Annotated in this window: 54 protein-coding genes (2 of these 54 cut by a window edge); 33 read left to right on the top strand and 21 right to left on the bottom strand. The window is 58.1% G+C overall.

What is annotated here, in order from left to right; all coding sequences use genetic code 11:
• From ACR0BI_RS07675 to ACR0BI_RS07645, 7 genes are all read right to left on the bottom strand, one after another.
• Window positions 1-71 carry the beginning of a DUF2237 family protein gene (locus ACR0BI_RS07675; protein ID WP_170397502.1) on the bottom strand. The gene continues 310 nt to the left of window position 1, outside the view, so the window shows 71 of its 381 coding nt (coding positions 1-71); it begins with the start codon at window positions 69-71; its stop codon lies off the left edge, out of view.
• Window positions 72-80: 9 nt separating this feature from the next.
• On the bottom strand, window positions 81-1,244 hold the full coding sequence (locus ACR0BI_RS07670; RefSeq protein WP_170564595.1) for a serine hydrolase domain-containing protein: 1,164 nt from the start codon (window positions 1,242-1,244) through the stop codon (window positions 81-83).
• A gap of 72 nt (window positions 1,245-1,316) precedes the next feature.
• Complete coding sequence (gene pth, locus ACR0BI_RS07665; RefSeq protein WP_170397497.1) at window positions 1,317-2,000, bottom strand: aminoacyl-tRNA hydrolase; 684 nt, start codon at window positions 1,998-2,000, stop codon at window positions 1,317-1,319.
• 130 nt (window positions 2,001-2,130) lie between these two features.
• Window positions 2,131-2,784: a 50S ribosomal protein L25/general stress protein Ctc gene (locus ACR0BI_RS07660; RefSeq protein ID WP_170397494.1), complete on the bottom strand. Its 654-nt coding sequence runs from the start codon at window positions 2,782-2,784 to the stop codon at window positions 2,131-2,133.
• Between the two features lie 254 nt (window positions 2,785-3,038).
• Complete coding sequence (locus ACR0BI_RS07655; RefSeq protein ID WP_170397492.1) at window positions 3,039-4,205, bottom strand: alpha-hydroxy acid oxidase; 1,167 nt, start codon at window positions 4,203-4,205, stop codon at window positions 3,039-3,041.
• A gap of 164 nt (window positions 4,206-4,369) precedes the next feature.
• Complete coding sequence (trpA, locus tag ACR0BI_RS07650; protein ID WP_170404505.1) at window positions 4,370-5,161, bottom strand: tryptophan synthase subunit alpha; 792 nt, start codon at window positions 5,159-5,161, stop codon at window positions 4,370-4,372.
• A gap of 79 nt (window positions 5,162-5,240) precedes the next feature.
• Window positions 5,241-5,726 carry an acyloxyacyl hydrolase gene (locus tag ACR0BI_RS07645; RefSeq protein WP_480561133.1) on the bottom strand — a complete coding sequence of 162 codons (486 nt, stop codon included), beginning with the start codon at window positions 5,724-5,726 and terminating at the stop codon, window positions 5,241-5,243.
• Window positions 5,727-5,928: 202 nt separating this feature from the next.
• Between ACR0BI_RS07645 and ychF the strand changes: the two genes are divergently transcribed.
• Window positions 5,929-7,026: a redox-regulated ATPase YchF gene (gene ychF / locus ACR0BI_RS07640; RefSeq protein WP_480561134.1), complete on the top strand. Its 1,098-nt coding sequence runs from the start codon at window positions 5,929-5,931 to the stop codon at window positions 7,024-7,026.
• A gap of 28 nt (window positions 7,027-7,054) precedes the next feature.
• Here ychF and ACR0BI_RS07635 read toward each other — a convergent pair whose 3' ends face one another.
• Window positions 7,055-7,483 carry a DUF4275 family protein gene (locus tag ACR0BI_RS07635; RefSeq protein ID WP_480561135.1) on the bottom strand — a complete coding sequence of 143 codons (429 nt, stop codon included), beginning with the start codon at window positions 7,481-7,483 and terminating at the stop codon, window positions 7,055-7,057.
• A gap of 269 nt (window positions 7,484-7,752) precedes the next feature.
• Between ACR0BI_RS07635 and ACR0BI_RS07630 the strand changes: the two genes are divergently transcribed.
• From ACR0BI_RS07630 to fdhF, 3 genes are all read left to right on the top strand, one after another.
• Complete coding sequence (locus ACR0BI_RS07630; RefSeq protein WP_480561136.1) at window positions 7,753-8,634, top strand: LysR family transcriptional regulator; 882 nt, start codon at window positions 7,753-7,755, stop codon at window positions 8,632-8,634.
• Window positions 8,635-8,719: 85 nt separating this feature from the next.
• On the top strand, window positions 8,720-10,423 hold the full coding sequence (locus ACR0BI_RS07625; protein WP_480561137.1) for an NAD(P)H-dependent oxidoreductase subunit E: 1,704 nt from the start codon (window positions 8,720-8,722) through the stop codon (window positions 10,421-10,423).
• Between the two features lie 13 nt (window positions 10,424-10,436).
• Window positions 10,437-13,220 carry a formate dehydrogenase subunit alpha gene (gene fdhF / locus ACR0BI_RS07620; RefSeq protein WP_480561138.1) on the top strand — a complete coding sequence of 928 codons (2,784 nt, stop codon included), beginning with the start codon at window positions 10,437-10,439 and terminating at the stop codon, window positions 13,218-13,220.
• A 48-nt stretch (window positions 13,221-13,268) separates the two neighbouring features.
• On the opposite strand, the gene ACR0BI_RS07615 is transcribed toward fdhF, so the two are convergent.
• The 3 genes from ACR0BI_RS07615 to ACR0BI_RS07605 all read right to left on the bottom strand — a co-directional run bounded on the left by ACR0BI_RS07615 (window position 13,269) and on the right by ACR0BI_RS07605 (window position 20,533).
• Entirely contained in the window at window positions 13,269-17,351 is a 4,083-nt protein-coding gene (locus ACR0BI_RS07615) for a translocation/assembly module TamB domain-containing protein (protein ID WP_170424367.1), read from the bottom strand.
• A complete protein-coding gene (locus tag ACR0BI_RS07610) occupies window positions 17,351-19,156 on the bottom strand; it encodes a BamA/TamA family outer membrane protein (RefSeq protein ID WP_170663894.1) in 1,806 nt (601 codons plus the stop codon). Before ACR0BI_RS07610 ends, ACR0BI_RS07615 begins: the two co-directional genes overlap by 1 nt.
• 153 nt (window positions 19,157-19,309) lie before the next feature.
• On the bottom strand, window positions 19,310-20,533 hold the full coding sequence (locus tag ACR0BI_RS07605) for a urate hydroxylase PuuD (protein ID WP_170397471.1): 1,224 nt from the start codon (window positions 20,531-20,533) through the stop codon (window positions 19,310-19,312).
• A 95-nt stretch (window positions 20,534-20,628) separates the two neighbouring features.
• Between ACR0BI_RS07605 and ACR0BI_RS07600 the strand changes: the two genes are divergently transcribed.
• Window positions 20,629-21,543: a LysR family transcriptional regulator gene (locus ACR0BI_RS07600; protein ID WP_170511345.1), complete on the top strand. Its 915-nt coding sequence runs from the start codon at window positions 20,629-20,631 to the stop codon at window positions 21,541-21,543.
• A gap of 2 nt (window positions 21,544-21,545) precedes the next feature.
• Here the strand turns inward: ACR0BI_RS07600 and uraH are convergent, their stop codons facing one another.
• On the bottom strand, window positions 21,546-21,902 hold the full coding sequence (gene uraH, locus ACR0BI_RS07595) for a hydroxyisourate hydrolase (RefSeq protein ID WP_170397467.1): 357 nt from the start codon (window positions 21,900-21,902) through the stop codon (window positions 21,546-21,548).
• A 163-nt stretch (window positions 21,903-22,065) separates the two neighbouring features.
• Between uraH and puuE the strand changes: the two genes are divergently transcribed.
• From puuE to ACR0BI_RS07580, 3 genes are all read left to right on the top strand, one after another.
• Window positions 22,066-23,484, top strand: a complete 1,419-nt coding sequence (puuE, locus tag ACR0BI_RS07590) for an allantoinase PuuE (protein ID WP_480561139.1) — start codon at window positions 22,066-22,068, stop codon at window positions 23,482-23,484.
• Window positions 23,481-23,966 (top strand): ureidoglycolate lyase, encoded by a 486-nt coding sequence (locus ACR0BI_RS07585; protein ID WP_170564627.1) that lies wholly within the window; start codon window positions 23,481-23,483, stop codon window positions 23,964-23,966. Before puuE ends, ACR0BI_RS07585 begins: the two co-directional genes overlap by 4 nt.
• Window positions 23,967-24,033: 67 nt before the next feature.
• A complete protein-coding gene (locus ACR0BI_RS07580; protein WP_170397461.1) occupies window positions 24,034-25,461 on the top strand; it encodes a nucleobase:cation symporter-2 family protein in 1,428 nt (475 codons plus the stop codon).
• A 39-nt stretch (window positions 25,462-25,500) separates the two neighbouring features.
• Here ACR0BI_RS07580 and ACR0BI_RS07575 read toward each other — a convergent pair whose 3' ends face one another.
• The 3 genes from ACR0BI_RS07575 to ACR0BI_RS07565 form a co-directional block, all read right to left on the bottom strand.
• Window positions 25,501-26,490, bottom strand: coding sequence for a glyceraldehyde 3-phosphate dehydrogenase NAD-binding domain-containing protein (locus tag ACR0BI_RS07575; protein ID WP_170397459.1), 990 nt, complete (start codon window positions 26,488-26,490; stop codon window positions 25,501-25,503).
• 54 nt (window positions 26,491-26,544) lie between these two features.
• Entirely contained in the window at window positions 26,545-26,868 is a 324-nt protein-coding gene (locus tag ACR0BI_RS07570; protein ID WP_170397457.1) for a hypothetical protein, read from the bottom strand.
• A 102-nt stretch (window positions 26,869-26,970) separates the two neighbouring features.
• The gene (locus ACR0BI_RS07565) at window positions 26,971-27,804 is read right to left on the bottom strand and encodes a bifunctional allantoicase/(S)-ureidoglycine aminohydrolase (RefSeq protein ID WP_170647477.1); all 834 of its coding nucleotides are present in this window, start codon (window positions 27,802-27,804) and stop codon (window positions 26,971-26,973) included.
• Between the two features lie 176 nt (window positions 27,805-27,980).
• Between ACR0BI_RS07565 and ACR0BI_RS07560 the strand changes: the two genes are divergently transcribed.
• From ACR0BI_RS07560 to ACR0BI_RS07540, 5 genes are all read left to right on the top strand, one after another.
• Entirely contained in the window at window positions 27,981-28,337 is a 357-nt protein-coding gene (locus ACR0BI_RS07560) for a hypothetical protein (protein WP_170404458.1), read from the top strand.
• A 222-nt stretch (window positions 28,338-28,559) separates the two neighbouring features.
• Window positions 28,560-29,795 (top strand): acyl-CoA dehydrogenase family protein, encoded by a 1,236-nt coding sequence (locus tag ACR0BI_RS07555; protein ID WP_170626491.1) that lies wholly within the window; start codon window positions 28,560-28,562, stop codon window positions 29,793-29,795.
• Window positions 29,796-29,810: 15 nt separating this feature from the next.
• Window positions 29,811-30,611 (top strand): thioesterase family protein, encoded by an 801-nt coding sequence (locus tag ACR0BI_RS07550; RefSeq protein WP_170626490.1) that lies wholly within the window; start codon window positions 29,811-29,813, stop codon window positions 30,609-30,611.
• 69 nt (window positions 30,612-30,680) lie between these two features.
• Entirely contained in the window at window positions 30,681-31,328 is a 648-nt protein-coding gene (locus tag ACR0BI_RS07545) for a DUF1007 family protein (protein WP_480561140.1), read from the top strand.
• Window positions 31,313-32,251, top strand: coding sequence for a nickel/cobalt transporter (locus ACR0BI_RS07540; protein WP_480561141.1), 939 nt, complete (start codon window positions 31,313-31,315; stop codon window positions 32,249-32,251). The genes ACR0BI_RS07545 and ACR0BI_RS07540 overlap by 16 nt, the downstream gene beginning before the upstream one ends.
• Before the next feature lie 2 nt (window positions 32,252-32,253).
• Here ACR0BI_RS07540 and truA read toward each other — a convergent pair whose 3' ends face one another.
• Window positions 32,254-33,021 (bottom strand): tRNA pseudouridine(38-40) synthase TruA, encoded by a 768-nt coding sequence (truA, locus tag ACR0BI_RS07535; RefSeq protein WP_170511437.1) that lies wholly within the window; start codon window positions 33,019-33,021, stop codon window positions 32,254-32,256.
• Between the two features lie 107 nt (window positions 33,022-33,128).
• Here truA and ACR0BI_RS07530 point away from each other — a divergent pair, with 107 nt between their 5' ends.
• The 11 genes from ACR0BI_RS07530 (at window position 33,129) to ACR0BI_RS07480 (ending at window position 44,826) form a co-directional block, all read left to right on the top strand.
• Window positions 33,129-34,544, top strand: a complete 1,416-nt coding sequence (locus ACR0BI_RS07530) for a YcjX family GTP-binding protein (RefSeq protein WP_480561142.1) — start codon at window positions 33,129-33,131, stop codon at window positions 34,542-34,544.
• Window positions 34,541-34,996: a GNAT family N-acetyltransferase gene (locus tag ACR0BI_RS07525; RefSeq protein ID WP_170404436.1), complete on the top strand. Its 456-nt coding sequence runs from the start codon at window positions 34,541-34,543 to the stop codon at window positions 34,994-34,996. Before ACR0BI_RS07530 ends, ACR0BI_RS07525 begins: the two co-directional genes overlap by 4 nt.
• Window positions 34,989-35,978 (top strand): YcjF family protein, encoded by a 990-nt coding sequence (locus ACR0BI_RS07520; protein WP_480561143.1) that lies wholly within the window; start codon window positions 34,989-34,991, stop codon window positions 35,976-35,978. Before ACR0BI_RS07525 ends, ACR0BI_RS07520 begins: the two co-directional genes overlap by 8 nt.
• Window positions 35,979-36,032: 54 nt before the next feature.
• A complete protein-coding gene (locus tag ACR0BI_RS07515) occupies window positions 36,033-36,743 on the top strand; it encodes a VIT1/CCC1 transporter family protein (RefSeq protein ID WP_170404431.1) in 711 nt (236 codons plus the stop codon).
• A gap of 119 nt (window positions 36,744-36,862) precedes the next feature.
• Entirely contained in the window at window positions 36,863-37,030 is a 168-nt protein-coding gene (locus ACR0BI_RS07510; RefSeq protein WP_170626484.1) for an NAD-dependent epimerase/dehydratase family protein, read from the top strand.
• Window positions 37,027-37,323 (top strand): DoxX-like family protein, encoded by a 297-nt coding sequence (locus ACR0BI_RS07505; RefSeq protein WP_480561144.1) that lies wholly within the window; start codon window positions 37,027-37,029, stop codon window positions 37,321-37,323. Before ACR0BI_RS07510 ends, ACR0BI_RS07505 begins: the two co-directional genes overlap by 4 nt.
• Entirely contained in the window at window positions 37,323-37,802 is a 480-nt protein-coding gene (locus ACR0BI_RS07500) for a DUF2269 family protein (protein WP_480561145.1), read from the top strand. Before ACR0BI_RS07505 ends, ACR0BI_RS07500 begins: the two co-directional genes overlap by 1 nt.
• A gap of 101 nt (window positions 37,803-37,903) precedes the next feature.
• Complete coding sequence (locus ACR0BI_RS07495; protein ID WP_480561146.1) at window positions 37,904-40,612, top strand: DUF2339 domain-containing protein; 2,709 nt, start codon at window positions 37,904-37,906, stop codon at window positions 40,610-40,612.
• A gap of 164 nt (window positions 40,613-40,776) precedes the next feature.
• Complete coding sequence (gene ileS / locus ACR0BI_RS07490) at window positions 40,777-43,686, top strand: isoleucine--tRNA ligase (protein ID WP_170733274.1); 2,910 nt, start codon at window positions 40,777-40,779, stop codon at window positions 43,684-43,686.
• A 137-nt stretch (window positions 43,687-43,823) separates the two neighbouring features.
• Complete coding sequence (locus ACR0BI_RS07485; RefSeq protein ID WP_170397424.1) at window positions 43,824-44,282, top strand: methylated-DNA--[protein]-cysteine S-methyltransferase; 459 nt, start codon at window positions 43,824-43,826, stop codon at window positions 44,280-44,282.
• A gap of 76 nt (window positions 44,283-44,358) precedes the next feature.
• Complete coding sequence (locus ACR0BI_RS07480) at window positions 44,359-44,826, top strand: hypothetical protein (RefSeq protein ID WP_170397423.1); 468 nt, start codon at window positions 44,359-44,361, stop codon at window positions 44,824-44,826.
• Here the strand turns inward: ACR0BI_RS07480 and ACR0BI_RS07475 are convergent.
• The 4 genes from ACR0BI_RS07475 to fsa form a co-directional block, all read right to left on the bottom strand.
• Window positions 44,811-45,524: a CDP-alcohol phosphatidyltransferase family protein gene (locus ACR0BI_RS07475; protein ID WP_170397421.1), complete on the bottom strand. Its 714-nt coding sequence runs from the start codon at window positions 45,522-45,524 to the stop codon at window positions 44,811-44,813. The genes ACR0BI_RS07480 and ACR0BI_RS07475 overlap by 16 nt on opposite strands.
• A gap of 54 nt (window positions 45,525-45,578) precedes the next feature.
• Complete coding sequence (locus ACR0BI_RS07470; protein WP_480561147.1) at window positions 45,579-46,499, bottom strand: tyrosine recombinase XerC; 921 nt, start codon at window positions 46,497-46,499, stop codon at window positions 45,579-45,581.
• Window positions 46,496-47,203: a DUF484 family protein gene (locus ACR0BI_RS07465; protein ID WP_480561148.1), complete on the bottom strand. Its 708-nt coding sequence runs from the start codon at window positions 47,201-47,203 to the stop codon at window positions 46,496-46,498. The genes ACR0BI_RS07470 and ACR0BI_RS07465 overlap by 4 nt, the downstream gene beginning before the upstream one ends.
• A 196-nt stretch (window positions 47,204-47,399) precedes the next feature.
• On the bottom strand, window positions 47,400-48,053 hold the full coding sequence (fsa, locus tag ACR0BI_RS07460) for a fructose-6-phosphate aldolase (protein WP_480561149.1): 654 nt from the start codon (window positions 48,051-48,053) through the stop codon (window positions 47,400-47,402).
• 88 nt (window positions 48,054-48,141) lie between these two features.
• Between fsa and ACR0BI_RS07455 the strand changes: the two genes are divergently transcribed.
• From ACR0BI_RS07455 to ACR0BI_RS07440, 4 genes are all read left to right on the top strand, one after another.
• Entirely contained in the window at window positions 48,142-50,337 is a 2,196-nt protein-coding gene (locus tag ACR0BI_RS07455) for a primosomal protein N' (RefSeq protein ID WP_170511421.1), read from the top strand.
• Window positions 50,338-50,416: 79 nt separating this feature from the next.
• Window positions 50,417-51,649: an MFS transporter gene (locus ACR0BI_RS07450; RefSeq protein ID WP_170511419.1), complete on the top strand. Its 1,233-nt coding sequence runs from the start codon at window positions 50,417-50,419 to the stop codon at window positions 51,647-51,649.
• A gap of 66 nt (window positions 51,650-51,715) precedes the next feature.
• A complete protein-coding gene (locus ACR0BI_RS07445) occupies window positions 51,716-52,588 on the top strand; it encodes a 50S ribosomal protein L11 methyltransferase (protein ID WP_170397408.1) in 873 nt (290 codons plus the stop codon).
• A 104-nt stretch (window positions 52,589-52,692) separates the two neighbouring features.
• Window positions 52,693-53,037 (top strand): hypothetical protein, encoded by a 345-nt coding sequence (locus tag ACR0BI_RS07440; RefSeq protein WP_480561150.1) that lies wholly within the window; start codon window positions 52,693-52,695, stop codon window positions 53,035-53,037.
• Window positions 53,038-53,145: 108 nt separating this feature from the next.
• Here ACR0BI_RS07440 and ACR0BI_RS07435 read toward each other — a convergent pair whose 3' ends face one another.
• The gene (locus tag ACR0BI_RS07435; protein WP_480561151.1) at window positions 53,146-53,361 is read right to left on the bottom strand and encodes a DUF1127 domain-containing protein; all 216 of its coding nucleotides are present in this window, start codon (window positions 53,359-53,361) and stop codon (window positions 53,146-53,148) included.
• A 333-nt stretch (window positions 53,362-53,694) separates the two neighbouring features.
• Between ACR0BI_RS07435 and ruvC the strand changes: the two genes are divergently transcribed.
• From ruvC to ybgC, 5 genes are all read left to right on the top strand, one after another.
• Window positions 53,695-54,192: a crossover junction endodeoxyribonuclease RuvC gene (gene ruvC / locus ACR0BI_RS07430; protein ID WP_170404395.1), complete on the top strand. Its 498-nt coding sequence runs from the start codon at window positions 53,695-53,697 to the stop codon at window positions 54,190-54,192.
• Entirely contained in the window at window positions 54,189-54,866 is a 678-nt protein-coding gene (gene ruvA / locus ACR0BI_RS07425) for a Holliday junction branch migration protein RuvA (protein WP_170424326.1), read from the top strand. The genes ruvC and ruvA overlap by 4 nt, the downstream gene beginning before the upstream one ends.
• A gap of 16 nt (window positions 54,867-54,882) precedes the next feature.
• Window positions 54,883-55,902, top strand: a complete 1,020-nt coding sequence (ruvB, locus tag ACR0BI_RS07420; protein WP_170397397.1) for a Holliday junction branch migration DNA helicase RuvB — start codon at window positions 54,883-54,885, stop codon at window positions 55,900-55,902.
• A 63-nt stretch (window positions 55,903-55,965) separates the two neighbouring features.
• A complete protein-coding gene (locus ACR0BI_RS07415; protein ID WP_170636437.1) occupies window positions 55,966-56,589 on the top strand; it encodes a hypothetical protein in 624 nt (207 codons plus the stop codon).
• On the top strand, window positions 56,586-56,744 hold the 5' end (the start) of the coding sequence (gene ybgC, locus ACR0BI_RS07410) for a tol-pal system-associated acyl-CoA thioesterase (RefSeq protein ID WP_170636436.1). 225 nt of this gene lie beyond the right edge of the window; only the first 159 of its 384 coding nucleotides appear in the window; it begins with the start codon at window positions 56,586-56,588; the stop codon falls past the right edge of the window. The genes ACR0BI_RS07415 and ybgC overlap by 4 nt, the downstream gene beginning before the upstream one ends.

The raw sequence follows: 56,744 nt of genomic DNA, 5'->3' as shown, positions 1-56,744 counted from the left end.
CCGGTTAATGGTTTGCGCGAACAGGGCGCGAGCACGCCGCCCAGAACATTGATGCTGTCTTGCTTCTGCATGATGGTATCTTACAGGCTTCGCGCAATTTTGCGGAACATTTCTATGTTCTGCTCACCGACACCTGGATCGCGGAACTTTCGGTCTGCGCCCGTCGTGACAATCAGAACACCACGTGGCTGGTCGAAGTAAATGTACTGCCCATACACGCCCCGCGCCATGAATTCACCTTCATGGGCACCGATCGGAATCCACCATTGATAGCCATACCCTATCTTGCCCGGTTCGGTCGGTGCGCTTGGCCAAGTAGCGGCGTCGATCCAATCCGCGGGTACAATCTGCCGTCCATCGCGTTCGCCATCCTGCAAAATCAACTGCCCGAACCGGGCAAAATCGCGCGTTGTGAAGTTGAGACCACCCAGAACAAATGCAACGCCTGCTCCATCGGTGATATAGTAACCTTCTCGCTCCAATCCCAGCGGTGCGATCACCTTCTCGGTCAGTAACTCTGCAACGCTGCGTCCTGTTGCCCCCCGTATGACCATTCCGATCACATGAGTATCGATCGACACATATTGCCATGTTTCACCCGGCGCGACGAAACTGTCCTTCAACGAAGCCGCGAAGTCGTCCAGTTCACCTCCCAGCGCCACGACGCGGCCCATGCGATTGATGTCGGAATTATAGTCCAGATAATCCTCGTCAAAGGTCACGCCGCTGGCCATGTTCAACACGTTGCGGATCGTGGCGGTCTCATAGGCGCTGCCCTTGAGGTCAGGTGCGTATTGCACAACCGGATCGTCGAGCGAGTTGATCGCGCCTTCATCCAGCAAAATACCGAACAAGGCAGACAGGTAGCTTTTAGCAATTGACCAGGAGATCCTGCGATCATCCGGCCCGGTGTCCAGATAGTATTCTTCGAAGCGAATTTCTCCGTCCTGCATCACCAACAGGGATGTTACCGAGCGATCTTCTATCCACTGGTCTGTTCCAACGGGAAGATCGAAGCCAGGCCCATACGGCAGCTCCCAGGTCGGGCCATTGCCACGCGGCAGAGTGACCGTCAGAAAGGCTTCGTCCATATGCGAAAAGTTGTGGACGATCTTTTCTTCTGAAAACAGCGAATTCACCGCCATCAGGCGCTGGATTTCCTCGCGTTTCCAAAATCCGACAACCGCCGCTGCCAATGCTAAGGTCAACAGGATACGCAGCAGCCATCTGAGCGCTGTTTTCATTCGACAACTCCCTTTTCCTCTGACATTGGACTTTGGCCTGAGGCTTTGCGCAAGCGCAACGTTGCGGAATGATTATCTGAATTTATCCAGCAGCTTTTGCATGGCCGAACGCTCATCGGGCGCTGAAACGGCTTCGGCGGCAGCTTTGGGGGGCGTATCAGGTTTAGTGGGCTGCTTCGATGATCTAGGCGGAGCAGTGCGCAGGGCAACGGCATTCATGAATTTCCCGCTTTCGTCATCGGCAAGATAGGTGGCACCGTCCGAGACGCCGCGCAGCACGTCATCCAGCCAGTCCGCATCCGCCTTTGCAAAGTCGCTTAGAACATAAGGCGAGACCATTTCTTTGCGGCCCGGATGACCGATACCCAGCCGCACGCGATCATAGGCCGGGCTGATATGGTCGTGGATCGACCGCAACCCGTTATGGCCTGCGTGGCCACCGCCTGCCTTAACGCGCACTTTACCGGGTGCCAAGTCCAGCTCATCATGAAAGACGGTCACGTCCGTCGAGTCGAGCTTGTAGAAGCGCATTGCCTCTCCTACTGACTGGCCAGAGCGGTTCATGAAGGTTTGCGGCTTAACCAACAGCACTTTTTGGCCGCCTAGACGTCCTTCGGCAATTTCAGCCTGGAACTTGGACTTCCACGGACCAAAGTTGTGATCTTCGGCAATTCGCTCCAACGCCATGAAGCCGATATTGTGCCGGTTGCGAGCGTATTTTGATCCCGGATTTCCCAAACCGACAAACAGTTTCATCGCTTTGTCCCTTACAGTCTCGCGTCGTTATCTCATTGCATGGATCAGGGGATGTTTTCCAGCCCCGTACACGCAAAAGAAAACGGGGCCCCAGATGGCGCCCCGTTTCAAATCTGGATTTGATCCGGATTTATTCTTCTTCCTGGCCGATGACTTCAACTTCATCTGCAGCCACTTCTTCCTCATCACCCTCTTCGTCGTCGCTGGTCGACAGACCGGTGGGTGCCGAGACGTTGGCGATCACGAAGTCACGATCGATGGTGGGCTTGGTGCCTTCAGGCAGCACAACCGAAGAGATGGTGACAACGTCGTTGATTTCCATGCCAGTAAGATCAACGGTGATCTTCTCAGGAATGTCACCGGCTGTGCAGAGCAGTTCAACCTCGGGGCGGACAACGGTCAGAACGCCACCTTTTTTGATACCGGGGGCTTCTTCTTCGTTGATGAATTCAACGGGGATGAACAGCGCGATCTTGGTGGTCCGACGCAGGCGCATCAGGTCCAGGTGGGTCGGCAGGTCTTTGACAACGTCACGCTGGACATCGCGGCAGATGACGCGCACGTCTTCGTGACCTTCGACTTTCAGGTTCCACAGGGTCGACTTGAACCGGCCTGCTTTCAGGCGCTTGAACAGTACGTTGAACGGGATCTGGATCGGCAGCGGCTCTTTATCGCCTCCAAAAACAATGCCCGGAACCATGCCATCGCGGCGTGCTTGACGAGCGGCGCCCTTGCCTGTCCCCGTCCGTTCCAGAGCTACGAGATCAGGAATCTCTCCAGCCATGATAATTCTCCAATGTTAGGGCGGGCATCCTCCAAGGCTGTATGCCCGCGTGAAGCCGCGTCCTTAGCTTGATTCAGTTGGTTTGGAAAGGGCTTTTTGTAGCCCGAGGATTTTTGCGTGGCTCTGCCTCGCGCTCCGAGGTATTTACGGCCAGATGAAGGACGGATCCTCTGCTTCATCTGGCTGCAAGTACCTTGAACGAGACGCTCAATGGGCGGCCATGCGGCGTCTCCATCTACGTGGGGGGCGTAGGATCAAGCCTGCCAGCGACCGCCAAAGTCTTCGGGGACTAGAAGATTGTGGCGCCCAAGATCGGCTACGTTACGTTCACCGCAAAGTGCCATCGTTGTATCGAGCTCTTTCTGGATCACTTCCAATGCCGTTGTCACGCCTTTCTGACCCATTGCACCCAGCCCATAGACAAAGGCGCGACCAATAAAGGTGCCCTTGGCCCCAAGCGCCAGAGCTTTCAGCACGTCTTGCCCTGAACGGATGCCGCTATCCAGATGCACTTCGACATCACTGCCGACGGCATCCATGATCTCGGGCAGAACCCGGATCGAACTGAGCGCGCCATCCAGCTGCCGTCCACCATGGTTTGAGACAACAATTGCATCTGCGCCCAGCTTGGCAGCCATTTTGGCATCCTCGGCATCGAGTATGCCCTTAAGGATCACCTTGCCGCCCCATTGTTCCATCAGCTTCTCGACTTTGCCCCAGTCGAGGCTGGGATCGAATTGCTCGGCGGTCCATGTGCCGAGCGAGCGTGTATCTGTGATGCTATCGACATGACCGACGATATTCCCGAATTCTCGGCGCTTGGCACCTAGCATCTCGATGCCCCAGGCCCATTTCGTCATCAGGTTGGCGATGGTTTTGGGGGTCAGCTTTGGCGGCGCAGATAGGCCATTTTTCAGGTCCTTGTGTCGTTGGCCAAGGATTTGCAGATCAAGCGTAATGACAAGGGCCGAGCATTTCGCATCCTTCGCGCGCTGGATAAGTCGCCCGACATAGTCCTGATCTTTCATGGTGTAGAGCTGAAACCAGAAAGGGGCCGAAGTGTTTTCAGCGACATCTTCGATCGAATTGATCGACATGGTCGACAGTGTGAAGGGTACACCAAAGGCTTCGGCGGCTTTGGCCGCTTTGATCTCGCCATCCGCGTGTTGCATTCCTGTCAGACCTACCGGAGCCAATGCAACGGGCATGGATACATCCTGCCCGATCATCTGCGATGCGGTCGAGCGCCCTGTCATGTCTACGGCGACCCGTTGGCGCAGGCGGATATCTTCGAAATCCGACGTGTTCTCGCGGAAGGTTTGTTCGGTCCAGCTGCCGCTTTCTGCATAGTCAAAAAACATGCGCGGAACGCGACGCTCATAGATCCGTTTGAGGTCTTCGATATTGGTAATGACTGGCATTGATCAGGTTCTCGCAGGATTGGTTAAGTTTCTTTACCAATTATTTTGAAACACTGCAATGCCCGCTTGCTGCGGTTGGTTGCCGCGTGGTCAAAACAAAAAAACACCGCAGTAGGCGGCGCGCTTGCTGCGGTGAAGAACCATCTGAAAATGGAAAGAAATTGTTAGGCGGAGTGCGCGCCATCTGACAGTGTTTTGACAAAATCCAGAACCTCGGTCACCGGTTTTCCGGAACCGATCTGGCTGACAATGGCAGATCCAACTACCGCGCCATCGGATACACTCGCGATGTTGCGAGACTTTTCTGGCGTATTGATGCCGAAACCGACGATCACGGGCAAATCAGTTGCAGCTTTGATCCGAGCGACCTCGGGCCCAACATCGGTTGCCTGCGCTTCGGCAGCACCGGTTATGCCGGTAATCGATACATAATACACAAATCCGGATGTGTTTTGCAGTACGCGAGGCAAGCGTTGGTCATCGGTCGTCGGCGTCGCCAAGCGGATGAAGTTCAGCCCTGCAGCTTGCGCGGGCAGACAAAGCTCTTCGTCCTCTTCGGGGGGCAGGTCGACGACGATCAGCCCGTCGATCCCCGCTGATTTTGCATCTGCCAGAAATTTCTCGACACCTCGGCTGTAGATCGGATTGTAATATCCCATCAGCACGATCGGTGTGGTGTCATCGGATTCACGAAAGGCGCGGGCCAAATCCAGAGTGCGTTGCAATGTCATTCCACCATCCAACGCCCGTTGGCCAGCAGCCTGAATGGTCGGGCCATCGGCCATGGGATCGGTAAAGGGCAGGCCCAACTCGATAACGTCGACACCTGCGCCGGGCAAACCCTTCACGACCTCCAGCGAAGTGTCATAGTCGGGATCTCCGGCCATGACATAAGCTACAAATGCCTTTTTGCCTTGCTTTTGCAGGGCGTCGAATTTGGCGTCAATACGGGTCATCGGAAATCCTTGCACTCGGGTTTGGACCTGATGTGCAGAAACTTTCGCTGAAAATCAATCCCGCTTGGTGGGCTTCCGATCAGAAGGCGTAATGGTATCTCAGCAAAAGTGCGTTTACACCTGGGTTGTCTTCCTGCGTGCTGGCGTTGGATATATGAGTGATAGCGGCAGACAGTTTGTTGCCGCTTTCCAGCGTATAGCCAAGGCCCAGTAAGCTGCGTATCTGAAAACTGCCGCCCAGATCATTCAGTTCGTTGGATTCACTATAGTATCCCGGCATGACACTGCCCTCGATGAACCAACGGTCCGCAAAAGTGTAAAGCCCGATCAGGCCCGCGCCAACATGCGTGTCACCGTCGGTATCAACAGACAGGGACGCACCCCAGGTGGCGCTGAAACGGGTCGCTTCGTAGAAATAGCGATGCTGGTATTCCAGCGAAACAATCGCCTGATCTTCGCTCTGAGCGCTGGAATAATCTGCGTAGCCTGCTCCGAAAATGATGGATTGGGCTTGTGCTGCAGTAGCGGCTGTCAGCGCAAAAGCCAGAATAACAAGGGATTTCATTTTTACCTACTATGTCCGTCGTTCGTTGGTATTGGTTTTATTGAGGAATGTAGGTGCATGTTTTCAATGGACGCAAGAACACAAAGCGATGTCGATTTTGTGATGTGGCAGAATAGACTCGCGGCTGTGTTCAGGCACTTTGCCTTGCGCATTGCACCGGACCTGCCTAGAAGCGGCGCTCGAATGGTATCAGGAGGCCGTCATGGGCTTTAAAATGGGAATCGTGGGTTTGCCGAATGTTGGCAAGTCGACTCTCTTCAACGCACTGACCAAAACTGCGGCAGCTCAGGCGGCGAATTTCCCGTTCTGCACCATCGAACCCAATGTGGGGGATGTCGCCGTTCCTGATGACCGGCTGGATAAACTGGCGGCGATTGCGTCCTCGAAACAGATCATCCCGACGCGCATGACCTTTGTGGATATCGCTGGTTTGGTGAAGGGCGCTTCGAAAGGTGAGGGGCTGGGCAACCAGTTTCTGGCAAACATTCGCGAGACCGACGCAATCGCCCATGTGCTGCGTTGTTTCGAAGATGGTGACGTGACCCATGTGGATGGCCGCGTTGATCCGGTGGCCGATGCCGACACGATCGAAACCGAGCTGATGCTGGCCGATCTGGAAAGCATCGAAAAGCGTCGCGCCAATCTGGTGCGCAAGCTGAAGGGCAATGACAAAGAGGCACAGCAGCAGGACCGCCTGCTCGCCGAGGCGCAGGAGATGTTGGAAAACGGCAAGCCAGCGCGTCTGGTTGAAGTGTCTGATGAAGACGCCAAGGCATGGAAAATGCTGCAACTTCTGACCACCAAGCCGGTGCTTTATGTCTGCAACGTGTCCGAAGAAGAGGCCGCCGAAGGCAACGAGTACTCTGCCAAAGTCGCTGAGATGGCTGCCGCGCAAGGTAATGCTCATGTCATTATCAGTGCCAAGATCGAGGAAGAGATCAGCCTTCTGGAAGACGAGGAGGCACAGATGTTCTTAGAGGAAATGGGTCTGGAAGAGCCCGGCCTCGACCGTCTGATCCGTGCCGGTTACGACCTGCTCAAGCTGGAAACCTATTTCACCGTCGGCCCGAAAGAGGCCCGGGCCTGGACCATCCGCACCGGCACCGCCGCACCACAGGCCGCAGGTGTCATCCACGGAGACTTTGAGAAGGGTTTCATCCGTGCCGAGACTATCGCCTATGACGACTACATCGCTGCCAATGGCGAACAAGGTGCCAAAGAGGCGGGTAAGATGCGGGCCGAAGGGAAAGGCTACATCGTCAAGGATGGCGATGTGATGCACTTTTTGTTCAACACCTGAGAAGCCACCAAAGCAGTCACTGCTCAGCTTATAACCTCGGGTTTTCTGCGAAGAACGGGCCGATATCGGGTTGCTCGTGTGTGAATGCCATTGTCCACTTCATGTTGTGGTGGGCTACGTAGATATCCGCGCCAAAAGATGTGAAATCTGGATATGTTTCTGAGACGCAGCGATACGACCATTTGATATCTTCATCAAAGATAACATACGCGGCAGGCCACTGGTTCTCATAGGCATTTAAAGCGTCATCGCCCGCCCGCGCGATTTGAAACCCGTAACTGAAACCATGCCAGCGAAAGCGATTGTGAATCCAGGAACCGGTTGATTTCTTTACGTTCCCGGCGAATGTCTGATGCCAGCATTGAACAACCTCACCACCTTCTTTGGAATTGAGAGGATCAAAATCGACGCATTCACGCACCAAGAAGTCCTCAATTTGGTTTCTCGTAAGGTTCATGGAATAATTCGGTTCTATGTTGTTGTTAAACCGGCATATCGCGCGTTATGGCGAAGTGTCAAAACCGCTCAGGTGGCAAGATGCGATCCTGTTAGTTTCATTTGGGCTGGAACAGCAGTTCGGCAGGCTCAACCACCCGAGTATTGCATGTATCTGAAGCGCCGATCCTGTGGCAGCCAACAAATTGACGATGCTCGCATCTCGCACATTTCTCTTGTGCAGAAATGTGGTTAGTTTGGATTTTGACCTGATACCTGAGACAGCTCTAGATGATCGAAATCCGCGACCTGCAATTGCTCAGCGCATTGGCGCGGCATCGTCATTTCGCCAAGGCAGCTGAGGAATGCGGGATTTCACAGCCTGCGTTCTCGATGCGAATCCGAAACCTGGAGGATCGGCTGGGTGTCTCCATCGTTCGCCGCGCAAACCGATTTCAGGGGCTGACCGAAGAGGGCGAGATGATTGTCCAGCGCGCGCGGCGCATTCTCGACGACACCAAGGCTTTGGAACAACAGGTGCTCGCTGCAAAGGGTGAGATCACCGGCACGCTTATTTTGGGTGTGATCCCTACAGCGATTGCCTTCACCGGGCGTCTGACGAAGCGGTTGCGCGATGCGCATCCACGTATCGTGACCCGGATTGAAACAATGTCTGCAACGGCCATTCAGCACCGGTTGGACGAAGGAAGTTTGGATGCTGGCATCACTTATGGCGACAGTATCGGTACCGATCTACGGCAAGTGCAGCGCTTGTACGAAGAAACCTATGTCCTATTGGTCCCCTCGCATATGACCGATGAGACAGGCCCGATCCCATGGGCCCGCGTGGCCGAGTTTCCCCTGAGCCTGCTGGAACCTCAGATGCAGAACCGGCGGATTCTGGATCGGATATTCGCCGAACAGGGCTTGCACCCGGATATTGTGGCCGAGACCAGCGGATTCACAGCCTCGATGGTCATGGCACGCGAGGGGCTAGCGGCCACCGTGATTCCACACGTGCTGGTGCGGGCGCTGGGCGACCTGAAGGACACAAGGGTGCTGTCCCTGATCGAACCCGTGGTGAGCAAGCCGATTTGTCTGGCCACGCTCACTCGTGACCCGGAATTGCCCACGGTCGCGGCCTTACGCACAGTGATGGCGTCTTTGCGGTGATAAACTGTCGTTATCGTGCGATTGAAATATGCGATTTGACGATATGCTAGTCTGATGAGACACGGGGCCTCAATCGGAGGGCATCATGGCACCATTAGACACCAAGCCATCAGGCGCGCCAAAGGGCGTCTGGAAGTCAGGTAAAGGCAAGGGGCGGCACACACCCAAAGGCCGTCAATTCTCGGACGAGGCACAAGCGGAAATTGCACGACTGTTGGGTGACCGCCCGCGACGTCGCGACCTGCTGATTGAATTTCTGCATTTGATTCAGGACGCACACGGCCATATCAGCGCCGACCACATCGCCGCTCTGGCGGTTGAGATGCGGATCGGGCAGGCTGAGATTTACGAAACCGCAACCTTCTATGCCCATTTCGATGTAGTGAAAGAGGGTGAAACGCCTCCTCCGGCGTTGACGATCCGTGTGTGCGATTCGCTGTCCTGCGAAATGGCAGGTGCCCAGCAGCTGCAAAAAGCGCTGGAAGACGGTTTGGATGCCTCGCAGGTCCGCGTTGTCCGTGCGCCCTGCATGGGACGCTGCGACACCGCTCCAGTGCTGGAGATCGGTCACAACCACATCGACCACGCGACCCCCGAAAAAGTGCGGGCCGCTATTGTTGCCGATGACACCCATGCGCACCTGCCCGACTACGAAACCTTCGCGGCCTATGAGGCCGAAGGTGGCTACGCCAAACTGAAAGAGCTGCGCGAGGGCGGCGATTGGGAGAAGGTGCAGGAAGACGTACTGTCCTCGGGCCTGCGTGGTCTGGGCGGCGCTGGCTTCCCGTCGGGCAAGAAATGGGGCTTTGTTCGCATGAATGAAGGCCCGCGTTATCTAGCTGTCAACGGCGATGAGGGCGAGCCCGGGACATTCAAGGACCGCTACTATCTTGAGCGCACGCCGCATGTCTTCCTCGAAGGGATGCTGATCGCCGCTTGGGCCGTCGAGGCAGAGACCTGCTTTATCTATATGCGCGACGAATACCCGGCAGTTCTGGAAATCCTGCGTCGTGAGATTACCGCGCTCGAACAAGCCGGGATCGTCGAAGAAGGCTATATCGACCTGCGCCGTGGTGCTGGCGCTTACATCTGCGGTGAAGAATCCGCGATGATCGAGTCGATCGAAGGCAAAAAAGGACTGCCGCGTCATCGTCCTCCGTTCGTGGCGCAGGTTGGGGTCTTTAACCGTCCGACCTTGGTGCACAATGTCGAGACGCTCTATTGGGTGACCAAAGTTTGCCGTGAAGGGCCTGAATGCCTTAACAGCACCGAAAAGAACGGTCGCAAGGGTTTGCGTAGCTATTCGGTCTCGGGTCGTGTCGCAAAGCCGGGCGTTTACCTTCTGCCCGCTGGCTCGACCATTCTGGACGTGATCGAGGCAGCCGGAGGCATGGCCGGGGGCCAGACCTTCAAGGCTTATCAGCCGGGTGGTCCATCCTCGGGTCTGTTGCCTGCATCGATGGATGACATCCCGCTGGATTTCGACACGTTGCAACCGCATGGCACCTTCATCGGGTCCGCTGCGGTTGTGGTTCTGTCCGATCAGGACACTGCCCGCGATGCGGCACTGAACATGCTGCGCTTCTTCGAAGACGAAAGCTGCGGCCAGTGTACGCCCTGCCGGGCGGGTTGCGAAAAGGCGGTCAAGCTGATGCAAGCCGGCAAATGGGATCAGGACCTGCTGGAAGACCTGTGTCAGGTCATGGGCGATGCCTCGATCTGCGGTCTGGGGCAGGCGGCCCCGAACCCGATCCGTCTGGTCATGAAACATTTCGCTGACGAAATCTGAAGGAGACAGAGCCATGCTTGATGCAAGCCCAAACAAGACCGTCACCTTCAACCTGAACGGCGAAGATGTCACCGTGCCCGAGGGCTGGACCATCTGGGAAGCCGCAAAGGGGCAGGGGTTCACCATTCCGCACCTGTGCCACAAGCCGCAACCGGGCTATCGCCCGGACGGCAACTGCCGCGCCTGTATGGTCGAGGTGGAAGGTGAACGCACGCTGGTCGCCTCGTGCATCCGTCCTGCCGCGGACGGAATGGTTGTGAAGACCGACAGCGACCGCGCCGAGAAATCGCGTGCCATGGTCATGGAACTGCTGGTCGCCGACCAGCCCGAAGAGGCGCACGACACGTCGAGCCACTTCTGGGATATGGCCAAGCTGAACGATGTTAGCGACAGCCGTTTCCCAGCGAAAGAGGCCGAGAAAATCCCGCTGTTGGATGACAGCCACGTTGCGATGCGCGTCAATCTGGACGCTTGCATCAACTGCAACCTTTGCGTTCGCGCCTGCCGTGAAGTGCAGGTCAACGACGTGATCGGCATGGCCGGTCGCGGACACACCGCTCAGGTGGTGTTCGACCAGAACGACCCGATGGGCGATTCAACCTGTGTCGCCTGTGGTGAATGCGTTCAGGCCTGCCCGACCGGTGCCCTGATGCCCGCCACAGTGTTGGACGACCAGCAGAAGGGCGACAGCAAGGACTATGATTCCGAGACCGAAAGCGTCTGCCCGTTCTGCGGTGTGGGCTGCAAAGTCTCGCTGAAGGTCAAGGACGGCAAGGTCAAGTATGTCGAGGGCATCAACGGCCCGGCAAACGAAGGCCGACTGTGTGTCAAAGGTCGCTTTGGCTTTGACTATATCCACCACCCGCACCGCCTGACCAAGCCGCTGATCCGTCGTGAGGATGCGCCAGCGAAGGGTCTGAACGTCGACCCAGGCAATCTGGACACCCATTTCCGCGAGGCGACTTGGGAAGAGGCGATGGATCTGGCCGCCACCAAGCTGAAAGCTCTGCGCGCGGAAGACCCGCGCAGCGTTGCAGGCTTTGGCTCGGCCAAATGCACCAACGAAGAAGCCTATCTGTTCCAAAAATTCATCCGTCAGGGTTTCAAGCACAACAATGTCGACCATTGCACCCGTCTGTGCCACGCGTCGTCCGTTGCTGCGCTGATCGAGAACGTCGGTTCCGGTGCTGTGACCGCAACCTTTAACGAGATCGAAAACGCGGATGTGGCGATCATCATCGGTTCGAACCCGATCGAAAACCACCCGGTTGCGGCAACCTACTTCAAGCAGTTCGCCAAACGCGGCGGCAAGCTGATCGTGATGGACCCGCGCGGCGTTGGGATGCGCAAGTTTGCGGATGAAATGCTGCAGTTCCGTCCGGGGGCAGATGTCTCGATGCTGAACGCGATCATGAACGTGATCGTCGAAGAGGAGCTCTACGACAGCCAGTACATCCACCGCTGGACCGAGAACTGGGAGGCCGAGAAGGAGCATCTGCGCCAGTTCACGCCCGAAGCAATGTCGCCGATCTGTGGCATTGAACCGGATCAGCTGCGACGTGTCGCGCGCATCTTTGCGCAGGCCAAGGCCGGTCTGATCTTCTGGGGCATGGGCGTCAGCCAGCACATCCACGGCACCGATAACTCGCGGTGTCTGATCAGTCTTGCGCTGATGACCGGCAATGTCGGTAAACCCGGCGCGGGTCTGCACCCGCTGCGTGGTCAGAACAACGTGCAGGGCGCCTCGGACGCGGGTCTGATCCCGATGTTCCTGCCGGATTACCAGACCGTGACGGATGACGGCATTCGCGCCAAGTTCAACAATGTCTGGAACTCGGACGACTTCTCGAACGAGAAGGGGCTGACCGTCACCGAGATTATCGATCAGGCTTATGCGGGCAACATCAAGGGTATGTACATCCAGGGGGAAAACCCCGCCATGTCCGACCCCGATGTGAATCACGCGCGCGACGCACTGGCCAAGCTGGAACTGATGATCGTGCAGGATATCTTCCTGACCGAAACGGCGAACTATGCCGACATCATTCTGCCCGCCTCAGCGCTCTATGAGAAGAACGGCAGCGTGTCGAACACCAACCGTCAGGTACAGCGTGTGCGGCCCGCCGTGACCCCTCCGGGTGAGGCGCGCGAGGATTGGAAGATCACCGTTGAGCTGGCGCAGCGGATCGGTTTGAACTGGGATTATTCCGATGTTTCTCAGGTCTTTGCTGAGATGAAGCTGACGATGAATTCGCTCGACAACATCACGTGGGAACGGCTTGAGACGGAGACGATCACTTACCCGTCACTGTCCGAGACAGACCCAGGTCAGGCGATTGTGTTCGGCGATGGTTTCCCACGTGCGGATGGTCGCGCCCGGTTCACGCCAGCCAGTGTCATCCCACCGGATGAGGCCCCGGATGATGAATACCCGATGATCGCCACCACTGGGCGCCAGCTGGAGCATTGGCATACCGGGTCGATGACGCGCCGGTCCAACGTTCTGGATGCCGTGGAACCTGAAGCGAACTGCTCGATGAACCCGCGTACATTGAAACTGATGGGGATTGAGCCGGGCGATATGATTCGTCTGACTACTCGCCGCGGTTCGATTGAAATCATGGTGCGGGCCGACCGGGCGATTGCCGAAGATATGGTGTTCATCCCGTTCGCCTATGTCGAGGCGGCGGCGAATATCCTGACCAACTCGGCCATCGATCCTTATGGCAAGATCCCCGAGTTCAAGTTCTCGGCAATTCGCGTCGAAAAGATCGCAGACGCCGTCGCGGCGGAATAGTCTTCAATCAACTGAAAAAAAGGCGGCCCTTTGGGGTCGCCTGTTTTTTCAGTAGTCGCGTTCGAAAAAGATACCCAAGCCCGTCTCACCCCGGCCATCCACCGTGCCGCGAACCGTGAAGCTGTCGGTGACGTCGAGGTTCAAATTCACCTCGGTGTCACCTTCGGTATTGACGGTGAAATCGGTGTAGAGATTGTCGCTTAGATATGCGCCCGCACCAAGGCTGCCCCCACCGCCCTCAGTCGCGCCAAGGTCGATAGTGTCCAGGCCCGTGGCCTCGCGCACCCCTTTGGTAGTATCCCCGCCGGCGCCGCTGAGTTGGGCCAATGAGGCCGCCATCTGCGCAATGACAAACGGTGACAGTTCTGAGAACCGGTTGCCGAACAAGAGCATTGCTAGCGCTTCCTCGGTCGGGCGTTCAGGATCTGAGAATACGTCGACCTCGGGTGAGTCCAGCGGCCCGGCGATCTCGATCGTTGCGGTGCCGTCCGAGGTGCTGGAGGACGATTCAAACTCGATATATGGCGTCAGGTCACCCTGCAGGGTGACCACACCCTTAGTCAGCGCAAGGCGGCGACCAAGGATATCGATATTACCGCGGATAAGCTCAATCTGGCCTGACGGCACAACAGAAGTTGTAGTTCCACCAATCTGTATGCGACCGCCCAGTTCCGCGTTCACGCCGCGTCCTCGGACAAAGACTGCCTTGGGTGCAAGCAATCCGATGTCGAGCGACATGCGCGAGTTGCTTTTAGTCTCATCCTCGGTTTCCACCAGATTGGCGCGTTCCCGCGTTACGAAACCGGCACGGCTTTCGTTCAGGTGTTGGATCGTCGGAATTGGTGCTGCGCCGACTGCTCCTGCGGCGGCTGCAAGATTGATGTTGGTTTCGCCAAAGTTGATCTGCCCGGCCAGCGAACTGTTCCCGGCCAATGCCCCGGTCAGGGCGATCTGACCGTTCAATGTGGTTTCATAGAGCAGCTTGTCTGTCAGCACGAGATTGTTGAGCGCTGTGGTTATCTGGGCGTTGAAGGGTGGCGTCAGATCAATCGGGCCGTTGACGGTAAACCCTCCGCCCGCTCGTAACCCACCCTGCAGTGCAATCGTGGCGCGGCTTTGCGCGATGTTTACGGAACCCCCGATGCCAGTGATTGTCTGTCCCACATCGGGCAAGGCCATCGACGCGCCGGATGTTGAAATCGTTCCGCTAAGCGCATCCAGCGCAGGTGCCCCTTTCAGGGCCAGATCGAACCGGGCAGTACCGGCCAGATTGTTGGGAGAGATAAATGCATTGGCGATACCGATGTTGACACCGCCCTGCATCTTCAGGTCCGCTTCGCCGCTGGTTTCGTTAAAGGTCCCGGCAACAGTTGTACTGATATCGGCGGGGCCATTAGCCTTTGCGTCGATGGTCCACATCCCGGCGTCGCGGCGGGCGGTACCACTGGCGGCGACGGTTCCGGGGAAATCGGGCACAAAACGTTCGACCCGATTCAGGCGGGCGTCAAAATTTAGATCCGCGGTGCCACCGGTTTCTACGGTTCCGGTTAAATTGGCGTACGAGCTATCAGGTCCCTGCAGGCGCGCATTGCCTTCCAAACCGGACCCTGTAGGGGCGACGTTGCCATCCAGCGTGAGCGGCCCGGACAATGTCGAAGATAGACGGCCGATGTCGTCCAGCATGGCCGAGAAATCGAGGCCACCGGCCTCCCGATCCAATCGGCCCGATGCATCTGCGGTCAGCGCGGTTCCGTTCAGACTGAAAGTGCGGATGTTCAGCCCCTGATCATCGTTGGCGGCATCCACGTTCAGCGTGGTTCGTCCCTGTACCAACGCATCTACGGCTTGGATACCCGTGGCAAGGTCGTCTGCTCTCAGGTTGCCTTTGATATCAAAGGCCTTGCTGCTTTGCGCGGCCCGACCGGTGACGTCGGCATCAATCGACCCGGCCAGATCAAGCCCGGCGAGGCCGGAGAACAAAGACAGGTCGGGGGCGTTCAGCTTGGCGCTTCCATCCACCGTGATGTTTCCGGTGGGGTCATCGATGGTTGCGCCCACCTCGGCAGTAAGAGCAGCACTTTTGACCGTGGCGTTTCGAATAACGATTTGGTTGCCCGAATGCGCACCGTCCAGATTGATTGATGTCCGGCCTTTCAACAGCGGGTCGAACTCGCTCATCCCGGTTTCGATATTTGTTCCGATCACGCTGGCTTGGCCGTCGAATTCCAACGTCTGTACGGTGCCTTTGCCATCCAGCCGGGCCTGTAATGCGCCCGCCAGATCACGCTGTGCGATGCCTGAGAACACCGCCAGATTTGGGGCGTTCACGCTGGCCTGACCGTCAATCGTCAGATTGCCATTTGGCGTCGTGACCGTGCCGCTGGCCTGCGCTGTCAGAGCGTCGCCATTCACGGTGAAATCGCGAATTGTTACCCCATCGGTGTCGCGTTTGGCATCCAGAACGATTTCGGTTTCACCCGTGATCATTGGATCAATATCGTCACGCCCGGTCACCAGATCACGCCCATTCACCGTGACCTTGCCGTCAAAGCTGCGTTCCAGTGGCGAGCCCTTTCCAGCCACCTGGACCGAAGCCTCGCCACCAAGCTGAAGCTGTGCCAGGTCCGAGAACCGCGACAGGTCGGTCGCCTGCAGCAGTGCCGTGCCATCAACCTGCAACCCGGTCGCAAGCCCGCTGATCAACGCATCAGCGTCTAGAGTATAGTCGCTGCCGACCAGTTCGACCCCGGACAATTGCAATGTCTGGTCGCTGCCGTACTCGAACTGCCCATCCAGTGTGATCTGATTTCCGACGGCGGCATTCAGTGCGGCATCTGTCAGATCAATGCCAGCCAGCACAGCCTGCAGATCGCCATCGACCGACAGCCCGCTGGATTGATCTAGCGTGCCTTGCCCGCTGATCCGTGCATGATCGAGGTTCAGGTTGGGGGTTTCAATCTTGTTGGTCGTCAGGCTCAGGTCCCAGAGATTGCCATTCTCGGTATTGTACAAGGCCGAAATCTGAGCCGCGCCGATTGACGTATCGCCGCCGCTGACGGGCAGAACGACCTTGTCACCTTCCGGCGGCGTGATACGACCTTGCAGGGCGACCAGTTTCAGAACACCACCCGAAGCAAGGCTGAGTTCGCTTTTGAGGTCCAGCGCTTCCGAGGTAATCTCGATATCCGATATATCCAGCGCCCCGTCAGAATGGGTGCGCCCATCTACAAACAGCCGTGTGTCGGTACCGAAGAACGTGTCCATCTCTTCGGCCAGAAACGGCGTCAGGTCGCCTCCGACATCGGCAGTAAACGCGATTCCATCAGAGGCGTTGCCACTCTCTTCGGCGGTGCGCAGTCGTACCTGACCGGACACGCGAAGCTGCTGATCGCTGCTTAGACCGATATCAGCATTAAAATCCGTTATCGGCCCCGAGCCTTTTGCAGTCAGCTCAAGCGGCGGGGCATCGGGGATGGACAGGGCCGTTGCGATCAGACCGCCTGATGCTTCGGCTACGGTCAAGTCCAGATCGATCTGGCGGCTGTCGTTCTGAAAGCCTGCTTTCAGATCAATCGTGTCCCCGGCGCGGTCCAGTCGGTCGATATCCAGCGTAGTATCCAGTGTTCCATCAGCCAGCGATAGGTTGCCGTTCACGGCGAGCTCGGCAGCGACGCCGATCAGCGGCTCACCTAAAGAAAGGTCATCGACACGCAGCTCTCCGATTTCGATCGAAACCGGAAGCTCAGGTAGTTGGAAGGGTTGGGTTTCGGCTGAAGGGGGCGGTGCGTCCTTTGTTGTTGTACCGGGTGCGCGGGCGATATCGATTTCCTGCGCCGATAGTGTGTTGACCGAGAACCGACCGCGCAGCAGTGCCAATCGGTTCCAGTCCAATTCAGCGTTTTTAATGGTGAGCCAGACGCCGTCGTCATCGGCGACCGTGATTTCCTGAATCGTCGCACGCGAACTTAAGGCACCTTCAAGGCCGACCACCCGCACATTCTGATCATCACCGGACAGGGTATCTTGCAGAAACTGCTCGATCATGCTGCCGCCCTCGTCCTGAGCGGTCGCCGCGATGGGAACGGTGATCGCTGCTGAACTTAGCAACAGGGGATATACAACGCGACGCATCAAAAGGCCTGCCCGATCCCGAGGTAGAATTGCAGCCCGTCACCCGTATCGCCCTGAACCGGCACCGCAAGGTCAAAGCGCAAGGGCCCGAAGCCGCCCAGATCATAACGGATTCCAAGGCCCGCGCCAGAATGCTCTTCCGCGCCGCTGCCGATGAATGAGGACGTGTCGACCACGCCGTAGTCATAAAACCCAACCAACGAGATTGCGTCAGTGACTTTGCCTCGGACCTCGGCTGAGAGCCCCAGAAAGGATTTGCCACCGGCGACACCATCCCCGACGGGGATACCTAGGCTTTCAAATGGCTGACCCCGTACTGTACCGGCACCACCCGAGAAGAACAGGAAATCTGGAGTCACACCATCTGCCGGAGGTCCGAGGACCGATCCCAACTGCACCCGGCCTGCCAACACCAGCCGACCGGCGGTGCCCAGATCGTTATAGGCGCGACCGTCAAAGAACATTCTCAGGCCGGTATCCGACCCGGAGAACCCGACAAAGGGCATGACTTGCGAGTCTAGATAATAACCGCGCGTCGCGCTGACCTTGCTGTCGCGTTCATCCCATTCTGACCGGAACGGAAGAATGAAGTATCGAAACTTGCGCCCATCGCCATAGGCGTCATCTGCGTCCGACCATTGGAAACCTGCCGAGGCTTCGGCGTAGAGGCGGTCAGAGAATGTGCGGCGTGCACCATAGGCAAGCGAGGCGACGGTGACGTTGTAGTTTTCGGTATTGCGCCGCTCCAACAGCGCGCTCCAGAATGTATTGTCGTCAGGGCCCAGACGATCAGGTTGATCCAGCCGCAGACCAATACGTCCATCGATATCCTCGGCACCGCCGATATTGCGGATTGCCGCCTCGAACCGCAGCCTTTCGGCTCGCCGGAAGACGTTTCGATGGGTCCACGTAGCGGTAAGATCAACCCCGTCGCGCGAAGCAATCTCGGCCCCGAAGGTTAGGCGGCGCGGTGGCAGGTCTTCGAAAGTTGCGTCGAAATCCAGCGTGCCATCCGGGTTCGGCTCATCTTTTTCCTTGAGCGACACCGTAGCGAATGTGCCAGTGCGCCGCAGGCGGGTGCCAACCTTTTGGACCTGTTCAGGCGAATAAACCTCACCCGAGGGGAAGCCCGCGATTTTCTCGATCGATCGATGGCGGACATTTGTATCGCCCTGAATGATCATTTTACCGAACCGCAGCCTTGGCCCCGGAGCCAGATCAATTGTCGCGTCCAGCCGTGCCTGCGCATGGCGCGCTATCACTTTCTGATCTTCCACTTCCGCCTTGGCATGGCCTGTATCGCGCCAGCCCTGCACCCCGGCCGAAGCCGCCTGTTGGATCGCTCCGGTGGTCGCGGTCTTACCCGTGGCGAACTCTTCGGGCAGTTCCGTGCCCGGTGCCAGCGGTTGCACGACAGCCGTTCCGAACTTGAACTTCCGTCCCGGTGTGACAAGGATAGTCGCCCGTTTGAATTGGGCTGGAACGTTCAGCGAATTGATTTTGGCGGCTTCCTGCCCGTCAAGCTTGATGCTGACGACGGGGCTGAAATAGCCTTCGTCGTACATGATCTGAACGATGGTGCGGTAATCGGACAAAGCTGCCGACAGTATTTCCAGTGACGTATCAAGACCACGCGATTCCGAGGTGAAGATGGATGAAGTCTCTTCCAAGCGGTCGACCAGATCTTCAGATGCACCAGGGGCGGATAGGGTCGTTTCTAGCGCGGTAGCAAGATTGGGGGACAAGGCCACAAACGCACCAAAAAGCCAGCCTCTCAGATCGCTGCGCGGTCTGCTCCCTGTCATTGTCTGGCTCCAACTGCCCCAAGTCGAAATCGCTATGGCCGCGAAACAAAACGAATGCGGCGTGTTGAATTCATTTAGAGCATCTGACGGCGCTTAGGGGAAGAACTAAACAAAGTTCAGGTGTTTTTATTGGCAAACTCGTGTGCCAATCCGCTACAGACCGGCATTTCGGAACCAGCGAACAATCGCATCCCGGTCTTCAGGTTCCATATAGGTCACGTTCGCAGGAGGCATGGCATGTGTGACGCCGGATTGCAGATAAATCTGTTGCGCGTTCTGAGCAATGTCAGCTTTTGTTTCCAGCAGGACACCTTTGGGTGCCCACAGGATGCCTTCCCAGACAGGCTCGCGCGCGTGGCACATAGAACAGCGACCCAGAACTATGTCCTGTGCTTCTTCAAAGCCATCCGCTGATGCGAATTTCTGTTCGTAGGGCGTTAGTTGCCGTGCTTCGGCCTCTTCCAACGGGTCGTTCATCGAAGCGGTCGACAACCACATGATTGTCATGAACAGCAAAGCCGTTACCAGCCAAGTCCAGGTTGGGTTTCCAGCGCGCGCGTGGCGGGTGTTGAAATAGTGCCGGATTGTGACACCCATCAGGAAGACCAGCGCGGCGATGATCCAATTGTACTCGGTCGCAAAAGCCAGCGGATAGTGGTTCGACAACATCAGAAACACGACCGGCAATGTCAGATAGTTGTTGTGGGTCGAACGCAGCTTGGCGATCTTGCCGTATTTCGGATCAGGTGTGCGCCCGTTCTTTAGATCGTCCACCACAATGCGCTGGTTTGGCATGATGATGAAAAACACATTTGCGGTCATGATTGTGGCCGTGAAGGCCCCCAGATGCAGCATCATCGCGCGACCGGTGAATATCTGGTTATAACCCCAGCCCATAATCACCAGCAGCACGAACAGAAGAACCATCAGCAATGTCGGACGCTCGCCCAATCCCGACTTGCAAAGAAAATCGTAGACCAGCCAACCGACAGTCAGCGAGGCAGCCGAGATCAATATGCCTTGCCATAGCGCCAGATCCGCCTTTTGGGCATCGATCAGATAGAGCTCTCCGCCTACCCAGTAGACGATCATCAGTAGCGCGGCACCGCTGAGCCATGTGGCGTAGCTTTCCCATTTAAACCAGGTCAGGTGGTCGGGCATACGCTCCGGAGCGACGAGATATTTCTGGATGTGATAGAATCCTCCGCCATGGACTTGCCATTCCTCGCCGTCCGCCGGTCCGGGGATATCGCGGTTCAAACCAAGATCCAGCGCGATGAAGTAGAAGGATGATCCGATCCAGGCAATCGCGGTGATAACGTGCAACCAGCGCACGCCAAAACCAATCCAATCCCAGAACACGGCGAAGTCGTACATGCTTATGTCTCCGATTGCGTTGCGCCACACTAGGCAAACGGGCTTTTCTTCGGTATTCCCGTATATTGTCAAACTGTATCAAAAAAAACGATAAGATGTCCTATCTCGACAACATTCGAACCTTTGTCCGGGTCTATGACTTGGGCAGCATGTCAGCCGCCGGGCGGGATATGAGAATTTCACCTGCGGTGACGTCGGCGCGAATTTCGCAGTTGGAGGATCATCTGGGAGTACGCCTGTTTCAGCGCACAACTCGGAACCTGACACCAACGGAGCAGGGGCGGGCGTTCTACCCCGGCGCGGTTGCGGTTCTGGATGCAGTTGATGAGGCAGAGGCCCAGGTCACGCATCTGACCGAAGCCCCCCGCGGGTCTCTGTTTGTTGCCGCGCCTTTAGGTGTCGGGCGCCGGTTATTGGCGCCTCATGTACCTGATTTTCTGTCAGAATACCCTGAGATTGATGTGCGCCTAAGACTGACAGACCGCTCGGTTGATCTGACCACCGAAGGCTTGGATCTGGCTTTTTTCATCGGTCAGCCCGAAGACAGCACATTGCGCATTCGCAAGATTGCGGATTGTCAGCGTGTGCTATGCGCGGCCCCTGATTACGTGAGCCGATGTGGGATGCCCGAAGCTGGATCCGATCTGATTTCAGGCAAGCATGAATGCTTGAACCTGCGCTTCCCCGGCGCGGCAGAGTTTCAGTGGATGCTGGAAACACCCGATGGCCCGAAACGATTTGCTGTCTCGGGCAGGTATGAATGTGACGATGGTGATGTTTTGACCGATTGGGCGCTGTCTGGGCAAGGTATTGCCATGAAACCCGTTTTTGAGGTGTCAGAGCATTTGAAGGCGGGGAGGCTGATCCCGGTGGCGATGAAGACGCCTCCGGTTCCCGTGCAAATGGCCTGCCTTTATACGCATCGTCGCCATCAGGACCCGAAGGCGCGGCTGTTTATGGATTTCATGATTGACCGGATCGGCAAAGTGGTTCGAAGCGCCGAAGTCTAGGGCTAGCTGCCCCGGTAAGTCGAATAGCCGTAGGGGGACAACAGCAGCGGAACGTGGTAGTGCGCGTCCGCATCGGACATGCCAAAGCGGATCGGCACCTGATCCAGAAACAGAGGATCATCGCCATCCTGACCCGTCGCGCGCAGGTAATCTCCGGCGAAGAATATCAGCTCATAAGTGCCGGTATTAAAGTCGTCCTGCGGTAAGATCGGGCTATTGGTTCGGCCATCCGCGTTGGTTTCCATCTCGACCAGTTTACGGTGCGAGTTCCCTGACACTTTGTAGAGCGCGATTTTCAACCCCTCAGCGGGGCAGCCGCGCGCCGTGTCGAGAACGTGGGTTGTCAGATAGCCAGCCAAGGGTCTCTCCTATGTGTTTCTTTTGGTGTGCCACAGTCTGGGCCAAACCGCAAAATGGTTGAAATGCCGAAAGAACTGGAAACAGTGTTCGGATTGATTTGATAATCAATGGACCGTTTCTGCGGTAAAGCTGTCAAAACACCTAATCGGACTGGAAGACCCTATGCAGCCGCCTCGTTACCCCCGCGATATGATCGGATACGGAGCCAACCCACCTGACGCCGCATGGCCCGGCGGTGCAAAACTGGCTGTGCAGATTGTGTTGAACTACGAAGAAGGTGGCGAAAACTGTGTTCTGCACGGGGACGCTGCGTCCGAGGCGTTCTTGTCCGAGATCGTTGGGGCGGCGCAGTGGCCGGGCCAGCGTCATTGGAACATGGAATCGATCTATGAATACGGCTCGCGGTCGGGGTTCTGGCGCCTGCATCGCTTGATGAAAGACCTACCGATCACCGTTTATGGTGTGGCTACCGCGTTAGCGCGTTCGCCAGATCAGGTTGCGGCGATGAAATCGGCAGGGTGGGAGATTGCCAGCCATGGCCTGAAATGGGTCGAGCACAAGGATATGCCCGAGGCGGAAGAACGGGCCCAGATCGCCGAAGCGATCCGTCTGCATGCCGAAGTCGTAGGGGATCGCCCGCGCGGCTGGTACACTGGGCGCTGTTCGGACAACACCGTGCGTCTGGTCGCCGAGGAAGGTGGCTTTGCTTATGTTGCCGATACCTATGCAGACGATCTACCCTACTGGATGCAAACCGGTGGTCGGGATCAGTTGATTGTTCCCTACACGCTGGATTGCAACGACATGCGCTTTGCGACGCCACAGGGGTTCAACGCCGGGGATCAGTTCTATTCATATCTGAAAGACAGTTTCGATGCGCTTTATGCGGAAGGCGAGGCCGGTGCACCCAAGATGCTGTCGATCGGTTTGCACTGTCGCCTGATCGGGCGACCGGGACGCGTCATGGCGCTGAAACGGTTTCTGGATTACGCGCGTGGGTTCTCGGACGTGTGGTTCGCAACGCGATTGCAGATTGCCGAGCATTGGGCCGAAAAGCACCCGGCGGCTGAGCGTCCACAACCCTCGCAAATGGGCCGCGAAGAATTCGTCTCTGCGTATGGAGGTATCTTCGAGCATTCCGCTTGGATCGCCGAGCGCGCCTATGATCTGGAATTGGGCGCGGCGCATGACACGGCAGGCGGATTACACAATGCTTTGACCCGCATGTTCCGGTCCGCCTCAACCGAGGAACGGCTCGGTGTTTTGACAGCCCACCCTGATCTGGCAGGCAAACTGGCGCAGGCTAAGCGGCTGACACAGGAAAGTACGTCCGAGCAAGCCTCGGCAGGGCTTGATGCGCTGACGGATGAGGAACGCGCCACCTTCACCGAACTGAACCAGCGCTATACGGAAAAATTCGGCTTTCCGTTCATCGTTGCCGTGCGGGACCACAACAAGGCTTCGATCCTAAACGCATTCGAACGGCGCATCGAACAGGATCGCGAAACCGAGTTCGCCGAGGCCTGCCGACAGGTCGAGCGGATTGCCGAGTTCCGTCTTCGCGATGTGCTGCCCTCATGACACGGATTGTCGCTGAACCGATCTCGGCCGAAGCTTTCGCACCGTTTGGTGATCTGATTGATGTGTCAGGTGAGGCCGACAAGATCATCAACCAGGGCCAGTGCGGGCGGTATCATGATCGGGCAAGGCTGGATTTCGGTGATGCCCAAGCGGGCATCAGCCTGTTCAATGCAAACCCACGCGAACTGCCTTATCAGCTAGCGATGGTTGAGCGTCATCCCGACGGCAGCCAGGCGTTCATTCCGATGACTCACCAGCCCTTTCTCGTGATCGTCGCCCCGGATGAGGAGGGGCAACCGGGTCGTCCTCGCGCGTTCATTACACAGCCAGGACAGGCGGTGAACTATCACCGGGGAACATGGCACGGAGTCCTGACACCCTTGCATGGACCCGGTCTGTTCGCAGTCGTTGATCGGATCGGGGAAGGCCCGAACTTGGAGGAATACTGGTTCAGCACACCGTACGAGGTGGTCAACCGCTGAAACCAGAACCGAAGCCGCCAGAGAAGCGGTAAGAACCCCATTGGATCTTAGGGAGGACAATGAGATCATGGCTGAAACTTCGATAGGGACGCCCGAACAGCTTCGGGACCCGAACTTCACACCCGCCTTGCACAAGGCGATACCGCTGGGCATTCAGCATGTTTTGGCGATGTTCGTCTCGAACGTGACACCGGCCATCATCGTGGCGGGTGCTGCCGGTTTTGGATTTGGGTCGAACTCCCCGGATTTTCCCGAATTGCTGTACCTGATCCAGATGTCGATGCTGTTCGCTGGGCTGGCGACCCTGCTGCAGACTATCACGATTGGCCCGGTCGGAGCGGCTCTGCCGATTGTACAAGGAACGAGCTTTGCGTTTTTGCCCATCATGATCCCTCTGGTCGCCGGAAAAGGCGTGGATGCCTTAGGGGCGCTGTTTTGCGGTGTCCTGGTTGGCGGCTTGTTTCATGCCTTTCTTGGCCTCTTCATAGGCAAGATACGGTTTGCGCTTCCGCCGCTGGTCACCGGACTTGTCGTAACAATGATCGGTTTGGCGCTGGTCAAGGTCGGTATTCAATACGCCGCTGGTGGTGTGCCTGCGATTGGCACCCCGGAATACGGATCGCTGCTTAACTGGTCGGCAGCTTTGGTTGTGGTTGTTGTGACGCTTGGCCTCAAGTTCTTTGCACGCGGTATGCTGTCGGTGTCTGCCGTACTGGTTGGTTTGGCCATCGGCTACGTCTATGCCCTGATGGTCGGGATGGTGACGTTCGAGGCCATTGGCACAAGTTGGTCACGCGCCTCAGCTTTTGCTCTGCCCGTACCGTTCAAATATGGGTTTGAGTTCTCTCTGGCCGCCGTGATCGGCTTTTGTCTGATGTCTTTTGTCTCGGCCATCGAGACCGTCGGTGACGTATCGGGAATCACCAAAGGTGGTGCAGGTCGCGAAGCAACCGACAAAGAAATCGCGGGCGCGACTTATGCCGATGGTTTCGGTACTGCCGTTGCCGGTATGTTCGGCGGTTTTCCCAATACTTCGTTCAGCCAGAATGTCGGTTTGATTGCGATGACGGGCGTCATGAGCCGCCATGTTGTGACCTGTGGAGCTATCTTCCTGATCCTGTGTGGCCTTGTGCCAAAAGTCGGGGCAATTATCCGCACCGTGCCTATCGAAGTGCTGGGCGGTGGTGTGATCGTCATGTTCGGCATGGTGGTCGCGGCAGGTATCTCGATGCTGTCAGACGTGGATTGGAACCGTCGCAACATGGTGATCTTTGCGATTTCGCTGTCGATCGGTCTTGGGTTGCAGCTGGAACCCGGCGCGGTTCAGCACCTACCTGATACACTTCGTATCCTGATGACCAGCGGCCTGCTGCCCGCAGCGCTGATCGCCATTGTACTGAATTTGGTCCTGCCAGAAGAATTGGCCGAAGAATCGACTGAAGAGGTTTCAGGGGGTATGGCCGGTCACGGGGCGGGTAGCCTACCTCACGATTGAAGTCTTGAAGTAATCCGCAGCGTGCTTCAGCGCTGCGGATTACCCGGCGTTTGCCATCAGGCGCGCGACATCCAGCATGCGGGCTGAAAACCCCCATTCATTGTCGTACCAGCCAAAGACCCTGATCTGCCTCTCTCCAATCATGCGCGTCTCGGGCCCCGCCACCACCAGTGACTCAGGGCGGGACCGCAAATCAGATGACACCAAGGGCAGATCGGTCCATCCCAGCACGGCAGAAGCTGCGACCGCGTCGCGAAAGGCTTGGTCGAACTGCTCAGCGCTCATGCCACGTTCAAGCGTGGCGACAAGATCAACGGCAGATACGCTGGCCGTCGGAACACGCACCGCGGCCCCCGACACACGACCGGCCAGGTCTGGCAAGACGATATCAATCAAATGCGTCGCGCTCGAGGTCGTGGGCACCATCGACAATGCCCCGGCGCGCGATCGGGCCAAATCCCCGCGTGGCGCATCGACCATCGGCTGGCTGTTTGTATAGCAGTGGATGGTGGTCATGTGCCCGGACACAAGCCCGCCGATTTCATCAATCAGCTTGACGAGCGGTGCCAGACCATTGGTGGTGCAGGATGCATTTGAAACGATCCGTGCGCTGCCCAATTGATCTTCGTTTGCCCCCAGCACCAGTGTGACTTCGGCAGCGGGTGACGGACCGGAAATCAACACTTTATCCGCCCCAGCAGTCAAGCCCCGGCTGGCCACGTCGGATGTTCGCGCGATGCCGGTGCAATCGAGCATGACATCGACGCCGGACAGATCGACCTGTGCCAAATCGGCGCTGTGAGACATCAGAATAACGCGGCCATCGATATTCAGTGCTTCACCTTCGGTCGTGACCGAACCCTGATAGGGGCCAAACGTGCTGTCATATTTGAACAGGTATGCGCATGTTTCCAGCGGTGCGATATCGTTGATCAGCACTAGTTCTACATCCGAATGCTGCGGCAGGCTTAAGACCTGACGCAGAATGGTGCGGCCGATACGGCCGAATCCGTTGATCGCGAGTTTCATGCGCAAGCTATGGCAGGCAGATCAGGCGATCTCAATCAAAGTATTGTACCAATTTCAGTTGCAGCTGACCTGCGAAAAGAACTGGCCCGAAATGTTCTGATACATGCTGGAATAGATCGCCTTGCAGCCAGTCGCCTTCTGTATCGCGGCCATTGCCTGGATGGTGCGAAGACGTGGCGGCGGGCCAAACGGGTTCAGATTGTTATTATCCCGCGTCGCCCGATAAACCACAGGCGCGTCCGAGACCTGCGTCACCGCCCATGTGCGGCTCATGACGAAAACGGATTTGGTTTCTTCCTTGGCTGCGACCGGGGCGGCGTTGAACGCCGAAAGGCCAAGGGTGGCAACCAGTGCAATCATCGTACCGCGCAGTAACATCGAACAATCTCCAGTGCTGAAAACTCATTTGATTTCATCAGATTCCAGCGATTCTGTGAACCCCTTTACCAGAACTTGACCTGGTAAAGCCCCGATCGTCAGCTACCTAGACGGTACAGACAACGGCATGTGCCTATTCACATCCTTGTACAACAGATAGCGAAACCGTCCCGGTCCGCCTGCGTAACAGGCCTGCGGGCAGAAAGCGCGCAGCCACATGTAGTCACCGGCCTCGACCTCAACCCAATCCTGATTGAGCCGGTAAACAGCCTTGCCTTCAAGCACATAAAGGCCGTGTTCCATCACATGGGTTTCGGCAAAGGGAATCACACCACCGGGTTCGAAATTGACGATGTTGACATGCATGTCGTGACGCAGGTCCTGCGGATCGGTGAAGCGGGTGGTAGACCAGCGGCCTTCGGTGCCGGGCATTTCGTTGGGTACCACGTCGCGTTCATTGGTGATGATCGGGTCAGGGGCGGGCAGGCCGGGCACTGCATCATAAGCCTTGCGCACCCAATGGAACCGGGCAGCTGAATCGCCATGGTTGTGCAGCGTCCAGTCGCTGCCCGGGGGGATATAGGCATATCCACCGATCTCAAGAACATGATCCGCTTCGTTCAGGGTCAGCGTGACGCTGCCCTCGACCACGAAGATCACCCCTTGCGCATTTGGGTCGGTTTCGGGCGTATCGCTGCCACCGCCGGGCTGCACCTCCATTATGTATTGCGAGAATGTCTCGGCAAAACCACTCAGAGGCCGGGATAAGACCCAAAGACGTGTATTCTCCCAGAAAGGCAGAAAGCTGGTGACGATGTCGCGCATCGTGCCCTTGGGGATTACCGCATAGGCATCGGTGAACATGGCACGGTCGGTCAACAGTTGCTCTTGCCCCGGATGTCCGCCTGTCGGTGCATAATATTTAGGATGTGTCATCAAATGCCTCTGCTTCGTCTGGGCACAATATGAGGCGATCTCACGGGCGGACCTAGCGCCCGCCTTGCGAAAGGTTTGTTCGGGATAATTTGAAGGTGGCCAAGTGGGGCTTGGCCGCACACGCATAGAGGTATATCTATGGACGTGAAAGTCATTCAAATCGGCGAGGCCCTTTGATGAAAGCCTTTGTTTACACAGCGCTGGTTGCTGCACTTTTTCTAGGGGTGGGTGGAATAGCACAGGCTAAACCACTTTCCCGAATCATCGCGGAAATGGGGTTGAGCCCCGCTGACTTTGAGGTGTTGAACGACACCTCAAACGCGTTGCTGTCGACGGGCACTCCATCCGTGGGGCAGGAGAGGGCTTGGCTCAATCAGGACACCGGCTCGAAGGGGACAATCCGCGTGCAAAGCGTTCAGGGCAATTGTGTTATACTTCAGCACTTTGTGCAGCCTGAAGGTGCTGCACAGGCCCGCGATATCAGAACGCGCCGCTGCAAGACCGCTGATGGGAACTGGATCCTGACACCTTAAAGGCCGTTGCCTTGGCCAGCACCCGAACTAGCACAGCTGCACCCTTGTGATTTGCTCTAGCTAATTTTACCGCAGGCCCCCTGCTGGGCATCGCATTGATGCTGGACCGGGCTCAATTTGCGTGAATGACGTTCCGTCACTTAGCTGGACACGCTCATGGCCACTAAGCCATCCTCGGACCAAAGCCAAAGACCCGCATTGCGCCACAGGGAAGGAATAGACATGACCATGACTTTCGGATTGCGTGAGGAAAACCGCGCCCTGTTACAGCGGGTGAGAGATATGATTCACGACGAGGTCATGCCGCTTGAAGATGAGTATCAGGCAGAAATCAATAAAGGCGATCGTTGGAAATATACCGCGCGACAGGCCGAGATTCTCGAGGGGCTGAAAGCCAAGGCCAAGGCGGCGGGGCTTTGGAACTTCTGGCTGACAGACAGCGACAAAGGTTTTGGCCTCAGTACAGTTGAATACGCCTATTTCGCCGAGGAGATGGGCAAGACGCCCTTGGGGGCCGAAGTTTTCAACTGCTCCGCGCCCGATACAGGGAATATGGAGGTGTTTGAACGCTACGGGTCAGGCGCGATGAAAGAGCAGTGGCTGAAGCCTTTGCTCGACGGGCAGATTCGCTCGGCTTATCTGATGACCGAACCCGATGTGGCCTCATCAGATGCCACCAACATTTCGATGTCCTGCGTGAGGGACGGGGCCGAATATGTTCTGAACGGCGAGAAATGGTGGTCGTCTGGGGCGGGCGATCCGCGTTGCAGGGTCTATATCGTGATGGTCAAAACCGGCGGGGACGATCTGCCAAAGCACCAGCGCCAGTCGATGATCGTGGTCCCAGCAGACGCGCCCGGGATCGAAGTGCTGCGCCCGATGGAGGTCTATGGCCACGACGATGCGCCCCATGGACACATGCACATCCGTTTCACAGAAGTCCGGGTCCCAGCCGAAAACATTCTACTGGGTGAAGGGCGCGGGTTCGAGATTGCGCAAGGTCGCTTGGGGCCGGGCCGTATTCACCATTGCATGCGCGCGATTGGTCAGGCCGAGTCTGCGCTGGAGCAGATGTGCAAGCGTTCACTACAGCGCCAGGCGTTTGGGAAGAAACTGGCGCAGCTGGGGGCAAACTACGACATCATCGCCGAATGTCGGATGGAGATCGAAATGGCCCGTTTGCTGTGCCTCAAGGCCGCCTGGTACATGGATCAGGGCGATGCAAGGGCGGCGGCCCCATGGATCAGCCAGATCAAGGTCGTTGCCCCCAAGGTCGCGCTGAAGGTGATCGATGAGGCCGTGCAAATGTTCGGCGCACAGGGGATCAGTCAGGATACGCCCTTGGCAAATGCATGGACCCATGTGCGTACGCTGCGCCTGGCGGATGGTCCTGACGCCGTGCATCGCCGTCAGGTCGCGCGTGCCGAGTTGAAGAAATACACGCAGGAAAAAGTCTGAGGCGACAGAACCACAATGACATCGGATGTGTTGGGGAAGGCGTATTTCCACCAAAATGCGCAGGGTGTGTTTGTCGGAAATGACCCCACGCGCGGGCCTTGGTCAGCCGATCATTGCCATGCTGGGCCAGTCAGCGGATTGATCGTGCGGGCGGCAGAAACCGAAGTTGGCCCTGAGAAGATGTTGACCCGGTTGACCGTCGATCTGCTGCGTCCATTGCCTCTGGCTGGTTTGCGAGTCGCGGCAGAGACGACACGTCATACCAAGACGCTGGCGACCACACGGGTCACCGTACATGATCTGGACGACACGCTTTGCGCCACCGCCACAACCATGCATATGGTGCGCAAAGACCTTGGGGCCGTGCCCAATGTCGAACTGCCCGCGCCCAGGGTCGAAGATATGGTCGATGGCCCGTTTCCGATCGGTGAGATGCGCCATCAGTTGCCCGGTTTTGCCCATCACTCCCAGATCGGCTATCCCGCTGATGGCAAGCAAGGGGCAGGTCCGAAAACCGTCTGGATGCGTACACCTGCCTTGCTGGAAGGAGAGGACCCGTCGCCGATCCAAGCGCTCTGCCCGCTTGCAGATTGCGGCAATGGCATATCGTGGAACGCGCCCACATCTGAGATGGGTTTCATGAATACCGACCTGACTGTGCAAGTCCACCGCGAGCCTGTCTCGGACTGGCTGGCCTCTGACTCGATCTCGCACTGGCAACCCTCGGGGATCGGTATGTCGCAGTCAGTTCTTTTTGATACGCAGGGGCCAGTTGGGACGGCTTTGCAGACATTGGTCCTGTTCCCGCCGGAGTAAATGGCGGGATTCTGCAGCCTGGTGTTTAGTAGGATTGCCGATACCCGCTGCGCATTCTATCTTTGCAACATGCGCTGGCTTGCCTTCTCCTTGACCTGCCTTCTGCCGACACCGGCACTGGCTCATCCCCATGTTTTTATCGACACGGGGCTAGAGTTCATGGTCGATGACGCAGGCAACCTGACCCATGTGCGTGTGACCTGGGCCTATGATGAGTTCTATTCATTGCTGGTTCTGGAAGACATGCGACTGGATCAGGATGCAGATGGCGTGCTGACCGAGGCCGAAGAGCAGTTTCTAAGTGGCTTCGACGCGCAGTGGGTCGAAGGTTACAATGGCGATCTGGTCATCCGCATGGGCGAAAATGTGATCCCGCTCTCTGGCCCGCTTGAGCCGCAGGCCACGACCGAGGATGCCCGCATCGTGACCACACATCTGCGCGCGATCGAAGGAGACCCCGTTCCCGCGGATGCGCTGTCGATCAAAGCGTTTGATGAGAGCTTTTATACCGCATACGAAGTGACCCGCCCGGTTCTGGTTTCAGGCCCCACGACTTGTAATATCGAACGCAACGATCCGGATATCGACAACGAACTGGCCCAGATGCAGGCTTTTTTGCTGACGCTGGATGCCGAGTATGACCTTGAAGAAAATGATATCCCTCTGGTCGGTGAGAAATTCGCAACCGAGATTCGGCTTTCATGTCCAAATACCTGATCGTTCCCGTTGCCATCGCCTGCGGGGTGCTGCTGTGGTTCTGGGGCAGCGGTGGTTTTGACCATCTGGCCGCTTGGGCTGCCGGAGAGCAGCGCGAATTCCAGAACCAGATCGCCCGCGCCCTGCGCGCAGCACGCGCCGAGCAGCCCGAAGCTGTGGCAACGCTACTGACGGTCTGTTTTGCATATGGGTTTTTTCATGCCATCGGACCGGGCCATGGCAAGGTTCTGATCGGAGGATACGGGCTTGGCCGTCGTGTCGCGTTTTGGCGGTTGTCTGCAATCAGTGTCCTGTCGAGCCTAGGGCAAGCAGTGACGGCGGTTGTGCTGGTTTATGCCGGGGTATTGGTATTCCAGATGTCACGCGAGTCGCTTGTAGGCACGACCGAACAGGTCATGGCACCGATCAGCTACGGCGCAATTGCCGCTATAGGCCTGTGGCTGGTTTTCCGCGCCATCCGCAGTTTTGCGCGGCGTCACAAAAACCAAGCCTCTCAAATGCACGACCACCATCACCATGCGCATGATCACGACCACCATCATCACGACCACGAGGTTTGCGCTGACTGCGGCCACCGCCACGGCCCGACGGCCGAAGAAGTCGCTCAGGTCGGCAGCTTTCGCGAGGCGTTGATCCTGATCGCTGGTATAGCCGCACGCCCCTGTACGGGCGCGTTGTTTGTGCTGATCCTGACATGGCAGATGGGTATCGCAATGGTCGGCATCGCAGGCGCATTCGCCATGGCTTTAGGCACCGCAACCGTCACCACTTTGGTCGGATGGGCATCCTTTGGGTTGCGCGGCGGGTTGCTGGCCTCAGCCTCGGCTACGCGCTTTGCATCGGTACTGGCCCCGACCATCGAACTGGTTGCGGGTCTTATCATCGCCGTGATTGCAAGCGGGCTGCTACTGCGGGCCTTGTAGACTTAGCCAAACACCGGTTCGGGATATCCTACCCGTGCCAGATACAATCCTTGCGGCGGGCAAACCGGCCCACAGGCCGCACGGTCAACCGCCTCAAGCGCATCGCGAACGTCTTCGGGCGTCCAAGCTCCGGCCCCCACGCGCTCCAACGTGCCAACAAAGCTACGTACCTGATTGTGCAGGAACGATCGGGCGCGAACATGGAAGTGGATTTCGGCCCCCGAGAAGCCCTGAACCTGTTCCACCCGCAACTCATCCAGTGTTTTGACCGGGCTGGCGGCCTGACAGATGGAGGACCGGAAGGTGGTGAAGTCATGCCGCCCGATCAGCATATCCGCCCCGGCTTGCATCGCCGCGACGTCCAGAGAATGATTGATCTGCCAGACCTGCCCCTTGTCGTGGGTTGCAGGTGCGCGACGCATCAGGATGCGGAACAGATATTGCCGCTCAAGCGCCGAAAACCGCGCGTGCCAGTCATCATCCACCCGTGCGGCTTTCACGATGGCAACGGGCTGCGGCTTGAGGTGATAATTCAACGCTTCGGATAGGCGGAATGGGTCCCATTCTTTGACCAGATCGCAATGCGCCACTTGTCCTAGCGCGTGAACCCCCGCGTCGGTACGACCGGCGGCGGCGATGGTGTGTTCTCCGGGTTCGATCCGCGATAGGGCGAGTTCGATCGCGCCCTGAACCGACGGCAGTTCTTTCTGCCGCTGCCATCCGGCAAACGGTTCCCCTTGGTATTCGACTTGCAGCGCGTATCTGGGCATGGGGCGCTGGTATCGCGCCTTGGTCGGACGGGCAAGGGGGCGAAAGCTCTGGCAAGTGCCGCAACCGCTACCTATCTTGGGCAAAACGATAATTGCGGGGCGACAGCTTGGTCATCTCATCTTTGGCAGACAGTCTGGTGCGCGGCGTCGAATCCGTGGGTGACCGTGTGTCCGAGACATTCTTCGAACCGGTCATCCGGCTGGGCGTGACGGGATTGGCGCGGTCGGGTAAGACAGTGTTCATCACATCTCTGGCCGCCAACCTGCTGGATCGGGGCCGCATGACCGGTCTTGTGGCGCAGCAAGAGGGGCGTGTCACCGCCAGCTATCTGCAGCCGCAACCCGACGACACCGTGCCCCGGTTCGATTTCGAATCCCATCTGTCCGCGCTGACCGGACCAGCGCCGCACTGGCCGGACAGCACGCGTGCTGTTTCCGAGTTACGCCTGTCCTTCAAAGTCCAGCCCGCAGGTCTGCTTTCGGGATTGCAGGGCCCCCGAACATTGCATCTGGACATTGTGGACTATCCGGGTGAGTGGCTGCTGGATCTGGCCCTACTGGACAAATCCTATGAAGATTGGTCGCGGGACACGCTGGAACACATATCCAATCGCCCACAAGCAGGGGCATTTATGGCAAAGGTTCAGGCGACCGACCCAACCGCGCCACATGATGAGCCGCAGGCGCAGGACCTCGCCCGCAGCTTCACCGATTACCTTAATGCCGCGCGTGATGCCGGTTTCTATGACTGCACTCCCGGTCGGTTTCTTCTGCCGGGCGATCTGGCCGGGTCTCCTGTGCTGACATTCGCGCCGCTCCCGGTGTCGGGGGTGTCAATTCGGGGTTCACTACACCGCGAGATGGAGCGGCGGTACGAGGCGTACAAATCGCGTGTGGTCAAACCTTTCTTTCGCGACCACTTTGCCCGGATCGACCGGCAGATCGTTCTGGTAGATGCGTTGGGGGCAATCCATAAAGGCCCGCAAGCGGTCGAGGATATGCGCCGCGCGATGGCCGATATCCTGTCGGCCTTCCGCCCCGGTCGCAACGCATGGCTCAACAGGCTGCTGCTTGGCAAGCGGGTCGAGCGTATTCTGTTTGCGGCCACCAAAGCGGACCATCTGCACCATCTGCAGCACCCGCGCCTGACCGCGATCATTGAGGCCCTGACCCGTGAGGCCCGCGACCGCGCCAGCTTTGCCGGGGCTGAAACTGCGGCCTTATCGTTGGCTTCACTTCGGACAACGACGGAAGAGATGCGCAGCCATAACGGCGTAGAACTGCCATGCGTGCGTGGCACTCTGCTAGACAGCGGTAAGCAGGCGGCCTTTTACCCCGGTGATTTGCCAGAGGACCCTGCCCATCTGCTGGGCCCCGCGCGCAATGGGGCCGAGGGATGGCTGGGCGACGACTATGGCAATATGGCCTTTGCACCCGCACATTTGACCCTGAATCCTGGTGATGGTCCGCCACATATTCGGCTGGACCGGGCTGCGCAGTTTCTGATCGGAGACCGGCTGTGAACGTGATCCTTCGTCCTGCTCGCAGTACCGATGCCGGAACCACAGGCGCTATTCTGCATGGGTTCGCCCGCGAAAACGACTGGATGCCTGAACTGCATTCTGAGGCCGAGACCATTGCGTTTTGCGGCAGGATGATTGATCTCGGCTGGGTCACGGTGGCCGAAATGCAGGGGCAGGTGGCCGGATTTCTGGCGTTGAATGGGGACGAAGTGCAGTCGCTCTATCTGGCGGCCTCGGCGCGCGGGCAGGGGATCGGGCAGCAATTGCTGGATCGTGCCAAAACACAGCGTCCCACGCTCAACTTGTATGCGTTTCAGGCCAATCCTTCCGCATGCCGGTTCTATGAGCGCAACGGCTTTGTTGAGGTCGCACGCGGCGATGGGTCCGAAAATGACGAAAACCTGCCCGACATCAGATATGTTTGGACGCGCGAGGAGTTGGTCGATGGCTAAAGGCCCCGTTTTGATTGATCTGGAAGACGATGCCTCGGCAGTTGATGTCTCGACCGCGCCTCCTGTTCCGGACATCGCGCCTCCGCAGGGGCAGGCGATGCAGTCAGCGGTGCGGTTTGCAGCGCGGAAACCTTCGGTTTTGGCGCGTTGGTTCTGGGGGTTGGCATTAGCCGTTGTGGGGGCGGTGGTCTCGGTCGCCGCATGGGATTTTGCCATCTCTCTGCTGGAACGCGCACCAATTCTGGGTTGGATCGTCACCGGTCTGATCGCTGCGCTGTTGCTGGTCGTCCTGATCATTGCACTGCGCGAGTTGGCCGCAATCAGCCGTCTGTCTCGCGTCGACGGGCTGCGGCGCGCGGCGGACACAGCTTTAACAGATGAGGACTTGTCGCAAGCCCGCGCTGTAACCACACGGCTGATTGCGTTCTATAAGGGACGCGATGAAACACGCTGGGGTCGCGACCGTTTGACCGAACGCATGGGAGAGCAATTCGATGCGGCAACCCTGCTGAGCTTGGCCGAAGACGAGATTCTGGCCCCGCTGGATGCTGCCGCCAGCCGCGAGGTCGAGGCCGCAGCGCGGCAGGTCGCGACCGTGACCGCTCTGGTCCCGCTTGCTCTGGCGGATGTAGCGACGGCGCTGGCAAGTTCATTGCGCATGATCCGGCGGATTGCGGAAATCTATGGCGGTCGCGCAGGTTTCTTGGGCAGTTGGCGCCTAACCCGCGCCGTATTCGTGCATCTGATTGCAACTGGCGCGGTGGCAGTGGGGGATGATCTTCTGGAGCCGATTTTGGGCGGCTCGGTTCTCAGCAAATTGTCGCGCCGGTTCGGTGAGGGGCTGGTCAACGGCGCGCTCACCGCCCGCGTGGGTGTCGCTGCGATGGAGGTCTGTCGACCTTTGCCTTTCTCGAAACGCCACCAGCCCTCGACCCGTGGCATGATCAAATGCGCGCTCAGCGGGTTGTTCTCCAGGACTTGATCTGGCGCAAGGCCGTGCCTGAACCTGTCCTGCATAAACAGGACGGAGCCAGCCATGACCGAACACGGCCACAGCCAGCAAGAGATTTTCGAACGGATCAATGCGCCTCCGGGTCGTGGGGTTCTGCGCGATGTGGTTTATGGCGGCATCGATGGCTCAGTCACGACATTCGCGATCGTTGCCGGGGTTGCCGGGGCAGGTTTATCGCCTTTTGTCATCGTGGCACTTGGGCTGGCCAACGTGCTGGCGGATGGTTTCTCGATGGCGGCGGGCAACTACTCGGGAACCAAGGCCGAGCTCGATAACATCCACCGTATTCGAGCCATCGAGGAACGGCATATCAAGTTGTATCCGGATGGCGAGCGAAAGGAGGTGCGCGAAATCCTCGCACAAAAAGGCCTTTCAGGCAGCGTTCTGGATGACGCGACGGCTGAAATCACTTCGAACCACGACAATTGGGTCGACCTGATGATCGAGGGCGAATACGGGCTGGGCAGCGTCGACCCGCATCCCCTCAAAGCCGCGATGGCGACGTTCTTTGCCTTTCTGATCGCGGGGATGATTCCGTTGTTGCCGTTCCTCTTATCCGTTGCAAATGCGTTCACGGTATCAGCCTGGATGACTGCGGGCGTATTCTTTGCCATTGGCGCGATGAAAAGCCGGTGGTCGCTTGCCCCCTGGTGGCGATCAGGCGGAGAAACCCTGCTGATCGGGGGTGCCGCGGCAGCCATCGCTTTCTGGGTTGGCTCGTTGTTTCACCCCTGAATGGTGCTGTTGTCGCGGGCGGGATGATCAGGCTGGTCCTCAGAATCTGATCCGCTAAGGTGTTGTAAACTAATGCGAGGCACCTCGTGGCTACGGACCGTCCTGAGAAAACTGTTTAGGTGCTGGGCGCTTATGGCTTCATCGGTGCTGCGGTCGTTCGGTCGCTGCATGCGGATGGCGCCTGTGTGAAGGGGCTTGTGCGCAGCCAGAAGACGGCTGAGAGGGTCCTTCCGGATATTGCGCTGATCTCGGGGGATCTACGTGATTTCAAGTCGGCGGCGGATTGACGGGGCTATCGCGGGCAGCCGAGATACTCTCGCGCAATGGTTGGCCCGTTGGGATTGGCAACGCGAGCGTGGTGTTTTGGTCGATGATCAATATCGCGCAGGGGCTGGCAATCTTGTGGCGTCCGTGGGCCGCGCGCGCTTGCCTCGCGCAGCCTGCAATCGCCGCTTTCTATCTGATCGCCGCCACGGTGACGGTGCCTGAACTGTGGCTCGACCCTTTGGGGCCGTTGGTCAAGATAGCGCCGGCTTTGATGCTATCACTGATCACGCGACCCATGTTGGAGAGCCGCTGATGGACCCGGATCTGATCTTGCGTTGGCTTCACGTGATCGGAGCATGCGTTCTATTGGGCACTTGCGCGGGGATCGCCTTTTTCATGCTGATGGCGCACCGCACGGCAGATGCACGGGTGATTGCTCATACGGCGGGAATCGTGGTGCTGGCCGACACAGTTATTACGGCCACCTCAGTCATTTTCCAGCTGATCACCGGCGTGTTGCTGGCCTGGCAACTGGGCTGGTTGCTGTCGGAGGGTCGGATCGCGATATCACTGCTGCTTTACGTACTGACCGGCCTGTTCTGGCTGCCGGTGGTTTGGATTCAGGTGCGTCTGAGGGATTATGCAAGGCAGGCTGATCGGGATGGTACCTCCTTGCCAAGCAGTTACGACAAACTGTTCCGCAGATGGTTCGCTTGCGGTATTCCGGCCTTTGCCGCAGTGCTGGCGATCCCTTGGCTGATGCTGGCACGCCCTCACATCCTGCTTTTATAGGCCGATTACCTGTGCAGCAGGCGGTATCCATGCGCATTTCCAGACTATAAACCAGCCTGTCTGCACGGTACGTTTGGCGCATCGTATCCCGGAGGTTTCGGTTGGAATCCTTGCTTGTCCTCGTTGGTCTGATCGTTCTGGCCATTCCTGTTTCGATCATCGCTTTGCTGATTGGTCAATCGCGGTTGCGTAAGCGCGTCGATCAGCTTGAGCGGCAATTGGCCAGGCAAATACCGGAAAGCGGCGCCGAAACCTCCAAGACATCAAGGCCGGAGCCGAAGACGATGCAAACCAAGCATGATCCCTGGGCCGCGGCGAAAACCTCGTCTACCACTGACGAAAGCCCATCGGATGCGCCGCAGGCCGTTGAGGCCGCCGATCCTCCTGCCACCATCGTTTTTCGTGAGGAAAAGATCGCCGCGCTGGGCGCGTGGTTGCGTGAGAACTGGTTCTATGCGGTTTCGGCGCTGTCACTGGCCTTGGCCGGGATATTTCTGGTGCAATACGGGGTTGAGAACGGGCTGTTGCCACCCACCGCGCGGGTCGCCGCAGCCCTGATCTTTGGCCTTCTGCTGATTGGGTCAGGTGAAGTGATCCGCCGCCGCTTTGGCGATGACGAGGACGCGTCGACCGCTTATTTACCATCGGTCTTCTCGGGCGCAGGTCTGGTGACCCTGTTCGGAGGGGTTCTGGCCGCGCGCCAGCTTTATGATCTGATCGGCCCCGAGGCCGCTCTGGCCGGTCTCGTTATCATCGCTCTGTTTGCGTTGGTCTTGGGATGGTTCCACGGGCCGCTGCTCGCCGCCGTAGGCCTAATTGGAGCCTTTGCCGCGCCCTTTTTGGTTGGAGGCGCATCGGACGATCCCAATTGGCTTTATGGTTATTTCTTTATCATCGCCATTTTGGGCTTGGGTATCGATACCGTCAGGCGTTGGGCATGGATTTCCATTTTGACGCTAGTAGGTGCATACGGGGCGGCGTTTTTGCTGGTGCTGTCTTCCCCCTCCACGGAACCGGGGTATCTGACCTGTGTGACAGCACTGGCGCTGATTGCGATGGCGATACCCGTGCGCAGTATCTGGCCCGACCACACCGGCCCGATGATTGCCGAGGTCATCCGGCGACGGAAAGGGGATCCATGGCCCGAGTTTCCAACCCGAATTGCCTTTGGTGCGGTTCTCACCAGTTCCATCATCCTGTCGCTGCATTGGTCGGATTCAAGCGGTGAGTTTTGGCTGGGCGTTGCACTGTTTACCGCTTTGATACTGGCGCTGATCCTTTGGACAAAAGCTGCGCGTGCGTTGCAGGATGTGACGGTGCTGCCTGCGTTGGGTCTGATCTGGTTTGTTCTGCTGCACGGGTTGGACGGTGGCTCCGTGTGGCGCGGCTTTGCCGACACATACGTGGAAACGGCCGAGGCCGATTATCCTTGGGTAGTCACGCTATTGGTTGCCCTCGGGGCCTTGATCAGCGTGCTCGCTGCGTGGCGGTCCTTCCACGCCGGGCGCTACGCTGTGGTCTGGGCCGGTGGTGCAGCCCTATATGCCCCGACGCTGGCGATCGCGCTTGAAGTAGGATGGCAGCCTGCAAACGTGATCGGAGCTTATGCGTGGGCCTTACACGCAATCGCATTAGGCGCGATGATGGTGGTTTTGGCCGAACGGTTTGCGCGGGCCGATGGTGAGAAACGGATGCGGCCTGCCCTGGCAACTCTGTCTGCGCTATCGTGCCTTAGCTTTGCTTGCATCATCGTACTCAGCTCTGCCGCTTTGACGGTAGCACTTGTCGCCATGATTGTTGTGGCCGCGGCGCTGGACCGGCGATTTGTTCTGGCTCCGATGAGTTGGTTCATTTGGGCGGGTGTGTTCACGGTGACCGTACGGCTTGTGCTCGACCCGGGGCTCGATTGGGCCGAAACCGCGCCGTTGATCGAAATGACCTTGGTCTATGCGGTAGCGGTTGCCGGGTTCATCATGGGGTGGGCGTTGCTAAGGTCCTTGGACCGCCCGATTGCCTCATTGCTGCTTGAAAGCGCAGCCTGGGCAACGGCGGGAATACTGCTATCGCTCTTGTTGCTGCGCTGGCTGGAAAGCTTCGGAGAAGGCGGCGCTACAGACAGCCACTGGGGGCTGGGGCTGCTTGCAGTGATCTGGCTGCTGCTGGCTTTTGCACAAATACAGCGGTTCGAGCTTGGCGGTAAGCTGAACTACGCGCGTTACGCGCTCGCGGCGTTCTTTGCGGCACACGGCATGATGCGTCTGGTTCAGGCTTTGTCTGAGGCTAACCCGTTGCTCGACCCATTTGCCGATCCCGTGCTCGGCCCGCCGGTGCTGAACACGTTGGCGGTGGCCTATCTGTTGCCTGCGCTGGCCATCGGCTTCTCGGCTTGGCGCGTCGTGACGCAGCCCGTGCTACTGAAGCAGATCAGTTATGGGGTCGCCGGTGCCCTGATCGCGTTTTGGCTGGGGCTTACAATCCGTCATGTCTGGCAGGGGGCGAGTGGCATGTATGAAGGCAACGGCGTCACCCAGCCCGAGCTTTATTCATACACCATCACCTTGTTGGTGGTCGGCGCAGGGTTGTTCTACCAGTCGCTGGCCCGCCGGTCCGATTTGATGCGTAAGGCCGGTTTGGCCGTGATTGGCCTCGCGGTGGCCAAGGTGTTTCTGATCGATATTGCCGGATTGGGCGGGCTGATCCGGGTGTTTTCGCTGTTGGCGCTCGGTCTCGCACTGGCGGGTCTTGCATGGCTCAATCGCTGGGCCAAGCTGCGCCATTCGTCGCAAGACCCGGAACCTCTGGACCATTGAGAGCAGGCGTCCTATAAGCGCGGCCATGTTTGACCGGCTGGCCATCATTATTCGAATTATATCCCCGGCGCTCTGATATCGCGAGACGCCGGGCAAAGGTGCTTGAGTTATCGCACTGACCGCTTCGATCCATACACGACCAGAACATCCTGAGGACGCCCCAAATGTGCGCCGAAACACCTGACTACAAAGACACGCTGAACCTGCCGAAAACCGAATTCCCCATGCGTGCAGGCCTGCCCAAGCGCGAGCCAGCATGGCTGGACCGCTGGGAGAAGATCGGCGTCTATGACCGCCTTCGCGAGAAAGAGGGCCGCAAGCCTTTTACCCTGCATGACGGCCCTCCTTACGCGAACGGCCACCTGCATATCGGCCACGCACTGAACAAGACCATCAAGGACATGATCGTTCGGTCCCATCAGATGATGGGCTACGATTCACGCTATGTACCTGGCTGGGACTGCCACGGTCTGCCCATCGAATGGAAGATCGAGGAACAGTATCGCAAGAAGGGCAAGAACAAGGACGAGGTGAACATCGTCGACTTCCGTCAGGAATGCCGCAAGTTCGCCGAAGGCTGGATCGACATCCAACGTGAAGAGTTCAAGCGTCTGGGCATCACCGGCAATTGGCCCGATCCTTATATCACCATGGATTATCACGCCGAGGCTGTGATCGCAGACGAGTTCATGAAGTTCCTGATGAATGGGACGCTTTATCAAGGCTCGAAACCCGTGATGTGGTCGCCCATCGAGAAGACGGCTCTGGCCGAGGCCGAGGTCGAGTATCACGACAAGGAAAGCTTCACCATCTGGGTGAAGTTCAAGGTTGTGAACACCGGCGATGTGACGCTGGACAACGCTTATGTGGTGATCTGGACGACGACCCCATGGACGATGCCCTCGAATAAGGCCGTGGTCTATGGCGAGGGTATTTCCTATGGCCTCTACGAAGTCACTGGACGCCCCGAGGAGTGCTGGGCGCGGATCGGTGAGCGTTACTTGCTGGCCGATGACCGCGCCGCAGATGTGTTTGCGCGCGCGCGTCTGGATGACACGATGTATCGCCGTCTGTGCGATGTAACGCAGGAAGATCTGGCCAAGATCCAGCTGACCCACCCGCTGGCCGGGGCCGAAGGTGGCAACGGCGAATGGGACGACATTCGCGATTTCCGCGCCGCTGAGTTCGTGACCGACACCGAAGGGACCGGTTTCGTCCACTGTGCACCTTCGCACGGGATGGAGGAATTCGAGCTTTATCGCGATCTGGGCATGCTGGAGCAGGTCATCACCTATAACGTGATGGATGATGGCAGCTTCCGCGCTGATCTGCCGTTCTTTGGTGGCAAATACATCCTGTCTCGAAAGGGCGGTGAGGGTGATGCCAACAAGGCCGTGATCGACAAGCTGGCCGAGGTCGGCGGGCTGCTGGCGCGCGGCAAGATCAAGCACAGCTATCCGCATTCGTGGCGCTCGAAGGCGCCGATCATCTACCGCAACACGCCGCAGTGGTTTGCCTCGGTCGACCGCAAGCTGGAGGACGGCATGGGCGAGATGGGCGACTCCATCCGTGAACGTGCTCTGCGCTCGATTGATGAACTGGTGAAATGGACGCCGCAGACCGGCCGCAACCGTCTGTATTCCATGATCGAAGCACGCCCGGACTGGGTCCTGTCGCGCCAACGCGCCTGGGGCGTGCCGCTGACCTGCTTCACCAAGAAGGGGGCATTGCCGACCGACGCGGACTACCTGCTGCGCAATGACGAACTCAATGCCCGCATCAAAGCCGCGTTTGAGAAGGATGGCGCAGACGTCTGGTACACGGACGGGTTCAAGGAGAAGATCCTCGACGGTATCGCGAACCCCGACGACTACGATCAGGTGTTCGACGTGCTGGATGTGTGGTTCGACTCTGGCTCGACCCATGCCTTTGTGCTGCGTGATCGTGAGGACGGGACCGCGGACGGTATCGCTGACGTCTATATGGAAGGCACCGACCAGCACCGCGGGTGGTTCCATTCGTCGATGCTGCAGGCTTGCGGCACCAAGGGGCGTGCACCATACCGCAACGTAGTGACCCACGGATTTACGCTGGATTCCAAGGGCAACAAGATGTCCAAATCGCTGGGCAACACCATCGTGCCGGAAGAGGTCGTTAAACAATACGGCGCCGATATCCTGCGCTTGTGGGTGGCTCAGACCGATTACACCGCCGACCAGCGGATCGGACCGGAGATCCTGAAAGGGACAGCCGACAGCTATCGCCGCCTGCGCAATACCATGCGGTTCATGCTGGGCTCGCTGGCGGACTTCACCAAAGCGGATCGGGTTGCGCCTGAAGATATGCCGCGCCTGGAACGCTGGGTGTTAAGCCGAATGGCCGATTTGGATGAGCAAGTGCGCAAAGGTTATGCAGCATTTGACTTCCAGGGTGTATTCAGCGCCGTATTCACATTCGCCACGGTTGACCTGTCATCGTTCTATTTCGATGTCCGCAAAGACGCGCTTTATTGCGACGGTGACAGCCTACGCCGCCGTGCCGCGCGGACTGTGCTGGATATCCTATTCCACCGTCTGACCACATGGCTGGCCCCAGTTCTGGTCTTCACTATGGAAGAGGTCTGGCTGGAACGGTTCCCGGCCGATGATAGTTCGATCCATTTAATGGATTTCCCTGAAACGCCCGCTGATTGGCGCCATGAAGAACTGGAAGCCAGCATGGCCAAAGTCCGCCGCGTGCGCCGCGCCGTGACCGCTGCGCTGGAAATTCAACGTCAGGACAAGGTGATCGGATCCAGCCTTGAGGCCGCACCGATCGTGCATGTCGAAGATCAGGAAACCCGCGATCTGCTTGCGACCTTCGACGTGGATGACATGTGCATCACTTCTGGTCTGGCCGTCACAGGCGATCCGGCCCCGGCCGAGGCGTTCCGAGTGCCGGAAATCGAAGGCGTAGCTGTAGTGTTCGAAAAAGCCCAAGGTGACAAATGCCAGCGCTGCTGGAAAATCCTTCCTGATGTTGGGCTGCACGCCCATCCGGGCGTATGCGGGCGCTGTAACGAGGCGCTGAGCTGACATTCGAACGGAGCGCGAGAGAGAGATCGCTGATGCGAGGCTCTGCCTCGCGCTCCGAGGTATTTTTGGCCAGATGAAGAGGTGGATCGTCAGGATTCGGGTTGCAGGTGAGGTGAAACATCTGCAACCGTTCTCTTATGCCGATGATCGCCGTAGAAACTCAGTTTGGTTGCCTTGGTGTCGAAGAGACCAGCGGCGCCATCACGCGTCTTGTCTGGAATGGCCGTGACGAAGGTCTAGCCACCCCGGTTCTGCGAGAAGCGGCGGCGCAGTTGCGTGCCTATGACGAAGGGCGTTTGCAGCAGTTCGAACTGCCCTACCGGATCAAGGGATCGGAATTTCAGCGTCAGGTGTGCGATGCAATGTATGCTATCCCATTTGGTGATACGCGCACCTATGGCGAGTTGGCTAACGACCTTGGCTACTCGGCGCAGGCGGTTGGGCGCGGATGCGGGGGAAATCCCATCCCCATCATTATTCCCTGTCACCGGGTTCTGGGTGCAGATGGGAAGATGGTTGGGTTTTCAGGCCACGGCGGTGTTGAGACCAAAGTGGCTCTGCTGCGTCACGAAGGTGCTGCCAGCCTGTTGATCTGATCGGTACTTATCTGTTGCAATCGGAGCGGCACGGCCCCAACCTATATCGAATAGTGAATTTGAAGGACCGAATTGAATGACCGGCCAGACAGACCCCGCCGCACGCAAGAAAGCCATCATCGATCATCTGATGTCTTTGGAAGAACAGGAACTGGCAACCGCACAGGCACATTATGATGCCTTCCTTAAGGACTCGCAGTTGGATGACCGAGAAGGGCATGACAAGGACGACATCGCTGCCTCGCGCGAGAATGCAGATCTGGCGGCCGCCTTTGATGCGCCTGTTCATGCGCATCACGCCAAGATTGACGTGATCGAGAACACCGATTTTGGCCTCACGGATACGGTGCAGCCCGGCGCCGTAATCAAGTTCAACAATCGCCGCTTCGTCGTATGTGTCTCAACGACTCGGTTTGAGGTGGACGGCAAAACCTACATGGGCATTTCGACCCAAAGCCCAATCTATCTGGCTATGGTTGGCCTGCAAGAGGGTGACGTGTTCACCCATAACGGGACTGAGTTCGAGGTTCAGGAAGTCTTGTAATCCCGGGCCTTGCGCGGCGGAATGATCTGCTGCGCAATACCGGCCGAGACCAAATACAAGCTGGTGATCACCAGCCCCCAATGGGCCCAGCTTTCGGGGTGAAAGTCGACCCAGGCGGCCCAGCCTGCAAAGAATGTCCACGCAAAAGCCATAGGCAATGACAGGGTGCGCCAACGCTCGGTCCGGACTGGGTGAATGAATTTCAGCGGCAGGAACATTGCGACAGACAGCAAGGTGACCAGCAGCAGGATGACCCAGAAGTTGGGCTCCAGGGCGAAGATCACAATGACGAACATGTTCCAGCAACCTGGAAAGCCAGAGAAGGAATTATCCTTGGTTTTCATACGTGTATCCGCAAAGTACATCGCACTTGCAAAAGTGATGACGATGATTGCGAACCAGCCGGTCCAACCGTCCATCAGACCCGATTTGAACAGGGCAAAGGCAGGGATGAAAACATAGGTCAAATAGTCGATGATCAGGTCCAGCAAGACTCCGTCAAACTCGGGTGCGTTCTTCTTAACGTGATAGTGCCGCGCCAGCGGGCCATCGATGCCATCGACGATGAACGAAACAACGAGCCATAGATACATCAGGCTCCATTTCTCTTCGACTGCTGCCAACATGGCGAGCATTGCGAAAACGGCACCTGTGGCGGTGAAGAGATGAACGGAAAGCGCTTTGAATCTGAGTGTCATGGTGGTGTCATGACGGAAGCAAGGCGCAGATGCAAAGCAAAAAGGGTCTTTGCTTCAGGCTTTTGGGTGCGTGCGGTTATAGACTTCCATCAACCGGGCCGTATCGACTGCGGTATAGGTTTGCGTGGTTGAAAGCGAGGCGTGACCCAAAAGCTCTTGGATCGCGCGCAGGTCGCCGCCCGCAGACAGCAGATGGGTGGCAAAGCTGTGGCGCATCGCGTGCGGGGTGGCTGTTGCGGGAAGGCCAAGTTGCATCCGTGCCTTGGCGACCACAGCCTGAATGATTCCGGGGTTGAGCGGGCCGCCCCTGACACCTCGGAACAACGCCTTATCAGGGGATTGCGGATGTGGGCAGAGGTGAAGATAGCGATCCACCGAAGCCCGAGCGGCAGGCAAGACCGGTACGATTCTTTCCTTATCGCCCTTACCCGATATGCGCAGCGTTTCTGGCAGAGGAGCGTCCACACCGGTCAAAGACAACGCCTCGGAAATCCGCAACCCGCACCCGTAGAGGAGCGTCACAACCGCAACATCCCGTGCAGCGACCCAGTCCGATGAGGATTGTAGCTCGACCGTGTCGATCATTGCGCGCGCGGCATCTTCGGCCAGGGGTCGGGGCAGTTTCTTGGTAAATTTAGGCGCTCGGGTGGACAGCACCGCAGTAGGTTCGAACCCTTCGCGTTCGGCCAACCAGCGATAGAAGGTTCTGACGGCTGAAAGCTTGCGCGCCAGAGATCGCGCGCCGACATCAGAATTTCGCTGCTCTGCCATCCAGGCCCGCATGTCAGAAACGCTGATGCGTTCCAGCGCGGCCAGTCCTTGGCGCTCGCTGTGATGCAAGGTCATGAAGGACAGGAATTCTGTCACGTCGCCGCGATAGGCTTTGAACGTATTTTCAGACCGCCCCGCCAGCGCCCCCAGACTGTCCAGCCAATGCTGCAGAGCATCGCGGCAGGCTGGGGAAATCAGGCTCACGACAGCCAGTGGCGCATAGAGCGTTCGAACACGCCGGCAAAGAAGGCAAGAAGATCAGTTCCAAGCTGAGGTGAGAAATGCCTCGGATCGCGCGCGCCCATGACAATCATGCCGGGTAGGCGGCCAGTGCCAAGATCGAGTTTCAGGCAGGCCTCGGATCGTAGCTGATCGGCTTGTTTACCGTAAACTTGCGGATTGGGATGGCGGGTTTCGCGCAAGGTAACCTCGCGCGGTTGACCGTTACGGTCAGCGGTTAGATAGCTATCGATAAAGCCGGGCTCAGCCACAGTCAGCACGCCGCCGAGCTGGTTCACCACCGGATCATCACGTACGACGGTTGTTTCGAGGACCAGAGTGATGTGATCGACACGCAGGATTTCGGCCACGTCATTGCCTAGCGCGCGCAGGAAATCCTCGAACACGGTGGGCTCCAACAGGCGAAGAATGGCGCGATGCACCTGATTTGTGCCCGCCAAGTTCTCATACGCCGCCGCGATGACTGAGCGATGAGTGTCCTCAAGGCGGTCAAGACGCGCCTCAAGCCGCTGCATGGCGATACCGCGCAGGTCGATAACGTTGTCACCACGCGCCTGCTCATTTGCAGCCACCAAGGCCTGCATCAGGTCTTTGTCATCCAGCACGGCGTCAGGCTCAGCCAGAATTGCGGCGCGGAGATTGTCCTTGAGTTTAGGATCGCTGCTCATGTCCCGTCCGGTCGTTTTTTTGTTTGGCGGGCTTATAACATGGGTTGCTGGATTTGCCTTGGGAAAAATGCACGCGAAAGGCGAATTTCATCGCTGCTGTGGCGGGCGCTCCCGCCTGCCCGGCGCTGATCAAAGATCAGCTTTTGCCGTTGGGCCGGGCGCGGTGCCTGATGGCACCGCGCGGCAATGCTTGGGATCAGAGGATTTTCTGACCTGTCTTGGCCCAGTCGGCCAGGAAAGTTTCAAGGCCTTTGTCGGTCAGCGGGTGGTCGGCCAGTTTTTTGATCACGCCCGGAGGTGCTGTAATCACGTCAGCCCCGATGCGGGCACTGTCGGTCACGTGGTTTACGGTGCGGATCGAGGCGGCGAGGATTTCGGTCTCGAACCCGTAATTGTCATAAACTTGGCGAATATCTGCGATCAGGTCCATGCCATCGAGGTTGATATCATCCAGACGTCCGATGAACGGCGAGATGAAGGTTGCGCCCGCTTTGGCCGCCAGAATCGCCTGATTGGTCGAGAAGCACAGGGTCACGTTGACCATCTGGCCTTCGTCGGTCAGTGTTTTACAGGTTTTCAAACCAGCCCATGTCAGCGGTACTTTGACTGCGATGTTGGGCGCGATCTTGGCCAGCTTACGGCCTTCGGCGATCATCTCGTCGGCCTCGGTGGCGACAACTTCGGCCGAGACGGGGCCGTCGACCAGATCACAGATCTCTTTGGTGACTTCCAGAATGTCGCGGCCCGATTTTAGGATCAGCGAGGGGTTAGTGGTTACGCCGTCCACCATGCCCAGATCGTTCAGTTCGGCGATGGCGTCGATCTCGGCGGTGTCTACGAAGAATTTCATGAGGGCAGTCCTTTGATGGGTTGGCCTTGGTCGCGGATGGCTTTACCTCAAAGAGACCCATGCTGGAACCCCCTGCGAAGGATATACCGTGAGCGCTAACGGATTTTTCGACGAAGGAGAGCTGGTTGCGGTGCTGACCACGCAGCCGCTGGACCGGACGTTGGATTACAAAGCGCCCGAGGGCGGGTGCTTTCTTGGGGCGTTTGTCGAGGTGCCCTTGGGCCCGCGCAAAGTCTTGGGTGTGGTTTGGGGGCCGGGGCAGGGTGGTTTTGATCTGGCCAAGGCGCGGTCGGTGAACCGGGTGCTTGAGGTCGCGCCGATGCGTGAAGAAATGCGGGTGTTTCTGGGGAAAGTGGCTGACTACACCCTGACGCCGATGCCTGCGATGCTGCGGCTAGCAACGCGCGCGCCGGGGTTGGGCGATCCGCCCTCGATGCGCAAGGTTTATCGTTTGGGCGGTGGTCAACCGGACCGAATGACCGACGCACGAATGCGGGTACTTGAAGTTTTGCGAGACTATGGCGGCTTGGCCTTTACGCTGAAGGAACTGGCCGAGCAAGCGGGGGTCACATCTTCGGTCATCAAGGGGTTGGTCAAACAGAACGCTGTGCGTGAAGAGGACAGCCCGCGTGATCTTCCCTATCCTCATCTTGATCCTGAATTGCCGGGAAAGGACCTGACCGAGGATCAGGCGGAGGCCGTGATGCGGCTTCAGACCGGGCAACGGACGGGAGATTATGGAACGACTCTTCTGAAGGGGGTGACGGGCTCGGGCAAGACCGAGGTTTATCTTGAGGCGGTCGCCGAGGCCCTGCGCGTGGGGCGGCAAGCACTGGTCTTGCTGCCCGAGATCGCGCTGACGGCTGAATTTCTGACCCGTGTCGAGGCGCGATTTGGTGCGCGTCCGGCTGAGTGGCATTCGGGCGCGACCATGACTGAACGTCGCCGGGTTTGGCGGATGGTCGGTCAGGGTGATGCGCAACTGGTCGTTGGTGCCCGGTCAGCACTGTTTCTTCCATTTCGCGATCTTGGTCTCGTAGTTGTCGATGAAGAACACGACACCTCGTACAAACAAGAAGATGGGGTGCATTATAGTGCGCGGGATATGGCCGTTCTGCGTTCGGCCATCTGCGGAGCGCGGGTGATTCTGGCCAGCGCGACGCCTTCACTGGAAAGCTGGGCCAATGCCGAGGCGGGTAAATACGAACGGCTGGACCTGACCTCGCGTTTTGGTGCGGCAGTCCTGCCCGAAATGAAGCCGATCGACATGCGCGCCGAGCAGATGCAGGCCGGGACTTGGATTTCCCCCTCGCTGCGGCAGTCGGTGCAACAGCGTATCGAACGCGAAGAGCAGTCACTGCTGTTCATCAACCGCCGCGGCTATGCGCCCGTGACACTATGCCGGGCGTGCGGGGAGCAGATTGCCTGCGATCATTGCGACGCGCGAATGGTTGAACATCGGTTCCTCAAGCGTCTGATGTGCCATCAATGTGGTGAGACCAAGCCAATGCCAGAGGCCTGCCCATCCTGCGGGGTCGAGGGTAAACTGGCACCGGTCGGACCCGGGATTGAACGGCTGGCAGAAGAAGCCGAGGCGGCGTTCCCTGAAGCCAAAATCGCTATGCTCAGCTCTGATCTGTTTGGTTCGGCTCGTGCCCTGAAGGCCAAGATCGAAGAGATTGCCGAAGGCGATGCGGATATCGTTATCGGGACGCAACTCGTGGCCAAAGGACATAATTTTCCAAAGCTGACACTGGTTGGGGTGATCGATGCGGACCTTAGCCTGCATGGTGCTGACCTGCGCGCGGCGGAACGAACTTTTCAATTGATGCGGCAGGTGGCGGGCCGGGCAGGTCGTGCGGAAAAACCGGGGCAGGCGTTGTTGCAGACATTCCAGCCGGAACATCCGGTGATCCGGGCGATTCTATCGGGCGATGAAGAAGGGTTCTGGAAGGCTGAAGCCGCCGGGCGTCAGGCCGCCGGGGTGCCGCCTTATGGTCGAATGGCCGGGATTGTCCTGTCTGGCCCCGAGGTCGGGCCGGTCTTCGACATCGGCAACGCCATGGCGCGCAACGATGCGCCGTTGCGCGATGTTGGTGCTCAGGTATTTGGCCCTGCTCCAGCCCCGATCGCGCGCATACGCGGGCGTCACCGCGTCCGGCTGTTAGTCAGAGCCCCGAAAGGTGCGCCTATTCAGGACGCCATCGCCCGCTGGATCGCCCCGTTGAAGTTGAAAGGCGATATCCGCCTGACCGTGGATATCGATCCGCAAAGCTTCTACTGACCCCTGCATCAGTGCAGAGCCGCTGTGCGCCGGCCGCTTTCCCCTCGCCAAAAAGTACAAATGGGCGTAGAGCATCCTCATGCTGAAACCCATGCCCTTGTCTGAGGCGCAGAGTCTTCCGCTCTGGCGCCGCCCTATGACGCTCTTGTTCGTGATGGCGTTGACCATGCCGATCGCGTTTAACGCGTGGAGTGCATTGCTGAACAATTTCGTCATCGAGGCGGCGAACTTCGACGGGGCGGATATCGGGCTTTTGCACACGGTACGCGAGATTCCGGGCTTTCTGGCCGTTGGCGTGATTGCGGTGATCATTTTCATCCGCGAACAGGTACTGGCCATGATCTCATTGATGATGTTGGGCGTGGCGACGGCGGTGACGGCCTGGTTTCCCAGCCTTGGCGGGCTGCTGTTTGTGACGCTGTTCAGCTCGATCGGGTTTCACTACTATGAGACGGTGAACCAGTCACTGCAGCTGCAATGGCTGCCTAAAGACCGTGCGCCGCAGGTGCTTGGCTGGCTGGTGGCTATGGGCTCGGCTGCGACGGCTGTGGTCTATGGGTTGATCGTTCTGACATGGGACCGCTTCGACCTGTCCTATAACTTCGTGTTCATGGCGGCGGGCGGCGTGACGGCCTTGCTGGCATTGTTTTGCCTGATCGCTTACCCGCAATTCGACGCGCCGACGCCGCAGACCAAGAAGCTGATCCTACGCCGCCGCTACTGGCTGTATTATGCATTACAGTTCATGGCGGGCGCGCGGCGGCAGATTTTTGTAGTGTTCGCCGGTTTCATGATGGTCGAGAAATTTGGCTTTGAAGTACACGAACTGACCAGCCTGTACCTGATCAATCTGATGATCAACATGATGGCGGCTCCGCTGCTGGGCAAGGCAGTCGCGCGGTTTGGCGAACGCCGCACGCTGATCTTTGAATATGCCGGGCTCGCCATCGTTTTCGCAGCCTATGGCGGCATCTACTGGTTTAGCTGGGGCGTGCTGCTGGCGGCGATTCTCTATGTGATCGACCATGTGCTGTTTGCTCTGGCGTTGGCTTTGAAAACTTATTTCCAGAAGATCGCCGACCCGGCGGATATTGCACCCACTGCGGCGGTGGCATTTACCATCAACCATATCGCCGCTGTTTTCTTGCCAGCACTTTTAGGTCTGCTATGGGTCGTTTCGCCCGGCGCTGTGTTTGGTTTGGCCGCTGCAATGGCGATCATCTCGCTTCTGCTGTCATTACTGATCCCGCGTCATCCGGAACCGGGCAACGAAACCATCCTGTCGAAATACGCCCCCGCGCCCGCTGAATAAGCGACTCCGCTTGACCTTGGCGGTCGGTGCCCCTAGGCGCTGTTTCGATCGAAACAGGAGGCCCCCATGCCAACATTCACTGCTCTGACCACTTTGACCGGCAAGAAAGCCGCCGAAGGATTGGGCGAGGCGATGGAACGGCTGGACCCGGAACCAACCGGCGTCGGCGTGTTCGAGGTCGAGGATGGCTCGGGCCTGTGGGAGGTCGGCGGCTATTTTACCGAAACCCCGGATGAAACCGCGCTGGCGGTTCTGGCCGCCGCGTTCGAGGCCAAGCCCTTTGTGGTCTCGGAGCTGCCCGAAACGGATTGGGTCGCCCATGTCCGCCGCGAACTAGCCCCAGTCGAGGCCGGTCGGTTTTTTGTCTATGGAAGCCATGATGCCGACAAACTGCCCGAAGGCCGCATTCCGCTGCTGATCGAAGCTGCGATGGCCTTTGGCACAGGGCACCATGGGACGACGCTTGGTTGCCTCAAGGCTTTGGACCATCTTCTGGATCATGGGTTCACGGCCACCAAAGTTGCCGATATCGGCTGCGGTACTGCCGTGCTGGCGATGGCCGCAGCTCGGGTCTGGGATGGCGATATCATCGCCAGCGACATTGATGAGGTTGCCGTCGACGTGGCCGAGGCCAACCTACGGGCGAACGGTATGGCGGGTGCGGTTAAATGTGTTGAAGCTGCAGGTTTCGATCACCCGGATCTGAAGGCGCATGCGCCTTACGATCTGATATTCGCCAATATCCTAAAAGGTCCGCTCGTGGCCCTTTCGCCTGAAATTTCGGCGAACCTGCGGGGGGGTGGACAAGCGATTCTATCGGGAATCCTCAATGAACAGTCCGATGACGTGATCTCGGTTTATCTCCAAAACGGCTTCAATCTGGTTCGCCAGGATCGGATTGGTGAGTGGACGACGCTAATCTTAAGCAAACAGGGCTGAATTTAGGCCATTTACGGGAGTTTTGTGGATTTTTGCCACGTTTTTGTCGCATTCTCTAATTACCGTCTTTCAATGCACTCGGGGGGCGGTTTTCGGAGGCTGCCATGACAGGAAAACAACTCGAATTCGATCAACGCATCTCGCGTTTGAACAAAAAGCACCAGAAACTCAGCCGCGGCTATCGTGCCACGTTGCGCTCAGACGGGCTGGTGGTGATGAAACCCCAGCGTATGCGTTCAGCAGTTCCAGCGAGGGTTTTGTTGCTGTGTTTGGTTGGCTTCTTTGCCTTCAAGGCCTTTTTACTGTCCCATCTTGGCCCGACTGCGTACGAAACGCGTGTTGAAAGCCTGAATCAGGGCACGCCGGTTGAGAAAGCTGGCGCCTTGATCATGCAGGCCGATCCGGTGACCGCGTTTTTCTCGAGCCAACTGAACAAGGTTTGGTTCTAACCGGATATCTTGCACCCTCCTAATAAAAACACCGCATGCCTCACGGCGTGCGGTGTTTCTGTTTGCCCCACAGGGAGGAGGAAGGGGCGTATGCGGTAGTCCGTTATCTCAGTAACGGCGGCCTTCGGCGACAACGTCGATGTCGCCGCGGCATAGTCCGATATCGTCCAGTTCGCGGTCAGAAAGACCGTTCAGCGCGTTACGGGTTGCGCGGGCGTCATTCCATTCAACAACGGCGTTTACAACCGATGCAAAAAATGCGCCGATACGGCCGACGAGGCCGAATGAGCCAGTGGTGGTGCGGGTGGTATCCAGTGCAGCCATATCCTGTTTCCTTCTGGTTTGTGTTAAACTCTGATCTTGCGATCTGAGCGGCATCTAGTGATGAGTTTCGCCGTGCGCAAGCGCAGAAATTGCATGTGTCCTATGCATTTTTTGCAACGCTCGAAATTGATGAAAACCCCTTAAATCATTGGTTAAAGTTCGATCGGATAAGCGTCGAAAACGAACCTAACCCGGTCGCAAACAGGCCGCGAGGAACCGGCGGCGACATGAATGTCGGTTTTGGACCTTGAGTTGATTTCCTTGGAAAATGTTCACGCTTCGTGCTAGTCGATGAAAAAAGATCACACAAACCCGAGCAGGCCGAGACAAAACATGCGAATTCTGGGCATTGATCCAGGGCTTAGAACCTTGGGATGGGGCGTCATCGAATCGCATGGCAGCCGCCTGAGCCACGTTGCGAATGGATTGTGTAAATCCGATGGTGATGATCTGGGGGAAAGGCTGCTGTCGCTACACAATCAAATCGTCGAAGTCATCGCCGAGCACAATCCAGATCAGGCGGCAATTGAACAGACCTTCGTCAACAAAGATGGGGCTGGTACACTGAAACTGGGTCAGGCGCGTGGTGTTGCGCTTCTGACGCTTGCGCAGGCGGGTTTGCCGGTTGGCGAGTACGCCCCCAACCGCGTCAAGAAAACGGTGGTGGGCGTCGGGCACGCCGAAAAAGAGCAGGTTCTGCATATGGTCAAACTCCAACTGCCCGGTTGTTCCCCCAAAGGGGCGGATGCTGCGGATGCATTGGCGATTGCCATCTGCCATTCCTACTATGGCGCCGCACCGCAGGCACGGATGAAAGAGGTACGCGCATGATCGGCAAGCTCACTGGACGGCTGGATTACCGCGCGGCGGATCACGTTCTGATCGACGTGCGGGGGGTCGGCTATATCGTCTATTGCTCGGACCGGACCATGGCGGCCCTGCCGGGGGTGGGTGAGGCAATGTCGATCTACACCGATATGGTCGTGCGCGAAGACCTGATGCAGCTTTATGGTTTTCTGTCCTTGGTCGAGAAGGAATGGCACCGTCTGCTGTGCTCGGTTCAGGGTGTGGGTGCGAAGGTATCGCTGGCCATTCTTAGTGCGCTGGGGCCTGATGGTGTCAGCCGCGCGATTGCCTTGGGTGATTGGGGGGCCGTGAAGGCCGCAAAGGGTGTCGGCCCCAAGACCGCGCAACGGATCGTTCTTGACCTCAAGGACAAGGCCCCGGGTGTGATGGCGATGGGCGGCACGGTGACCGAAGCGATGGATGGCCCGGCACTTGAAGTGGTTGAGACGACCGAGCCTGCGCCTGTTCCGAAACGGGTGGCCAAACCGGCCTCGGGCGCTGCCGCTGCTTCTGCGGATGCGCTGTCGGCGTTGGGCAATCTGGGCTATGGACCGTCCGAGGCGGCATCGGCCGTGGCCGAGGCAGCGGCTAATATGCCAGATGCGGGCGAGGCCGATCTGATACGCGCCGCGCTGAAGCTACTGGCCCCCAAGGGCTGAGTGAAAGGGTAACTGAATGGTAGACGCTGATCCCGCCCTGCGACCCGAACCGATGCCCGAGGACAATGACCGCGCCCTGCGCCCGCAGGGGCTGGATGAATTCATTGGTCAGGCCGAGGCGCGGGCCAACCTACGCATCTTCATCCAGTCGGCCCGCCAACGCGGTGAGGCGATGGATCACACGCTGTTCCATGGTCCACCTGGATTGGGTAAGACCACGCTTGCGCAGATCATGGCGCGCGAGTTGGGAGTGAATTTCCGCATGACCTCGGGGCCGGTTCTGGCCAAGGCGGGGGATTTGGCGGCGATTCTGACCAATCTGGAATCGCGGGATGTCTTGTTCATCGACGAGATTCACCGTCTGAACCCGGCGGTCGAAGAGGTGCTGTACCCCGCGATGGAGGATTTCGAGCTGGATCTTGTCATTGGTGAAGGTCCAGCGGCGCGGACTGTACGGATCGAGCTGCAGCCATTTACGCTGGTCGGGGCGACAACGCGGATGGGGTTGCTGACCACGCCGTTGCGCGATCGGTTTGGCATCCCGACCCGGCTGCAGTTCTATACGGTCGACGAGTTGCACGAGATCGTCACCCGCAATGCCCGCAAACTGGGCGCACCTGCGGATGACGAAGGCGCGCGTGAGATCGCGCGCAGGTCTCGTGGAACACCACGGATCGCCGGTCGTCTGCTGAGACGCGTAGTGGATTTTGCCATCGTCGAAGGCGATGGGCGGATTACGCGCGACTTGGCGGATGGGTCACTGACCCGGCTGGGGGTCGATAACCTTGGTCTGGACGGGGCCGACCGCCGGTATTTGAAGCTGATTGCCGAGAACTATGCGGGCGGGCCAGTGGGGATTGAAACACTCTCGGCGGCGTTGTCCGAAAGCCGGGATTCGCTGGAAGAGGTGATCGAGCCTTATCTCCTGCAGCAAGGCCTGATCCAGCGCACTCCGCGCGGACGGATGCTGGCGCAAAAGGCATGGACGCATCTGGGGATGGCTGCACCCAAAGGACAGAGCGATCTGTTTGGTTGAAGTGGGGCGCATTAGATTTTAAGGCTCAGGCAGTCGTATCTAAATCGAGAAGAAGGACTGGGCGTGACACCCGATGAGATTGAGGCGCTGTTCACACGCGATAGCGGTGAGTTTCTGTTTGCGCGCTGGGGCAGACCCATAGTGCCCATCGTGTTTGGTGTCGAGGATGAAACGCTGTCGACCGTAAAAGGTGCGTTCGAGGCGGTTGTCACTCTGGCAAATCACAAGATGGCCGAGACGGATCCCGAACTGGGTGCCAATTGTATGGTGTTCTTCTTCCGTGAGTGGCAGGAATTGTTGGATGTGCCCGATCTGGATCGCCTGATCCCGGATCTGGCCCCACTGGTTGACCGGCTGGTGGCTGCCGATGCCAATCAGTATCGCATTTTCCGGTTCGAAGAAGACGGCGCCATCCGCGCGGCATTTGTGTTTTTGCGCATGGACAAAGAGCTGTCGAAAGTGCCGGCAGAAACGCTGGCGCTAAACCAGGTCGTACAAACGATCCTGCTTTGGTCCGATACTGCCTTTCGCAGCGCCTCACCTCTGGCGATTGCTGGTGACGCGACGATCTTGCGGCCTGATATTGCGGCCTTGATCCGCGCCGCCTACGATCCTGTTCTGCCCGGTGCCGCGCAGGATCCCTCTCATGCGCTGCGCTTGTTCGCCAGATTGGAGCCGTCGCAATGAAGCATCACTACCCGGTCCGTGTTTATTACGAAGACACCGACATGGGAGGCGTGGTCTATCACGCAAATTATCTGAGATTCATCGAACGCGCCCGGTCGGACTGGGTGCGTAAACTGGGTAATGATCAGAACGCGATGCGGGACGCAGGCATTGTC

The organism is Ruegeria sp. E5, assembly GCF_056534105.1.
Note: the sequence above shows the minus strand (reverse complement) of the source record. Positions and strands in the feature narration are given on the sequence as shown.

What these genes read in the sequence shown, in the direction of transcription:
- truA (WP_170511437.1), bottom strand. Translation starts at nt 33,021, where the DNA reads ATGCCCAGATACGCGCTGCAAGTCGAATACCAAGGGGAACCGTTTGCC.
- ACR0BI_RS07645 (WP_480561133.1), bottom strand. Translation starts at nt 5,726, where the DNA reads ATGAAATCCCTTGTTATTCTGGCTTTTGCGCTGACAGCCGCTACTGCA.
- ychF (WP_480561134.1), top strand. Translation starts at nt 5,929, where the DNA reads ATGGGCTTTAAAATGGGAATCGTGGGTTTGCCGAATGTTGGCAAGTCG.
- ACR0BI_RS07465 (WP_480561148.1), bottom strand. Translation starts at nt 47,203, where the DNA reads ATGAGCAGCGATCCTAAACTCAAGGACAATCTCCGCGCCGCAATTCTG.
- ACR0BI_RS07560 (WP_170404458.1), top strand. Translation starts at nt 27,981, where the DNA reads ATGAAAGCCTTTGTTTACACAGCGCTGGTTGCTGCACTTTTTCTAGGG.
- ACR0BI_RS07520 (WP_480561143.1), top strand. Translation starts at nt 34,989, where the DNA reads ATGGCTAAAGGCCCCGTTTTGATTGATCTGGAAGACGATGCCTCGGCA.
- ACR0BI_RS07515 (WP_170404431.1), top strand. Translation starts at nt 36,033, where the DNA reads ATGACCGAACACGGCCACAGCCAGCAAGAGATTTTCGAACGGATCAAT.
- fsa (WP_480561149.1), bottom strand. Translation starts at nt 48,053, where the DNA reads ATGAAATTCTTCGTAGACACCGCCGAGATCGACGCCATCGCCGAACTG.
- ACR0BI_RS07635 (WP_480561135.1), bottom strand. Translation starts at nt 7,483, where the DNA reads ATGAACCTTACGAGAAACCAAATTGAGGACTTCTTGGTGCGTGAATGC.
- ruvA (WP_170424326.1), top strand. Translation starts at nt 54,189, where the DNA reads ATGATCGGCAAGCTCACTGGACGGCTGGATTACCGCGCGGCGGATCAC.
- ACR0BI_RS07610 (WP_170663894.1), bottom strand. Translation starts at nt 19,156, where the DNA reads ATGACAGGGAGCAGACCGCGCAGCGATCTGAGAGGCTGGCTTTTTGGT.
- ACR0BI_RS07565 (WP_170647477.1), bottom strand. Translation starts at nt 27,804, where the DNA reads ATGACACATCCTAAATATTATGCACCGACAGGCGGACATCCGGGGCAA.
- ACR0BI_RS07545 (WP_480561140.1), top strand. Translation starts at nt 30,681, where the DNA reads ATGCGCTGGCTTGCCTTCTCCTTGACCTGCCTTCTGCCGACACCGGCA.
- ACR0BI_RS07575 (WP_170397459.1), bottom strand. Translation starts at nt 26,490, where the DNA reads ATGAAACTCGCGATCAACGGATTCGGCCGTATCGGCCGCACCATTCTG.
- ACR0BI_RS07605 (WP_170397471.1), bottom strand. Translation starts at nt 20,533, where the DNA reads ATGTACGACTTCGCCGTGTTCTGGGATTGGATTGGTTTTGGCGTGCGC.
- ACR0BI_RS07585 (WP_170564627.1), top strand. Translation starts at nt 23,481, where the DNA reads ATGACACGGATTGTCGCTGAACCGATCTCGGCCGAAGCTTTCGCACCG.
- ACR0BI_RS07480 (WP_170397423.1), top strand. Translation starts at nt 44,359, where the DNA reads ATGACCGGCCAGACAGACCCCGCCGCACGCAAGAAAGCCATCATCGAT.
- ACR0BI_RS07540 (WP_480561141.1), top strand. Translation starts at nt 31,313, where the DNA reads ATGTCCAAATACCTGATCGTTCCCGTTGCCATCGCCTGCGGGGTGCTG.
- ACR0BI_RS07440 (WP_480561150.1), top strand. Translation starts at nt 52,693, where the DNA reads ATGACAGGAAAACAACTCGAATTCGATCAACGCATCTCGCGTTTGAAC.
- ACR0BI_RS07445 (WP_170397408.1), top strand. Translation starts at nt 51,716, where the DNA reads ATGCCAACATTCACTGCTCTGACCACTTTGACCGGCAAGAAAGCCGCC.
- ACR0BI_RS07555 (WP_170626491.1), top strand. Translation starts at nt 28,560, where the DNA reads ATGACCATGACTTTCGGATTGCGTGAGGAAAACCGCGCCCTGTTACAG.
- ACR0BI_RS07655 (WP_170397492.1), bottom strand. Translation starts at nt 4,205, where the DNA reads ATGCCAGTCATTACCAATATCGAAGACCTCAAACGGATCTATGAGCGT.
- ACR0BI_RS07660 (WP_170397494.1), bottom strand. Translation starts at nt 2,784, where the DNA reads ATGGCTGGAGAGATTCCTGATCTCGTAGCTCTGGAACGGACGGGGACA.
- ACR0BI_RS07670 (WP_170564595.1), bottom strand. Translation starts at nt 1,244, where the DNA reads ATGAAAACAGCGCTCAGATGGCTGCTGCGTATCCTGTTGACCTTAGCA.
- ACR0BI_RS07625 (WP_480561137.1), top strand. Translation starts at nt 8,720, where the DNA reads ATGGCACCATTAGACACCAAGCCATCAGGCGCGCCAAAGGGCGTCTGG.
- trpA (WP_170404505.1), bottom strand. Translation starts at nt 5,161, where the DNA reads ATGACCCGTATTGACGCCAAATTCGACGCCCTGCAAAAGCAAGGCAAA.
- ruvC (WP_170404395.1), top strand. Translation starts at nt 53,695, where the DNA reads ATGCGAATTCTGGGCATTGATCCAGGGCTTAGAACCTTGGGATGGGGC.
- puuE (WP_480561139.1), top strand. Translation starts at nt 22,066, where the DNA reads ATGCAGCCGCCTCGTTACCCCCGCGATATGATCGGATACGGAGCCAAC.
- ACR0BI_RS07570 (WP_170397457.1), bottom strand. Translation starts at nt 26,868, where the DNA reads ATGTTACTGCGCGGTACGATGATTGCACTGGTTGCCACCCTTGGCCTT.
- ACR0BI_RS07475 (WP_170397421.1), bottom strand. Translation starts at nt 45,524, where the DNA reads ATGACACTCAGATTCAAAGCGCTTTCCGTTCATCTCTTCACCGCCACA.
- fdhF (WP_480561138.1), top strand. Translation starts at nt 10,437, where the DNA reads ATGCTTGATGCAAGCCCAAACAAGACCGTCACCTTCAACCTGAACGGC.
- ACR0BI_RS07600 (WP_170511345.1), top strand. Translation starts at nt 20,629, where the DNA reads ATGTCCTATCTCGACAACATTCGAACCTTTGTCCGGGTCTATGACTTG.
- ACR0BI_RS07435 (WP_480561151.1), bottom strand. Translation starts at nt 53,361, where the DNA reads ATGGCTGCACTGGATACCACCCGCACCACCACTGGCTCATTCGGCCTC.
- ACR0BI_RS07580 (WP_170397461.1), top strand. Translation starts at nt 24,034, where the DNA reads ATGGCTGAAACTTCGATAGGGACGCCCGAACAGCTTCGGGACCCGAAC.
- ileS (WP_170733274.1), top strand. Translation starts at nt 40,777, where the DNA reads ATGTGCGCCGAAACACCTGACTACAAAGACACGCTGAACCTGCCGAAA.
- ACR0BI_RS07550 (WP_170626490.1), top strand. Translation starts at nt 29,811, where the DNA reads ATGACATCGGATGTGTTGGGGAAGGCGTATTTCCACCAAAATGCGCAG.
- pth (WP_170397497.1), bottom strand. Translation starts at nt 2,000, where the DNA reads ATGAAACTGTTTGTCGGTTTGGGAAATCCGGGATCAAAATACGCTCGC.
- ACR0BI_RS07630 (WP_480561136.1), top strand. Translation starts at nt 7,753, where the DNA reads ATGATCGAAATCCGCGACCTGCAATTGCTCAGCGCATTGGCGCGGCAT.
- ACR0BI_RS07500 (WP_480561145.1), top strand. Translation starts at nt 37,323, where the DNA reads ATGGACCCGGATCTGATCTTGCGTTGGCTTCACGTGATCGGAGCATGC.
- ACR0BI_RS07615 (WP_170424367.1), bottom strand. Translation starts at nt 17,351, where the DNA reads ATGCGTCGCGTTGTATATCCCCTGTTGCTAAGTTCAGCAGCGATCACC.
- ACR0BI_RS07450 (WP_170511419.1), top strand. Translation starts at nt 50,417, where the DNA reads ATGCTGAAACCCATGCCCTTGTCTGAGGCGCAGAGTCTTCCGCTCTGG.
- ACR0BI_RS07485 (WP_170397424.1), top strand. Translation starts at nt 43,824, where the DNA reads ATGCCGATGATCGCCGTAGAAACTCAGTTTGGTTGCCTTGGTGTCGAA.
- ruvB (WP_170397397.1), top strand. Translation starts at nt 54,883, where the DNA reads ATGGTAGACGCTGATCCCGCCCTGCGACCCGAACCGATGCCCGAGGAC.